At 73.1% G+C, this 56,050-nt stretch carries 50 protein-coding genes and 3 tRNA genes (1 of these 53 cut by a window edge); 30 read left to right on the forward strand and 23 right to left on the reverse strand.

Going from position 1 to position 56,050, the window contains the following annotated elements; genetic code table 11:
- Window positions 1–254: 254 nt before the first annotated feature.
- Window positions 255–1,580, reverse strand: a complete 1,326-nt coding sequence (locus tag ACIBK8_RS26700) for an MFS transporter (protein ID WP_399044405.1) — start codon at window positions 1,578–1,580, stop codon at window positions 255–257.
- 397 nt (window positions 1,581–1,977) lie between these two features.
- Here ACIBK8_RS26700 and ACIBK8_RS26705 point away from each other — a divergent pair, with 397 nt between their 5' ends.
- A complete protein-coding gene (locus ACIBK8_RS26705) occupies window positions 1,978–2,766 on the forward strand; it encodes a sulfite exporter TauE/SafE family protein (protein ID WP_399044406.1) in 789 nt (262 codons plus the stop codon).
- Between the two features lie 45 nt (window positions 2,767–2,811).
- On the opposite strand, the gene ACIBK8_RS26710 is transcribed toward ACIBK8_RS26705, so the two are convergent.
- A complete protein-coding gene (locus ACIBK8_RS26710) occupies window positions 2,812–3,663 on the reverse strand; it encodes a class I SAM-dependent methyltransferase (protein ID WP_399044407.1) in 852 nt (283 codons plus the stop codon).
- A gap of 92 nt (window positions 3,664–3,755) precedes the next feature.
- Window positions 3,756–4,133: a cupin gene (locus tag ACIBK8_RS26715; protein WP_399044408.1), complete on the reverse strand. Its 378-nt coding sequence runs from the start codon at window positions 4,131–4,133 to the stop codon at window positions 3,756–3,758.
- Between the two features lie 559 nt (window positions 4,134–4,692).
- Between ACIBK8_RS26715 and cutA the strand changes: the two genes are divergently transcribed.
- Both cutA and ACIBK8_RS26725 read left to right on the forward strand, forming a co-directional pair.
- A complete protein-coding gene (gene cutA, locus ACIBK8_RS26720) occupies window positions 4,693–4,989 on the forward strand; it encodes a divalent-cation tolerance protein CutA (RefSeq protein WP_399044530.1) in 297 nt (98 codons plus the stop codon).
- A 1-nt stretch (window position 4,990) separates the two neighbouring features.
- Window positions 4,991–6,082 (forward strand): trypsin-like serine peptidase, encoded by a 1,092-nt coding sequence (locus ACIBK8_RS26725; RefSeq protein ID WP_399044409.1) that lies wholly within the window; start codon window positions 4,991–4,993, stop codon window positions 6,080–6,082.
- A 241-nt stretch (window positions 6,083–6,323) separates the two neighbouring features.
- On the opposite strand, the gene ACIBK8_RS26730 is transcribed toward ACIBK8_RS26725, so the two are convergent.
- The gene (locus ACIBK8_RS26730) at window positions 6,324–7,004 is read right to left on the reverse strand and encodes a vancomycin high temperature exclusion protein (protein WP_399044410.1); all 681 of its coding nucleotides are present in this window, start codon (window positions 7,002–7,004) and stop codon (window positions 6,324–6,326) included.
- Window positions 7,005–7,233: 229 nt separating this feature from the next.
- Here ACIBK8_RS26730 and ACIBK8_RS26735 point away from each other — a divergent pair, with 229 nt between their 5' ends.
- From ACIBK8_RS26735 to ACIBK8_RS26770, 8 genes are all read left to right on the forward strand, one after another.
- Complete coding sequence (locus tag ACIBK8_RS26735) at window positions 7,234–7,788, forward strand: gamma-glutamylcyclotransferase family protein (RefSeq protein ID WP_399044411.1); 555 nt, start codon at window positions 7,234–7,236, stop codon at window positions 7,786–7,788.
- The gene (locus ACIBK8_RS26740) at window positions 7,785–8,813 is read left to right on the forward strand and encodes an adenosine deaminase (RefSeq protein WP_399044412.1); all 1,029 of its coding nucleotides are present in this window, start codon (window positions 7,785–7,787) and stop codon (window positions 8,811–8,813) included. Before ACIBK8_RS26735 ends, ACIBK8_RS26740 begins: the two co-directional genes overlap by 4 nt.
- A 334-nt stretch (window positions 8,814–9,147) precedes the next feature.
- Entirely contained in the window at window positions 9,148–10,065 is a 918-nt protein-coding gene (locus ACIBK8_RS26745; RefSeq protein ID WP_399044413.1) for a sirohydrochlorin chelatase, read from the forward strand.
- Window positions 10,062–11,492, forward strand: coding sequence for a deoxyguanosinetriphosphate triphosphohydrolase (locus ACIBK8_RS26750; protein ID WP_399044414.1), 1,431 nt, complete (start codon window positions 10,062–10,064; stop codon window positions 11,490–11,492). The genes ACIBK8_RS26745 and ACIBK8_RS26750 overlap by 4 nt, the downstream gene beginning before the upstream one ends.
- Window positions 11,493–11,753: 261 nt before the next feature.
- Window positions 11,754–13,016: an NAD(P)/FAD-dependent oxidoreductase gene (locus ACIBK8_RS26755; protein WP_399044415.1), complete on the forward strand. Its 1,263-nt coding sequence runs from the start codon at window positions 11,754–11,756 to the stop codon at window positions 13,014–13,016.
- A gap of 9 nt (window positions 13,017–13,025) precedes the next feature.
- The gene (locus ACIBK8_RS26760) at window positions 13,026–14,051 is read left to right on the forward strand and encodes a threo-3-hydroxy-L-aspartate ammonia-lyase (protein WP_399044416.1); all 1,026 of its coding nucleotides are present in this window, start codon (window positions 13,026–13,028) and stop codon (window positions 14,049–14,051) included.
- 48 nt (window positions 14,052–14,099) lie between these two features.
- Window positions 14,100–16,016 (forward strand): DNA primase, encoded by a 1,917-nt coding sequence (gene dnaG / locus ACIBK8_RS26765; protein WP_399044417.1) that lies wholly within the window; start codon window positions 14,100–14,102, stop codon window positions 16,014–16,016.
- A gap of 140 nt (window positions 16,017–16,156) precedes the next feature.
- Complete coding sequence (locus ACIBK8_RS26770) at window positions 16,157–17,416, forward strand: RNA polymerase sigma factor (protein ID WP_399044418.1); 1,260 nt, start codon at window positions 16,157–16,159, stop codon at window positions 17,414–17,416.
- Window positions 17,417–17,457: 41 nt separating this feature from the next.
- Here the strand turns inward: ACIBK8_RS26770 and ACIBK8_RS26775 are convergent, their stop codons facing one another.
- On the reverse strand, window positions 17,458–18,912 hold the full coding sequence (locus ACIBK8_RS26775) for an FGGY family carbohydrate kinase (protein WP_399044419.1): 1,455 nt from the start codon (window positions 18,910–18,912) through the stop codon (window positions 17,458–17,460).
- Window positions 18,913–18,992: 80 nt separating this feature from the next.
- Window positions 18,993–19,292: a YtxH domain-containing protein gene (locus tag ACIBK8_RS26780; RefSeq protein ID WP_393680074.1), complete on the reverse strand. Its 300-nt coding sequence runs from the start codon at window positions 19,290–19,292 to the stop codon at window positions 18,993–18,995.
- Between the two features lie 271 nt (window positions 19,293–19,563).
- Between ACIBK8_RS26780 and ACIBK8_RS26785 the strand changes: the two genes are divergently transcribed.
- The 3 genes from ACIBK8_RS26785 (at window position 19,564) to ACIBK8_RS26795 (ending at window position 19,969) form a co-directional block, all read left to right on the forward strand.
- Window positions 19,564–19,636, forward strand: a tRNA-Asn gene (locus tag ACIBK8_RS26785).
- 5 nt (window positions 19,637–19,641) lie between these two features.
- Window positions 19,642–19,714: transfer RNA gene (locus ACIBK8_RS26790), tRNA-Asn, on the forward strand.
- A 181-nt stretch (window positions 19,715–19,895) separates the two neighbouring features.
- Window positions 19,896–19,969, forward strand: a tRNA-Ile gene (locus tag ACIBK8_RS26795).
- Window positions 19,970–20,282: 313 nt separating this feature from the next.
- On the opposite strand, the gene ACIBK8_RS26800 is transcribed toward ACIBK8_RS26795, so the two are convergent.
- On the reverse strand, window positions 20,283–21,002 hold the full coding sequence (locus ACIBK8_RS26800; protein ID WP_399044420.1) for an NUDIX domain-containing protein: 720 nt from the start codon (window positions 21,000–21,002) through the stop codon (window positions 20,283–20,285).
- A gap of 92 nt (window positions 21,003–21,094) precedes the next feature.
- Here ACIBK8_RS26800 and ACIBK8_RS26805 point away from each other — a divergent pair, with 92 nt between their 5' ends.
- Complete coding sequence (locus tag ACIBK8_RS26805; RefSeq protein ID WP_393680070.1) at window positions 21,095–21,853, forward strand: DeoR/GlpR family DNA-binding transcription regulator; 759 nt, start codon at window positions 21,095–21,097, stop codon at window positions 21,851–21,853.
- A 37-nt stretch (window positions 21,854–21,890) separates the two neighbouring features.
- Here the strand turns inward: ACIBK8_RS26805 and ACIBK8_RS26810 are convergent, their stop codons facing one another.
- A complete protein-coding gene (locus ACIBK8_RS26810) occupies window positions 21,891–22,364 on the reverse strand; it encodes a carboxymuconolactone decarboxylase family protein (protein ID WP_399044421.1) in 474 nt (157 codons plus the stop codon).
- A gap of 99 nt (window positions 22,365–22,463) precedes the next feature.
- Window positions 22,464–24,506 (reverse strand): DUF2264 domain-containing protein, encoded by a 2,043-nt coding sequence (locus ACIBK8_RS26815; RefSeq protein ID WP_399044422.1) that lies wholly within the window; start codon window positions 24,504–24,506, stop codon window positions 22,464–22,466.
- A 139-nt stretch (window positions 24,507–24,645) separates the two neighbouring features.
- On the opposite strand from ACIBK8_RS26815, the gene ACIBK8_RS26820 reads away from it, so the two are divergent.
- Genes ACIBK8_RS26820 through ACIBK8_RS26850 form a run of 7 tightly spaced genes read left to right on the forward strand, consistent with a single transcriptional unit; the run spans window position 24,646 to window position 32,779 of the window.
- On the forward strand, window positions 24,646–25,494 hold the full coding sequence (locus tag ACIBK8_RS26820; protein WP_399044423.1) for an SDR family oxidoreductase: 849 nt from the start codon (window positions 24,646–24,648) through the stop codon (window positions 25,492–25,494).
- Between the two features lie 32 nt (window positions 25,495–25,526).
- Entirely contained in the window at window positions 25,527–26,180 is a 654-nt protein-coding gene (locus tag ACIBK8_RS26825; protein ID WP_399044424.1) for a non-canonical purine NTP pyrophosphatase, read from the forward strand.
- A gap of 8 nt (window positions 26,181–26,188) precedes the next feature.
- Complete coding sequence (locus ACIBK8_RS26830) at window positions 26,189–28,585, forward strand: MBL fold metallo-hydrolase (protein ID WP_399044425.1); 2,397 nt, start codon at window positions 26,189–26,191, stop codon at window positions 28,583–28,585.
- Between the two features lie 8 nt (window positions 28,586–28,593).
- Window positions 28,594–29,775, forward strand: coding sequence for a deoxynucleoside kinase (locus tag ACIBK8_RS26835; RefSeq protein ID WP_399044426.1), 1,182 nt, complete (start codon window positions 28,594–28,596; stop codon window positions 29,773–29,775).
- Entirely contained in the window at window positions 29,747–30,781 is a 1,035-nt protein-coding gene (moaA, locus tag ACIBK8_RS26840; RefSeq protein ID WP_393680059.1) for a GTP 3',8-cyclase MoaA, read from the forward strand. Before ACIBK8_RS26835 ends, moaA begins: the two co-directional genes overlap by 29 nt.
- 46 nt (window positions 30,782–30,827) lie before the next feature.
- Window positions 30,828–31,631 (forward strand): 5'/3'-nucleotidase SurE, encoded by an 804-nt coding sequence (gene surE, locus ACIBK8_RS26845; RefSeq protein WP_399044427.1) that lies wholly within the window; start codon window positions 30,828–30,830, stop codon window positions 31,629–31,631.
- Window positions 31,628–32,779 (forward strand): glycosyltransferase, encoded by a 1,152-nt coding sequence (locus tag ACIBK8_RS26850; RefSeq protein ID WP_399044428.1) that lies wholly within the window; start codon window positions 31,628–31,630, stop codon window positions 32,777–32,779. Before surE ends, ACIBK8_RS26850 begins: the two co-directional genes overlap by 4 nt.
- Here ACIBK8_RS26850 and ACIBK8_RS26855 read toward each other — a convergent pair.
- Window positions 32,685–33,359 (reverse strand): DNA methyltransferase, encoded by a 675-nt coding sequence (locus ACIBK8_RS26855; protein WP_399044429.1) that lies wholly within the window; start codon window positions 33,357–33,359, stop codon window positions 32,685–32,687. The genes ACIBK8_RS26850 and ACIBK8_RS26855 overlap by 95 nt on opposite strands.
- 238 nt (window positions 33,360–33,597) lie before the next feature.
- On the opposite strand from ACIBK8_RS26855, the gene ACIBK8_RS26860 reads away from it, so the two are divergent.
- The 5 genes from ACIBK8_RS26860 to ACIBK8_RS26880 all read left to right on the forward strand — a co-directional run bounded on the left by ACIBK8_RS26860 (window position 33,598) and on the right by ACIBK8_RS26880 (window position 38,823).
- Window positions 33,598–34,596, forward strand: a complete 999-nt coding sequence (locus tag ACIBK8_RS26860) for a DUF1259 domain-containing protein (protein WP_399044430.1) — start codon at window positions 33,598–33,600, stop codon at window positions 34,594–34,596.
- Between the two features lie 176 nt (window positions 34,597–34,772).
- A complete protein-coding gene (locus tag ACIBK8_RS26865) occupies window positions 34,773–35,978 on the forward strand; it encodes a cytochrome P450 (RefSeq protein ID WP_399044431.1) in 1,206 nt (401 codons plus the stop codon).
- 521 nt (window positions 35,979–36,499) lie between these two features.
- Window positions 36,500–37,561 (forward strand): type III polyketide synthase, encoded by a 1,062-nt coding sequence (locus tag ACIBK8_RS26870; RefSeq protein ID WP_399044432.1) that lies wholly within the window; start codon window positions 36,500–36,502, stop codon window positions 37,559–37,561.
- 276 nt (window positions 37,562–37,837) lie between these two features.
- The gene (gene trxA / locus ACIBK8_RS26875; protein WP_393680049.1) at window positions 37,838–38,230 is read left to right on the forward strand and encodes a thioredoxin; all 393 of its coding nucleotides are present in this window, start codon (window positions 37,838–37,840) and stop codon (window positions 38,228–38,230) included.
- Window positions 38,227–38,823 carry a histidine phosphatase family protein gene (locus ACIBK8_RS26880; protein ID WP_399044433.1) on the forward strand — a complete coding sequence of 199 codons (597 nt, stop codon included), beginning with the start codon at window positions 38,227–38,229 and terminating at the stop codon, window positions 38,821–38,823. Before trxA ends, ACIBK8_RS26880 begins: the two co-directional genes overlap by 4 nt.
- A gap of 31 nt (window positions 38,824–38,854) precedes the next feature.
- Here the strand turns inward: ACIBK8_RS26880 and ACIBK8_RS26885 are convergent, their stop codons facing one another.
- From ACIBK8_RS26885 to ACIBK8_RS26935, 11 genes are all read right to left on the reverse strand, one after another.
- The gene (locus ACIBK8_RS26885) at window positions 38,855–39,886 is read right to left on the reverse strand and encodes a rod shape-determining protein (RefSeq protein WP_399044434.1); all 1,032 of its coding nucleotides are present in this window, start codon (window positions 39,884–39,886) and stop codon (window positions 38,855–38,857) included.
- A 188-nt stretch (window positions 39,887–40,074) separates the two neighbouring features.
- Window positions 40,075–40,686, reverse strand: a complete 612-nt coding sequence (locus ACIBK8_RS26890; RefSeq protein WP_399044435.1) for a hypothetical protein — start codon at window positions 40,684–40,686, stop codon at window positions 40,075–40,077.
- Window positions 40,670–41,479: an FkbM family methyltransferase gene (locus tag ACIBK8_RS26895; RefSeq protein WP_399044436.1), complete on the reverse strand. Its 810-nt coding sequence runs from the start codon at window positions 41,477–41,479 to the stop codon at window positions 40,670–40,672. The genes ACIBK8_RS26890 and ACIBK8_RS26895 overlap by 17 nt, the downstream gene beginning before the upstream one ends.
- Window positions 41,476–41,733 (reverse strand): Trm112 family protein, encoded by a 258-nt coding sequence (locus ACIBK8_RS26900; RefSeq protein WP_399044437.1) that lies wholly within the window; start codon window positions 41,731–41,733, stop codon window positions 41,476–41,478. The genes ACIBK8_RS26895 and ACIBK8_RS26900 overlap by 4 nt, the downstream gene beginning before the upstream one ends.
- A complete protein-coding gene (locus ACIBK8_RS26905; RefSeq protein ID WP_399044438.1) occupies window positions 41,720–42,679 on the reverse strand; it encodes a DMT family transporter in 960 nt (319 codons plus the stop codon). The genes ACIBK8_RS26900 and ACIBK8_RS26905 overlap by 14 nt, the downstream gene beginning before the upstream one ends.
- Window positions 42,680–42,683: 4 nt before the next feature.
- Window positions 42,684–43,511, reverse strand: coding sequence for a class I SAM-dependent methyltransferase (locus ACIBK8_RS26910; protein WP_399044439.1), 828 nt, complete (start codon window positions 43,509–43,511; stop codon window positions 42,684–42,686).
- Window positions 43,508–45,031, reverse strand: a complete 1,524-nt coding sequence (locus ACIBK8_RS26915) for a condensation protein (RefSeq protein ID WP_399044440.1) — start codon at window positions 45,029–45,031, stop codon at window positions 43,508–43,510. Before ACIBK8_RS26915 ends, ACIBK8_RS26910 begins: the two co-directional genes overlap by 4 nt.
- On the reverse strand, window positions 45,024–49,496 hold the full coding sequence (locus tag ACIBK8_RS26920; RefSeq protein ID WP_399044441.1) for an alpha-(1->3)-arabinofuranosyltransferase family protein: 4,473 nt from the start codon (window positions 49,494–49,496) through the stop codon (window positions 45,024–45,026). The genes ACIBK8_RS26915 and ACIBK8_RS26920 overlap by 8 nt, the downstream gene beginning before the upstream one ends.
- Window positions 49,493–50,221, reverse strand: a complete 729-nt coding sequence (locus tag ACIBK8_RS26925; RefSeq protein WP_399044442.1) for a class I SAM-dependent methyltransferase — start codon at window positions 50,219–50,221, stop codon at window positions 49,493–49,495. Before ACIBK8_RS26925 ends, ACIBK8_RS26920 begins: the two co-directional genes overlap by 4 nt.
- Before the next feature lie 6 nt (window positions 50,222–50,227).
- On the reverse strand, window positions 50,228–51,409 hold the full coding sequence (locus tag ACIBK8_RS26930; protein WP_399044443.1) for a glycosyltransferase family 4 protein: 1,182 nt from the start codon (window positions 51,407–51,409) through the stop codon (window positions 50,228–50,230).
- A gap of 370 nt (window positions 51,410–51,779) precedes the next feature.
- Window positions 51,780–52,739 carry a DUF3068 domain-containing protein gene (locus ACIBK8_RS26935; RefSeq protein WP_399044444.1) on the reverse strand — a complete coding sequence of 320 codons (960 nt, stop codon included), beginning with the start codon at window positions 52,737–52,739 and terminating at the stop codon, window positions 51,780–51,782.
- A gap of 245 nt (window positions 52,740–52,984) precedes the next feature.
- On the opposite strand from ACIBK8_RS26935, the gene ACIBK8_RS26940 reads away from it, so the two are divergent.
- Together ACIBK8_RS26940 and ACIBK8_RS26945 are read left to right on the forward strand one after the other, a co-directional pair.
- The gene (locus ACIBK8_RS26940; protein ID WP_399044445.1) at window positions 52,985–53,131 is read left to right on the forward strand and encodes a hypothetical protein; all 147 of its coding nucleotides are present in this window, start codon (window positions 52,985–52,987) and stop codon (window positions 53,129–53,131) included.
- A 10-nt stretch (window positions 53,132–53,141) separates the two neighbouring features.
- Window positions 53,142–54,386 (forward strand): helix-turn-helix domain-containing protein, encoded by a 1,245-nt coding sequence (locus tag ACIBK8_RS26945; RefSeq protein ID WP_399044446.1) that lies wholly within the window; start codon window positions 53,142–53,144, stop codon window positions 54,384–54,386.
- Window positions 54,387–54,408: 22 nt separating this feature from the next.
- Here the strand turns inward: ACIBK8_RS26945 and ACIBK8_RS26950 are convergent, their stop codons facing one another.
- Both ACIBK8_RS26950 and ACIBK8_RS26955 read right to left on the reverse strand, forming a co-directional pair.
- A complete protein-coding gene (locus ACIBK8_RS26950) occupies window positions 54,409–55,065 on the reverse strand; it encodes a disulfide bond formation protein DsbA (RefSeq protein WP_393680025.1) in 657 nt (218 codons plus the stop codon).
- Between the two features lie 114 nt (window positions 55,066–55,179).
- The gene (locus ACIBK8_RS26955) at window positions 55,180–55,611 is read right to left on the reverse strand and encodes a MarR family winged helix-turn-helix transcriptional regulator (protein ID WP_399044447.1); all 432 of its coding nucleotides are present in this window, start codon (window positions 55,609–55,611) and stop codon (window positions 55,180–55,182) included.
- Window positions 55,612–55,696: 85 nt separating this feature from the next.
- Here ACIBK8_RS26955 and ACIBK8_RS26960 point away from each other — a divergent pair, with 85 nt between their 5' ends.
- A protein-coding gene (locus tag ACIBK8_RS26960) for an NADP-dependent oxidoreductase (RefSeq protein WP_399044448.1) crosses the window boundary here: on the forward strand, window positions 55,697–56,050 show its 5' portion. 666 nt of this gene lie beyond the right edge of the window; the window shows 354 of its 1,020 coding nt (coding positions 1–354); the start codon lies at window positions 55,697–55,699; its stop codon lies off the right edge, out of view.

The following is a 56,050-nucleotide window of genomic DNA, read 5'->3' on the forward strand; positions in this document are numbered from 1 at the left end:
CCTCCGCCGTGGGGGGGGGGGTTGGTTTGGGGGGGGGGGGGGGGGGGGGGGGGGGGGGGGGGGGGGGGGGGGGGGGGGGGGGGGGGGGGGGGGGCCGGGCCCCGGGCTCTCCCCCCTCCTCCCCCCGCCCCTCCCCACCCCACCCCCTCACTCCGGCAACTCCGGGCACTCCGGCCACTCTCTGGGCAATCCGGCCACTACGGTCTCTGGCCCCTCCGACCACCACAGTCACCAGCCACACCGGCTCACTACAGTCACCGTCCACCTCCCTCCCCGCGCCCCTTCGGCAACCGGATCAGGAACGTCGCGCCGAAGGACACCGCCGCCGCGCCCGCAGCCCACACCGGGACCAGCGACAGCTGCCCGGCCCTGCCGAGCGCCTGCGCCAGCAGCGGAAAGGTGCCGCCGAACAGTCCCGTCGCCACCATGGACGGCACCCCCATCGCCACCACCCGCACCGCCACCGGGAACAGCCCCGCGAACAGCACGTTCACCAGGCCGAGCGGCGCCGCGATCAGCACCAGGTAGACGAGGGTCACCAGCCACATCGGCAGCGCCCGATGCGCGAGCGCCAGCATCAGCGGCACCGTCCCCACGGCCAGCGCGCCCAGCCCCGCACGCAAGGTGCGCAGCGCGCCCAGCCGGTCGCCGACCCACCCGACACCGACCATCGCCCCGATCAGCACCAGCAGCGGCAACAGCATCGAAACCGCCGACTCGGTGTCCGAAACCACCCCCAACTGGTGTGCGTACTGCGGCAGATACGTGGTCCCGAAGTAGTACCCGACGGTGACGCCGAACGTGGTCAGGAACACCGCCACGCTGTTGCGCACCTGCGCCCGGTACAACGCGCGCCGCCCGGCACTCGTACGGGCAGCACCGCTCGCCCGTTGCTCGGTGAACTCCCCGCTCTCCTCGGCACCGCGCCGGATCCACAGCGCCGTCAGCCCCAGCACCGCTGCCACCAGGAAGCCGATCCGCCAGCCGCCCGCGGTCACGCCGCCGGTGCCGAGAGTCGCGAGCAACACCGTCAGCACGCCGAACGACAGGATGTTGCCGAGGATGACGCCGGAGTAGGAGATCGCGCTGTAGACGAAGCGCGTCCGGCGTGGCGCGGTCTCGGCGACATACGCGGCGGCACTCGAATTCGCGCCGCCCATTGACACGCCCTGCACCAGCCGCAACAGCACCAGCAGAACCGGCGCACCGGTCCCGATCACCCCTGCCGTCGGCACCACCGCGACCAGCACACTCGTCACCGAGGTGAGCGCCATGCCGAGCATCAGCCCGAAACGCCGCCCCCGCGCATCGCTGATCCGCCCCATCACGTACGAGCCGAAGGGCCGGACGATGAAGCCGACCGCGAAGCCCAGATACGCGCCCAGTACCGCCGTCACCGGATCGTCGCCGGGGAACAGCTGCACGGCGAAGTACGGCGCGAGAACGGCGTAGAGCGTCCAGTCGAAGGACTCGACGATCCCGCCTGCGGTGGCGGCGAGCAATGCCCTGCGGCCCGCCGCACCGCCCCGTCCCGGCCCTGTCCTACCGCCCGCCGCGCTGCCCGCGACCGCCGACGTCATCGCCTGAGGCAATCGCCTGAAGTCATCACCCACCTCTTCCCACGTAGCCCGGGAACCACCCGGATTCCGACAGTTCTTCACCCGACAGTTCCTGAACCAGCAGTTCCTGAACCAGCAGTTCTCGAACCGGCGGTTCCTGAAGGGGAGGGCATGCGGCTGAGCGTGGGCCCCGGGACCTACGGATTGCCCTCGGCTCGCAGCCGCAGCCGCAGCCGCAGCTCGCCCTGCCGACCTACCGACCGCGCCTCGCGCAGCGACCGCCGACGTGCCCTCTTACTGGCGCCCCTCCCCTCTACTACGGACGTCGCACCCGCGCCACCAACTCCTCGGCCGTATCCGGTCGGTAGCCCCCCCAGCTCGCGTGAGGGCGGCCCGGCCGCGTTCGTAAGATCACCTGGTGCCCGCTGACATATCGCTCACCGTCCTGTCCCTGCTGTGTCTGGCGGCTCTCACCGCCGGCTGGATCGATGCCGTCGTGGGGGGAGGCGGACTGCTGCTGCTCCCCGCGCTGTTGGTCGGACTGCCGCACACCCCCGCCGCCTTCGTCCTCGGCACCAACAAGTCCACCGCCATCGTCGGCACGACGGCAGCCGCCGTGACCTATCTCCGCAAGACCCCGATCGACGTACGCATCGCGCTGCGTATCGGCCTTGCCGCGCTTGCCGGTTCGCTCGCGGGGGCGTTCTTCGCCGCCGGTATCAACAGCGATGTGCTGCGGCCGGTGATCATGGTCATCCTCCTCGCCGTGCTCGCGTTCGTGCTCCTGCGCCCCGCCTTCGGGACCGCCCCCGCGCCGTCCGGGCCCGTCACCCGGCAGCGGGTGCTGGCGGCCGTCCTCCTCGCCGGACTGGGTATCGGCTTCTACGACGGCCTGATCGGCCCCGGTACCGGCGCCTTCCTCATCGTCGCGCTCGCCGCCGTCCTGCACATGGACCTGGTCACCTCGTCCGCCACCGCCAAGGTCATCAACGTGTGCACCAACATCGGGGCGCTCACGATGTTCGCCATCCAGGGCACCGTCCTGTGGCAACTCGGCGCTCTGCTCGCGCTGTTCAACCTCATCGGCGGCATGGTGGGCGCCAGGATGGCGCTGAAGCGGGGTGCCGGATTCGTGCGGGGTGTGCTGGTGGTCGTGGTCGTCGCCCTGCTGTGCAAGCTGGCTTTCGACCAGTGGTTCGCGGGCTGACCTCCCGCACGCATTCGCTGTGCCGTTCCGGACCCCGCGGAGGGGCTACCCCGCGACGCCTGCTGCCTCCGGGTGGAGTCGGCAGTGATACATCCGGGCCATGTTGCGCACCGGGGGAACCAGGCCCGCGACGCGGGCCATCATCCGATACCCCGCCGGCAGCCTCTCCCGGCCGGGTATCTGGAGTGCGCTGAGGGTCTCCAGCAGCTCCAGCCTCGGGCTCAGCCGGGCTATGCCGGCCGGTGTCGTGCCCCAGTGGAGCGTTGCCCCGGCGTCGGTGACGACACGGTTGATCCGCTGTGCCCGGATGGCGAACGGGCTGAAGGCGTCGAAGGCCAGCTCCCCGCTGGGCGCATGCGCCATCAGCCGCCGCAGCAGCGCCGTGCCGTCCGCCTCGGTCAGGTACATGAGCAGGCCCTCGGCCACGATCATCGTCGGCCGGTCCGACGGCAGGCTCGCCGTCCAGCCGGGATCCGTGACGGACGCGGGGATGCCTGTCCAGCCCGGCCGTTCCGGGTACAACTGGCGCCTCAGGTCGATCACTTCGGGGTAGTCGATGTCGAACCACCGCACGCCCGGCCCCGGATCGAGCCGGTGGACGCGGTTGTCCAGGCCGCAGCCGAGATGGACGACCGTGGCCTGCTCGTGCGTCGCGAGGAACTGCGCCGTCCACTCGTCCAGCTGGCGGCCACGCAGGGCGACGGCGCCCGCGTCACCTGCGTTTATCCGCACCTTGGAGAAGTCGTGATCGATGCGCCGCACCGCGTCCACGGCCGTCTGGTCGCCGAGGACCGGCCGCTTGGAGCGGCTGTCGATCGCCCTGCCGTAGAGCGTGGCGAGCAGGGTTTCCTGCGCCCCGGTCAGCGGCACCTTCGCTTGCGCCTTCGAGCTGTTCATGTCTGGAGTCTATGGAAAATTCAGAAAGATGTGAAGACTGGAAAGAGGATTATTTCAGAGTTGGGATGGGAGGGGTGGGCCGGCCCACCCCGTCAGCCCAGCGCGGTCGCCGAGCCGGTCGTCGCGGGCGGCGGTTCGGCTACCGCCGTCACCGCCGTGAGCAGCACCGCGCAGTCCTCGACGGCGCGCAGCCCGTGCCGCTCGTGCGGGATCGGCACGATCTCACCCGCCCGCAGCTCCCGGTTCCCGCCCGCCGCGGTCAGCCGTACCCGGCCGCGCAGCACCTGGAGGCTGGCCGCGGGCGGTGCGTTGTGTTCGTCCAGCGCGGAGCCCGCGATCAGGGCGATCACGGTCTGCCGCAGCGGCCCGTCGTGCAGGAAGAAGTGCGCGCTGCGGCCGTGCGCGGAAGCCTTGGCGTCGTCGAGTTGATCGCGGACGAGAACGTTCAGGTCGTTCCGGTCGTCGTCCATGGTGCGGCCTTTCCGATTCCGGGGCCGGCGGCGTGGCCTCCCATTCCATCGTGGACCGCGCCACGGCCGACGCAAGCCGGAGCACGGGACGGCGCCGCGCGGTCGACTTCCCCTGCTCGACCGGCATCCCGTAGCCGGTGCGGGGCGCCCCGACGCCGGGCCGCCGCCACCCCAGGCCGCCCGCCCCGCATCGGGCCGCCCCCGCCCCGCATCGGACCCCATCCGCCTCATCCACCCCACCCCCCTCCGCTCCCCGGACCGACGGCGACCGCTACGTATCGCCACAAGTACGCAATACGTACGCGATGCGTACGCGATAAGTACGCGATACGGAGCGCCCGGTGGCCCGAGTCGGCGTCGACCTCGCCCCGCCGCCGCCCGTACCCTGCGCATGATCGTTCTCGCCGCCAAGTGCAAGCCAAGCCAAGCGCAAGCCAAGCGCAAGCCAAGCCGCGGCCACGATCCCCGCCGCCGTCCCGAGCCCGAAGGGTGCGCATCCGTGACCGACCCGTACGAGCCCGCAGGCCCCGACGAGGGGCCGACCCGCTATCTGACCGTGATGACGACCACCGACAGCGAACGGAAGGCCGAGGAGCTGGCGCGTGGTGCCATCGAGGCCAGGGTGGCGGCCTGTGCGCAGATCAGCGCACCGGTGACCTCGGTGTACCGGTGGCAGAGCGCCGTGGAGACCAGCCAGGAGTGGCAGGTGCTGTTCAAGACCACGGCCGCCCGTTACGACGCGCTGGAGGCCCACATCCTGGCGGCGCACGACTACGACACCCCCGAGATCATCGCCACTCCGGTTGCCCGCGGAGCAGCCGGGTATCTGGCCTGGGTTGCAGAGGAGACCCGCTGACATGACACGACGACGGATGAGGGTGGCCGCCGCCGCGCTCGGCACCGGGCTCGGACTGTGCCTGGCCACCGCTTCCCTGAGCCAGGCCGGTGCCGCCCCGGGCGACGCAGCACCGTCCCCCGGAGCCACGGCCGTAACCCCAAGCCATTCCGGCACCCCAAGCCATCCCGGCGCCCCCAAAACCTCCCCGCGCATACTCGCCGCATCCGCCGACCCCACCTGGAACACCACCGAGGCGGCCGACTTCTGGACGCCCCGCAAGATGGCCGCCGCCGTCCCCGGGGGGAGCGTCACTCCTCGTTCCGCCCCGCACCGGGACGCTTCCCCGGACGCGTCCGTGAAGGAGACGTCCACCGGGAAGCCCGTCGCCGACGCCGCCACGCAGGGCCCCGGGCCCGCGGCGGGCGCCGCGCCCAACGCCCGGCACATCGACGGCATCCCGTCCGTCGGCGTGCTGTTCTCCGTGGACAAGGACTCACGGGCTCACTACTGCACCGCGAGCGTGGTGCGCAGCCCGCACCGCAACCTCATCCTCACCGCGGGCCACTGCAACCCCGGCTCGAACGCCGCCTTCGTCCCGCAGTACCGCTCCGGCGCGGCCAAGCAGCCGTACGGGGTGTGGGCGATCACCGGCTCCTTCACCTACCCGGGCCACGGCACCACGGGCGACGGATCGGACCTGGACTTCGCGTTCGCCACCGTCGCCCCCGACCGGCGCGGCCGTCGGATCGAAGCGGTGACCGGCGGCAACACCCTCTCCCCGACACCGGGTTACACCAACGACGTCTCCGTCATCGGCTACCCGTCCGTCCGCAACGACCCGGAGGACCGGGCCGTACGCTGCGAAACCCGCACCACCCGGCTCACCGGCCACCGCCAACTGCGCATGGAATGCGGCGGGTTCTACGGCGGCACCTCCGGGAGCCCCTGGCTGACCCACTTCGACGAGGACACCAGGACCGGCCGCATCATCGGCAACATCGGCGGCCTCAACGGCGGCGGACCGTCCGGCCCGCACGCGGACCGGACCTCCTACAGCCCGTACTACGGAATCGAACTCCTCACCCTGTACACCCGCGCCACCATGGCCTGAGCGCACAACACGGCCGCACGGGACCGGGCGCGAGGTGCGAGGCGCGGGGCGCGGGGCACAACACCGGGCGGCGGCGGGCGGTTTGAGGCCCCGGGGGCTCTGAGCCTCCGGGCCTTGCGTCCCCTGGGCCTTGCGTCCCCTGGGCCTTGCGTCCCCCGGGGCGCCCGCGCCGCCGCAGCCGTCGCCCCGGTCACCGCACCGCAGCCGCCGTCCCGGTCACCGCACCGCAGCCGTCGTCCGGTCACCGCACCGCCACCGCAAGGCCCTTCTCGCGCGGGCCCAGGAAGTGCGGGTCGGGCCGCAGCGCCGCGTCGGCCGCGGCCTTGCCCGCCGCGAAGATCTCCCGCACGCCGCCGTACGCCCAGGTCACATCGCGCGGCGCGGCGACACCGACCCCGTACGCGTCGATACCGGCCGCAGCGCACAGCGCCAGCGCCCGCCGGATGTGGAAGCCCTGGCTGACCAGCACCGCACGGTCCACGCCGAAGATCCGGTGCGCGCGGCTGCACGAGTCCCAGGTGTCGAAGCCCGCGTGGTCGCCGACGATCCGGCGGGCGGGCACGCCGTGGTGCTCCAGATAGCCGCGCATCGCGCCCGGCTCGTCGTAGTCGTCCCGGCTGTTGTCGCCGGTCACCAGGATCGCCCGGACCGTCCCGCGCCGGTACAGCTGGGCGGCGGCATCCAGCCGGTCGGCCAGGTAGGGCGAGGGCTCGCCGTCCCACAGCCCGGCCCCGAACACCACGGCGACCGGCGCGTGCGGAGCCGCGGCGACGGTGCGCACCCGAGGGCCGGCCGAGGTGTTCAGCCACGTCGCGGGCGCCAGCGCGAGCACCGTCAGCACCACCACGACCTGGTACGCACGCCGCCACCCCCGCCGGGTGCGTGGCAGCCGTATCCGCCGCATCAGCCCAGGCCCGCGCATCCCCGCTCCTTCGTTCCACCCCGCCAGGCCGCATCCCGTGCCGGCGGTCTCTCCGTCTCACGGGCAGCGACGCGGCACGGCCTGGCATGGTTGCAGGAGAAGCACCCGCCGCCCCGGGGAGGCGCCCCGCCCGGGGGCGCACCCGATGAGAGGAAGCCGATCCCGTGCGCGCGAAGCCCGTGGAGACGACGAAGCCGGTGGCCGGACGAGCCCCCGGTGCCTGGCCCGGATGCGTGCCGTCATGACCCCCGGCCCCGACCGCCTGCCGTTCTTCGTCTACGGAACGCTGCGCCCCGGCGGGCGCCACCACGCGCGGACCCTGCGCGGCAGGACCGCGTCGGAAGAGCCCGCCACGATCACCGGCGCCCTGCTCTACGACGGCCCCGGCTACCCCTACGCCGTCGCAGGCCCCGTTGACGCCCGGATCCACGGCGCCCTGATCACCCCGCGCGCCGCCGACCACGACGACGTGCGCCGCACCCTCGACCTCCTGGAGGGCTACACACCCGGCGGCCGGGACAACCTCTACGAACGCGTCGAAACCGATGCGGCCCGCTCCGACGGCCGGACCGTACGGGCCTGGGTGTACCTCGCGGCCGAGCCGCTCGCCACCCGGCTGCGCGCCACCGGCATCCCCGTCGAGGGCGGCGACTGGCCGGCCGGCGGCCCGGCTAACCTGGAGGGCTCCTCCCGAAACGAGGACCCTTCCGGTACCGGGAATCCCTCCCGCACGGAAGGGCCTTCCCGTAAGGAGGGCCCTTCCCGAACCGCAGAACAGGTGTGACCCGCGTGCCTTCCTCCCCGTCCGCAGCCCCCGCCCACCAGAAGCCGTTCCCCAAAGCGGAGCTGCATCTGCACATCGAGGGCACCCTGGAGCCCGAGCTGGCGTTCGCCCTCGCCGAGCGGAACGGCGTGACCCTGCCCTACGCCACCGAGGACGAACTGCGCCGCGCCTACTCCTTCGCCGACCTGCAGTCCTTCCTGAACCTCTACTACGCGCTGATGGCCGTCCTGCGCACCGAGGACGACTTCGCCGACCTCGCGGACGCCTACCTCGCCCGCGCGCAGGCCCAGGGCGTACGGCACGCCGAGATCTTCTTCGACCCGCAGGCGCACACCGCCCGCGGCGTCCCGATCGGCACCGTCGTCGACGGCCTGTCCCGCGCCCTGGACACCGCCCAGGAGAAGTACGGCATCAGCACCCGCCTGATCATGTGCTTCCTGCGCGACGAGAGCGCCGAATCGGCCCTGACGACCTTCGAGGCGGCCCGCCCGCACCTCCACCGGATCGCCGCCGTCGGCCTGGACTCGGCGGAGGTCGGGCACCCGCCGTCGAAGTTCCAGGAGGTCTACGCGCTCGCCAGGGAAGCCGGCCTCAAGTGCGTGGCGCACGCGGGCGAGGAGGGCCCGCCCGCGTACGTCTGGGAGGCCCTGGACCTCCTCGGTGTGGACCGCGTCGACCACGGCGTGCGCTGCATGGAGGACGAGCGGCTGGTGGCCCGCCTGGTGGCCGAGCAGATCCCGCTCACCGTCTGCCCGCTGTCGAACGTCAGGCTCCGCGTCATCGACGACCTCGCCGACCACCCGCTGCCCGCGATGCTGGACGCCGGGCTGCTGGTCACCGTCAACTCCGACGACCCCGCCTACTTCGGCGGCTACGCCGACGACAACTTCACCGCCGTGCGCGACGCACTCCGGCTGGACGAGGAAACGCTGCGCACCCTGGCCCGCAACTCGTTCCGCGCGGCCTTCCTGGACGAGGCGACCCGCGAGAAGTACCTCAAGGAAGTGGACGCGCACCAGGTGTAGGGCCTCCCGGGGCGGTCACGGTTGAGCACGCGCCACCGGGAGGGGCGGCCCGACCGCCCCGCCCGGTGGCCCCAACCGGCCGTCGCCCGGCGTGCGTTGTGCCTCCCGGGGCGCAGGGGCCCCACCGCGCGCCGGAGAACGCACCTGTTGCCGGACGGGAGCGAACCGCGTCCCCAAACCGGCCTGCCGCACGCCCGTCACGCCGGGGGCGCCCCCGGTTTCCGGCAGGTGACCGGAGCCTCGCACCGGCCCGTCCGCCCGCTGCGGGCCGCCGGTTACCCGGATTTCCCCGCCGGGATACGACGGGGCAACACCCGGCCGCGAGGCTCGGGCCATGACGGCGCCGACAGCACAGCAGCCACCCGCCGCGGCCACCGGCCCGGCCGCGCGCCCGCCCCGGCCACGGGGAACGGCCGTGAGCCGGGGCGCGCGTCCGGCCGGGGCCGTGGCACGGGCGCCGCACGCCCCCACGCTCGTCGCGGTCGCTCACGGCAGCCGCGACCCCCGCGCGCTGCGGTCCGTCCACGCGCTGCTGGCACGGGTCCGCGCGCTGCGCCCCGGCCTGCCCGTCCGGCTCGGCCACATCGAGCTGAACCGGCCGCTGCTCGCCGGGACACTCGACGGACTGCGCGGCGACACCGTCCTCGTACCGCTGCTTTTCGGCCATGGTCATCACGTCACCCACGACCTGCCCGCCGCGCTGGCCGCCGCCCCCCACCTGACCGGCCGGATCGCTGAACCCCTGGGCCCGCACCCGCTGCTCGCCGAAGCGCTGCACGGCCGCCTGACGGAAGCCGGGTTCACCCCGGAGGCCGGACAATCGCGCCCCGCCCCACAGGAGGCATGCCACCACCGGCCCACCCCGGGCCACACCGCCGTCATCCTGGCCGCCGCCGGCTCCCGCGCCCCCCGTTCCGCGGCCGGCACCGCCGCCGTCGCAGAGCTGCTCTCGGCCCGGCTCGGCGGCGTCCCCGTCCTGCCCGCCTACGCGTCGGCGGCCCGCCCCACCGTCGCCGAAGCGGTACGCGCACTGACCGCACGCGGCCACCACCGGATCGCCGTCGCCTCCTGCTTCACCGCCCCCGGGCGCTTCGCCGCGCAGTGCGCAGCCGACGCCCCCGGGACCGCGGCGGCGCCCCTGGGCGACCACCCCGCGCTGGCCCGCCTCGTACTGCACCGCTACGACCAGGTGCTCCTGGCGCGTAGCGCTTCCGGCCCCTACGGCACCGGGGCGGCTACCGTCGCAGTATGACGGGCACACCATCGAGCACCGGCCGGGACGCGGACCCCCGCGGCGCCGGCCCCGACGCCACCGGCGGGCCGGCCGCCGCAGGGCCCGCCGCGCGCGGGGACGCCCCGCCCGGCCGCCCGCCCGGCGCGCACGACGTCCCCGGCTACACACCGTCCGACGCCGAACGCTGGGTCGACGAACCGGACAAGCGCCCCGGCCGCACCGCCTTCCAGCGCGACCGGGCCCGGGTCCTGCACTCCGCCGCGCTGCGCAGACTCGCGGGCAAGACCCAGGTCGTCACCCCCGGCAGCCTCAGCCACCTCTGGGACGCCAGCCCGCGCACCCGGCTCACACACTCCCTGGAATGCGCCCAGGTGGGCCGCGAACTGGGCGCCGCACTCGGCTGCGACCCCGACCTCGTCGAGACCGCCTGCCTGGCGCACGATCTCGGCCACCCGCCGTTCGGGCACAACGGCGAACAGGCGCTCAACGAAGTCGCCGCGCCCTGGGGCGGCTTCGAGGGCAACGCCCAGTCACTGCGGCTGCTGGCCCGCCTGGAACCCAAGCGGTTCAGCCCCGCGCCCGACGGCAGCGCCGTCAGCGTCGGCCTCAACCTCACCCGCGCCGCACTCGACGCCGCCACCAAGTACCCCTGGCCGCGCGGCGCGCACCCCACCGACCCCGGCTCCCCGAAGTTCGGCGTCTACGAGGACGACCTGCCGGTGTTCGGCTGGTTCAGGCAGGGCGCCCCCGCGACGGAACGCAGCTTCGAGGCGCAGGTCATGGACTGGTCCGACGACGTCGCGTACTCCGTGCACGACGTCGAGGACGGCCTGCACGCCGGACACCTCGACCCCGGCCTGCTGCTCGCCGACCCCGAACGCGCCGAGATCTTCGACGTCGCCGCCGCACGCTACGCACCGGGCGCCGCCCCCGCGGAACTGGCCGCCGCCCTCGACCGCCTCCTGGACCAGGAGTGGTGGCCGCACGGCTACGACGGCTCCGCGCTCGCCCAGGCCCGCCTCAAGGACGCCACCAGCCAACTGATCGGCCGCTTCTGCCTGGCAGCGGAATCGGCGACCCGCGCCGCATACGGCACCGGGCGCCTCACCCGTTACCGCGCCACCCTGGTGGTTCCGGACGAAACCCGACTGGAATGTGCCGTTCTCAAGGCCGTCGCCGACCGCTATGTGATGCAACGGCCCGACCAGGAAGCGCTCCGCGCCGACCAGCGCATCGTGATCGCCGAACTGGCCGACACCCTCCAGGTCCGGGCACCCGTCGGCCTCGACCCGCAGTTCCGGTCGCTGTTCGACGCGGCGGACGACGACACCGCCCGGATGCGGGCCGTCATCGACCAGATCGCGGCCCTCACCGACGCCTCGGCCCGTAATCTGCACACCCGCCTCACCCGGCCCCCCAAAACACCGGGGGACAACCAGGGGTGACCCGGAAGGGGCGGACCCCCTTCCGTCCCCACGTTCCGTGCGGGACGCTCGGACACCACCGGCGCCACGGATGCGGCACCGGGCAGCATCGGACACCCAGGGTGTCGCCGCGGGCGACACCTCAGGTGACGCCGGGCAGAAGGGAAGGTAGACGGGAGGAACGGGGGAGCACATACCGGGGGAACACATCACCGGGGGACGATCGGGGACGTGCACGGCCGCGTGAGCGGGCGTACGGCACCGAGAACGAGGAGGAAGCAAGTGGTCGAAGCACACCAGACGTTCGTCATCGTCGGGGGTGGCCTGGCCGGCGCAAAAGCCGCCGAGACCCTCCGCGCGGAGGGCTTCACCGGCCGGGTGATCCTCATCTGCGACGAGCGCGACCACCCGTACGAGCGCCCGCCGCTGTCCAAGGGATACCTGCTCGGCAAGGAGGAGCGCGACAGCGTCTTCGTCCACGAACCCGGCTGGTACGCCCAGGCCGACATCGAACTGCACCTCGGACAGCCCGCCGTCCACCTGGACCCCGAGGCCAGGACCGTACGCCTGGGCGACGGCACCCTCATCGTCTACGACAAGCTGCTGCTGGCCACCGGCGCCGAACCGCGCCGCCTCGACATCCCGGGCACCGGCCTCGCGGGCGTCCACCACCTGCGCCGCCTCGCGCACGCCGAACGCCTCCGCGGCGTCCTCACCTCCCTGGGCCGCGACAACGGCCACCTCGTCATCGCGGGCGCCGGCTGGATCGGCCTGGAGGTCGCCGCAGCCGCCCGCTCCTACGGCGCCGAAGTGACCGTCGTCGAGGCCGAACCGACGCCGCTGCACACCGTGCTCGGCCCCGAACTCGGCGGCCTCTTCACCGACCTGCACCGCGAACACGGCGTCCGCTTCCACTTCGGCGCCCGCTTCACCGAGATCGTCGGCCAGGACGGCATGGTGCTGGCCGTACGCACCGACGACGGCGAGGAACACCCCGCCCACGGTGTGCTCGCCGCGATCGGCGCCGCCCCGCGCACCGCACTCGCCGAACAGGCAGGACTGGTCATCGCCGACCGCGCGACGGGCGGCGGCATCGCCGTCGACGCCGCGCTGCGCACCTCCGACCCGCACATCTACGCGGCAGGCGACGTCGCCGCCGCCGACCACCCCCTCCTGGACACCCGGGTACGCGTCGAGCACTGGGCCAACGCACTCAACGGCGGCCCCGCGGCGGCCCGCGCGATGCTCGGCCAGGAGGTCAGCTACGACCGCGTCCCGTACTTCTTCTCCGACCAGTACGACGTCGGCATGGAGTACTCCGGCTACGCCCCGCCCGGCTCCTACGACCAGGTCGTCTGCCGCGGCGACGTCGCGAAACGCGAGTTCACCGCCTTCTGGCTCGCCGAAGGCCGGCTGCTCGCCGGGATGAACGTCAACGTCTGGGACGTCGCGGGCCCCATCCAGCAACTCATCCGCTCCGGGCACCCGTTGGACGCCGAAGCGCTGGCCGATCCGGAGGTTCCGCTGGAATCGCTGCTGCCGTAGCGTGAGGCCATGAGCCTCAGCACCGGTGGCCCCGCAGGCCCCGACCAGCCCACCGGCCCCGCCGCGGCCGTCACCCTCGACGCCATCCGTGACGCCGCGGCGCGACTGGCGGGTGTCGCCCACCGCACGCCGGTACTGCGCTCACGCACCCTGGACGCGCTGGTGGGCGCCGAGGTCTTCATCAAGTGCGAGTCCTTCCAGCGCATGGGCGCCTTCAAGTTCCGCGGCGCCTACAACGCCCTCTCCCGCCTGACACCCGAGCAGCGCGCCCGCGGGGTCGCCGCGTATTCGTCGGGCAACCACGCCCAGGCCGTGGCGCTCGCCGCCAGGGAACTCGGCACCACCGCCGTCATCCTCATGCCCGAGGACGCCCCGCGCTCCAAGCGGGACGCCACCCTCGGCTACGGCGCCGAGGTCGTCACCTACGACCGCTACACCGGCGACCGCACCGCACTCGCCGACAAGCTCGCGGCGGACCGCGGCCTCACCCTGATCCCGCCCTACGACCATCCGGACGTCATGGCAGGGCAGGGCACCGCGGCCCTGGAACTGATCGAGGAGACCGGGCCGCTGGACGCGCTGCTCACCCCGATCGGCGGCGGCGGTCTGATGGCCGGATGTGCCACCGCCGCCACCGCGCTCGTCCCCGGCATCCGCATGATCGGCGTGGAGCCCGAAGCGGGCGACGACACCCGCCGCTCCCTGGCGGCCGGCCGCCCCGTCACGATCCCCGTCCCGCGCACCATCGCCGACGGACAGGCCGTCGAAACCCCCGGCGAGCTGACCTTCGCGATCAACCGCGAGCTGCTCGACTCCGTCGTCCTGGTCGGCGAGGACGAGATCCGCGCCGCCATGCGGTTCGCCTTCGAGCGGCTGAAGATCGTCACGGAACCCAGCGGCGCCTGCGCGCTGGCCGCCCTGACCGCCCACCGCGTCGACCCGCTGCCGCCCCGGATCGGCGTGATCGTCTCCGGCGGCAACATCGGCCTGGAACGCTTCGTGGAGCTGATGGCCACCGCCCCGGACGTCCGCTGAACCGGAGGCGTGGAGGGGATTGTCCGACCCCGGCCGTAGAATTCACGCGTGGCAGGACGGATCAACGATGACGACGTGAAGGCGGTTCGGGACGCGGTCCCGATCGACGCCGTTGTGTCCGAGTACCTCCAGCTCCGCAACGCCGGCGGCGGCAATCTCAAGGGCCTGTGCCCCTTCCACGACGAGAAGTCCCCGTCCTTCCACGTCAGCACCGCCAAGGGGCTCTACCACTGCTTCGGCTGCCAGGAGGGCGGCGACACCGTCGACTTCATCATGAAGATCGACCACCTCTCCTTCGCCGAGACCATCGAACGCCTCGCCTCCCAGGCGGGCATCACCCTGCGCTACGAAGAGGGCGGCTACGCACCCGGCCGCCAGCAGGGCGAACGCACCCGCCTGGTGGAGGCGCACAAAGCCGCCGCCCAGTTCTACACCGAGCAGCTGGACTCCCCGGAGGCCGAGATCGGCCGCGCCTTCCTCGCCGAGCGCGGCTTCGACCAGGCCGCCGCCCAGCACTTCGGCGTCGGCTACAGCCCGGCAGGATGGGACCACCTCACCCGCTTCCTGCGCGGCCGTGGCTTCACCGACAAGGAACTGATCCTCTCCGGCCTCTCCCAGGACGGCCGCCGCGGCCCCATCGACCGCTTCCGTGGCCGCCTGATGTGGCCCATCCGCGACATCTCCGGCGAGGTCGTCGGCTTCGGCGCCCGCAAGCTCCGCGAGGACGACAACGGCCCCAAATACCTCAACACCCCTGAAACCCCCATCTACCGCAAGTCCCAGGTCCTCTACGGCATCGACCTCGCCAAGAAGGAGATCGCCAAGGGCAGCAGGGCCGTCGTCGTCGAGGGCTACACCGACGTCATGGCCTGCCACCTGGCCGGCGTCACCACCGCCATCGCCACCTGCGGCACATCCTTCGGCGAAGGCCACATCAAGATCCTCCGCCGGCTGCTGATGGACCACTCCGGATCCGAGGTCATCTTCACCTTCGACGGCGACGCCGCAGGCCAGAAAGCCGCCTTGCGGGCCTTCGAGGACGACCAGAAATTCGCCGCCGAAACCTCCATCGCCATCACCCCCGGCGGCATGGACCCCTGCGACCTCCGCCTCGCCAAGGGGGACGCGGCCGTCACCGACCTCGTCGAGTCCCGCACCCCGCTCTTCGAGTTCGCGCTGCGGCACCTCGTCTCCCGGCACAACCTCGACACCACCGTCGGCCGCGCCGCCGCCCTCGACGAAGCGGCGCCCATCGTCGCGCACATCAAGAACAGCTCCATCCAGCACGAATCCGCCGTCCAACTGGCCGGCATGCTCGGCATCCTGGACACCCAGTTCGTCGTCCGCCGCGTCGGCCAGCTCGCCCGCTGGGCCCGCGAACGCGGCCGGGACGGCGGCCAGGACCAGGGCCGCAGAGCCCCCCGCGGCCAGGAACGCGCCGCCGAGCCCGAGCCCCGGGCCGCCGGCCCCCGCGGCCCCGCCCTCAACCTCCGCAGCCCCGCCCACCGCGTCGAACGCGAACTGCTCAAGCTCGCCCTGCAACGCCCCGACCTCGTCTCCCCGGCCTTCGACGCCTACGGCATCGACGAGTTCACCGCCCCGCCCTACGCCACGGTCCGCCGCTGCATCGAGGACGCCGGCGGCGCCACGGCCGGCGCGGCCGACGACGGCTACGTCCAGCGGGTGCGCGAGGCCGCCCCCGACGACACCGTCCGCGCCATGGTCACCGAACTCTTCGTCGAGCCCCTGCACACCCGCCGTGACCCCGACGAGGCGTACGCCGGCGTGCAGCTCGTCGCCGTCCGCCTGGCAGCCGTCAATCAGCGCGTCACCGAAATCCGCGGCACCCTCCAGCGCCTCGGCCCGCGCGCCGACCCCGAGCACCTCAACGCCGTCCAGAACGAACTCTGGGTCCTCCAGCAGTACGGCCAGTCCCTCCGCGAACGCGGCTACGCCGCCCTCTGAGGCGGCTCCCGGGGGCGCGTACGGCCGCGCACCGCGCCCGCCCTTGACACCCCGACGTAGCCGTCCGGTCACGGAACGAACGCAGAAAGTGGACGCACGCCCCTCGTGGCGGGCCTGTGTCGTACCCCACACTGAAAGCGGTGCCTGAGAGTTCGGAGCGCGGCACAGCCGGTCACCCGGGCCGGGCATCTCCCGCGCAGCCACTCGCGTCGTACGGGACGGACAGCGGCTCGGCCGCGACCGCTCCCGGCCTTTCCGCCGCCTTTGCGGCGATCACCCTGGAGGTCGCCCCCGTGCAGACCCAGAGCCTCCCCGGAGCGCCGGCCGGCGCCCCGCAGGCCGCGCCCGAGAAGGCCCCGCCCCAGCAGTCCGGGGACGCGGCATCGGGCGCCCGCCCGGCCACCGTGCCGCAGCAGGCCGAACCGCCGGCCGCCGAAACGATCGCCGACGACCCCGCCCCCGAGCCGTCGCCCCGCCCCGACACCGGCGGCCCGTCATCCGACCTCTTCCGCCAGTACCTCCGCGAGATCGGCCGGATCCCGCTGCTCACCGCCGCCGACGAGGTCGACCTCGCACGCCGCGTCGAAGCGGGCCTCTTCGCCGAGGAAAAACTCGCAGGCACCCCCGACCTGGACTCCCAACTCGCCTTCGACCTCGACAAATTGGTCGTCATCGGCCGGATGGCCAAGCGCCGGCTGATCGAGGCCAACCTCCGCCTCGTCGTCTCCGTGGCCAAGCGCTACATCGGCCGCGGGCTGACCATGCTCGACCTCGTCCAGGAGGGAAACCTCGGACTGATCCGCGCCGTCGAGAAGTTCGACTACGCCCGCGGCTACAAGTTCTCCACCTACGCGACCTGGTGGATCCGCCAGGCGATGTCCCGCGCCCTCGCCGACCAGGCCCGCACCATCCGCGTCCCGGTCCACGTCGTCGAACTGATCAACCGCGTGGTCCGCGTCCAGCGCCGGATGCTCCAGGAACGCGGCTACGAACCCACCCCCGACGACATCGCGGCCCAGCTCGGCCTCACCCCGGAACGCGTCGGCGAAGTGCTGCGCCTGGCCCAGGAACCGGTCTCGCTGCACGCCCCCGTGGGCGAGGAGGACGAGGTCGCGTTCGGCGACCTCATCGAGGACGGCGACGCCGCCTCACCCGTCGAATCCGCCGCCTTCCTGCTGCTGCGCGAACACCTCGACACCGTCCTGTCCACCCTCGGCGAACGCGAACGCAAGGTCGTCCAGCTCCGCTACGGCCTCGCCGACGGCCGCCCCCGCACCCTGGAGGAGATCGGCCGGATCTTCGGCGTCACCCGCGAACGGATACGGCAGATCGAATCCAAGACCCTCAACAAACTCCGCGACCACGCCTTCGCCGACCAGCTGCGCGGCTACCTCGACTGAGACCGCGCGCACCGGCCACCGACCGCGCCGTCACGCCCGGCTCAGCCCTGCTGCCCGAACACACCCGGATACGCCTCATCGCGCACCGCCGTGTACTGCTGGCGCACCGCCTGGCCCACCGGCAGCTCCTCACCCGGCTCGAAGACCTGGCTCGCCGCCGCCGGCCACTGCGGCGGCTCCACCCAGCCGCCGTCGTTCGGGGCGAGCGTGCCGTGCGCCGCACCCAGCGCCCAGGCCGCCTGCCGCGCCGCACCCAGCGCCGCGTACTCGGCCGGCTGCGGCACCACGACCTGCACGCCGAACAGCGCGGGCGCCGCCGCCTGCACGGCACCCAGCTCGGCCGCCCCGCCCAGCAGGAACACCCGGCGCACCGCCACACCACGCCCGCGCAGCACATCCAGCGCGTCGGCGAGCCCGCACAGCATGCCCTCGACCGCGGCCCGCGCCAGATGCTCCGGCTTCATGCTCTCCCGCCGCATCCCGTGCAACGACCCGGCGGTATGCGGCAGATGAGGCGTCCGCTCACCCTCCAGATACGGCAGCATCACCATGCCGTACGCACCCGCCGACGACTTCAGCGCCAGCTCCGACAGGCCCTCCAGGTCCGTGCCGAGCATCTCCGCCGTACCGCGCAGCACCCGCACCGCGTTGCTGGTGTGCACCACCGGAAGATGGCGCCCCGTCGCATCGGCGAACGAGGTGATCGTGCCGTCCGGATCGACCAGCGCCTCGTGATGGATGCCGAACACCGACCCCGACGCGCCCAGCGACACCACCGCGTCGCCGACCCCGACACCGAGCCCGAACGCCGCCGCCATGGTGTCGCCCGTACCGGCCGAGATCAGCAGCCCCTCGGGCGTGAACCCGGCCGTCCCGGAAGGGCCGAGCACCTCGGGCAGCCGCACCTGATGGCCCAGCGCCAGTTCCACCAGGTCAGGCCGGTACGCCTCGTCGGCCGCCGACCAGAACCCGGTGGCCGATGCGCCGCCACGGTCCGTCGTACGCCGCGCCGGGCGCCCCAGCAGCTGCCACGCCAGCCAGTCGTGCGGCTGCATGACCTCGGCGATCCTGGCCGCGTTCGCCGGCTCGGTGCGCGCCAGCCAGCGCAGCTTCGTCACCGGATGCGTGGCCTGCGGCACCGCCCCGATCGCCTGCGCCCACGCGGTCCGCCCGCCCAGCGAGTCGACGAGGTCGGCCGCGGCGCTCTGCCCCCGCTTGTCGTTGCCCAGCAGCGCGGGCCGCACGAGATTGCCCTCGGCGTCCAACGGCACCAGACCGTGCTGCTGCGCGGAGACGCCGATCGCCTGCACACCCTCCAGCAGCCCGTTGCCCGCCGCCTCGCCGAGTGACATCAACCACGCCTGCGGGTCGACCTCCGGCCCCTTCTCGGCAGGGTGTGGCGCGTACCCCTGCCTGATGACGGCACCCGTGTCCGTATCGCAGACGACGATCCGTGTGCTCTCGGACGAACTGTCCAACCCGGCGACTTTCCCCATGGCCCCAGATGATGCCCCATCCGGCGGACGGCGGGGGCGCCAGGGCTCACACCGGGGACGGCCGGGACGCGCCGGGCGCCTCAGGTGTTGCTGGTGCCCCAGTCGTCAGGGTCAGGGGTGCGCTGCTCACGCAGCGACCTGACCCGGTCGGTGACCGAGTGCGGCAGCCGGTCGCCGACCTTGGCCGAAACCCTGTCGAACGCCTTGGACGCCGCCTCCCTGCCGCCCATCGCCGCGGACTCCGCGGTGTTACGGACCGCGGGATTCTGCGAGATCCGTCGGGCCCCCTTGCGCAGCTGCTCGTACCGCTCCCGGCCCGCCCGCGTGCCGAGCACGTATCCGACGGCCAGTCCCGCGATGAACGTGAGCCGGTAGCGCATCGCTCCACCCTTTCCTCTCACCGGCGCGCACCCGCCGCAGCCGCCCCGTGCCACCCCTGCCACGGCGCCGCGTACCGATGACGCTCGATCCCGTCCGGTGCCGGGCGCACCGGATCACTGGGCTGTGCCGCGCCTGTCCTGCGGGCCTGATGATCACCCGCGGCGATACCGATTGGCGGAGCACCCCCCTGCTTGCGCTAATGTATGTGTCGCAGCGAACGCGCGCCGTCCGGAAGCCCGGACAGCGGTGCATTCGAGGCACACAGAGCATTCCCCTGTAGCTCAATTGGCAGAGCAGCCGGCTGTTAACCGGCAGGTTACTGGTTCGAGTCCAGTCGGGGGAGCTCGGTCCCCTGTAGCTCAATTGGCAGAGCATTCGGCTGTTAACCGGAGGGTTACTGGTTCGAGTCCAGTCGGGGGAGCAGTAAGGAAGAGGACCCCGGAAGGGGTCCTTTTTCGTGCGCCATGGAACCGAACACCCTGTGATCGAAGTCCTCTTGAGCGTGCATGGTCACCGGACGACGACCCACACGGGCAACAGATCGTATGAGCGGCTATGCTGCGGCAGACGGCGCGCACAAATGTGCGCGACGCGCCGTGACGGGGGCGGTAGCTCAGCCGGTTAGAGCAGCGGACTCATAATCCGTCGGTCGTGGGTTCGAGTCCCACCCGCCCCACCGCGGCACCCAGGGCGAAGAACCTTTCTACCTGCGGAAACGTGAGAACGGGAGTCACCGCCACAGCGCGGCGGCCCCCGTTCATCCGTACGGACCAAGATCCAGGGGCCCTACAGGGGCCCCGGGGCTGGCCAGAGGCCACGCCGGCTTCCGTCGCCTGTGCGCAGTCCGGGGAGCGGTCCTCACCGTCACCGGCGGCAGTCCCGTCCGCAGCGCCCGGTCGTCCAGGTCTTGGGACTTGGGGCGGGCGACGGCGAAGCGTGTGGGCGGGAAGTCCGGTTGCTGAATGCCGGCTTATGGGCGGTGGCCTGCGTTATTGGGTGCTGAGGTTCCTTTGCTGTTCGCCGTTCGCTTTGTCCTGCGGGGGTGTTGTGGCGGTGAAAGGGCCGTTCAGGGCTGCCCATTGGAGGAGTAGGACGGTTTTGCCGTCGGTGATGCGTCCGTCGTGGGTCATGGCGAGGGCCTCGGTGAAGGGGAGTTCGATGACCTCGATGTCCTCGCCGTCCTCTTCGAGTCCGCCGCCGGTGCCGGTCCGGTCGGCCGGGGTGTACGGGGCGGCGAAGAAGTGGAGGCGTTCGGTGACGGAGCCGGGGCTCATGTAGGCGTCGAGGACGTGGGTGAGCGGGCCGAGGGTGACGCCGAGTTCTTCGGCGCTCTCGCGTCGGATGGCGGCGGGCGGGTCGTCCGCGTCGAGCAGTCCCGCGGCGGCTTCGATGAGCATGCCGTCGGGGTGGCCGTTGACGTAGGCCGGGTAGCGGAACTGGCGGGTGAGCAGGACGAGGCCGCGTTCGGTGTCGTAGGGCAGGACGACGGCGCCGTCGCCGCGGTCGTAGGTCTCGCGCTGCTGGGTTTCCCAACGTCCGTCGCGGCGGCGGTAGTTGAAGGTGGTGCGGCGCAGGACGTGCCAGCCCTGGGAGGTGAGTTCGACGTCGCGGATCACGACGTCGGGGTTGCGGTCCAGGTCGCGTCCGGCCCGGTCGAGGCCGGTGCGGCCGCGGTGGTCGGGGGTGTCGATGCCGGGGCGGCTCGTCATGCGGTCTCCTGCGGGGTGCGGCGGGTCTCTGCTCCGTCGGTCGTGGGTGTTACCGTACATGCAGAAACGTGCAAGAACAGGAGTGAGTGTGCATGCTGGCTGCTGAACGGCGCGATCACCTGCTGGGTCTGCTCGCTCGCGAGGGCAAGATCGTCGCCAAGGATGTCGCCGTCGCGCTGGGGATCTCCGAGGACAGCGTGCGGCGCGACCTGCGCGATCTCGCCTCCGAAGGGCTGTGTCAGCGGGTCTACGGTGGCGCGCTGCCCGTTTCGCCGGCGGTGGTCGGCTATGCCGCCCGGCAGACCGTGGCCCCGGGGGGCAAGCGGAAGGTCGCCTCGGTGGCCGCCGGGCTGGTGCGGCCGGGCGGTGCGCTGATTCTCGACGGTGGAACCACCGCACTCGCCGTCGCCCACGCGCTCCCGCAGGATCTTGCCTGCACCGTGATCACCCACAGTCCGACGATCGCCGCGGCCCTGCTCGACCATCCGCACGCGGAGCTTTTCCTGCTCGGGGGCCGGGTCTTCAAGCACTCGGCGGTCACCTGCGGCGCCGCCGCGGTCGAGGCGGCGCAGAACGTCTCCGCCGACCTCTGCCTGCTCGGCGTCACCGGTGTGCACCCCGATGTGGGGCTGACCACCGGAGACGCCGATGAAGCGGCGATGAAGCGGGCCTTGTCCGCGCGGGCCGCGGAGACTTACGTCCTCGCCTCGTCCGAGAAGATCGGCACGGCGTCGCGGTTCCGTGTTCTGCCCTGGGAGAAGGTCAGTGGGCTGATCACCGACGCCGACCTCCACGACCCGGTCGTCGAGCGGCTCAAGGCGCTCGGGGTGGAGGTCCTGGCGGCCGGCTGACGGCTACGGGCCGAGCGCGGGGTCGCCCGTCGGACGCCTACCCGAACTGGCCGGGCTGGTAGTCGCCTGCGGGTTGCTGGACGATGACGTTCACGCGGTTGAAGGCGTTGATGAGGGCGATCCCCAGCACCAGGGCGGCGAGTTGGTCCTCGTCGTAGTGCTTGGCGGCATTCGCCCAGACGTCGTCCGTGACGCCGCCGGCCGCGTCGGCGGTGCGGGTGCCCTGCTCCGTCAGTTCCAGGGCGGCGCGCTCGGCGTCGGTGAACACCTTCGCCTCGCGCCAGGCCGCGACCAGGTTGAGGCGTGTCGAGGTCTCCCCGGCGTGCGTGGCGTCCTTGGTGTGCATGTCGGTGCAGAAGCCACAGCCGTTGATCTGGCTGGCGCGGAGCTTCACCAGCTCCCGCGTCGCGGTCGGCAGCGTCGAGTCCGAGAGCACCTTGTCCGCGGAGATGATGTGCCGCAGGGACCGGGCTGCGACCGTGTTGCCGAGGAGGTTCAAGCGAGCATGCATGGCGACTCCTTGTGGTTGATGCCTGCCCCCCTCTGACGGAACAGCTCGGAGCAATGTGACACGGGCGCCCCCCTCGGCGGCCCGTCGGACACGCCCCGGTCAGGTGTCGGCGGCGGAGCGGTGGCCGCCGGAGTCGGCGACGACCGGTTGCGGTGTGCCGGGGCTGATGAGCAACTGTTCTTGTCCGGGGAGTTGGAGGCGTGCCGTGAGGTCGTCGACGGTTACCGCGCAGGGCTGCGGGAGCGTCTTGTCGAGGGCGGTTTTGGGGCATTCGCCCAGCAGGACGGCCGATACGTAGAGGCCGTCGCCCGTCGGCCTCGTGGCTCCGGAGACGTACGGCACCGCTGAATGGGGGCCGAAGGCGTTGGTGCCGGTCCCGCTCCGTACGTGTGCCGAACTCCAGCCGTGCAGGCCGATTACGGCGCTGGTGAGGCCGTCGGTGCGCCGTGCCGCGGCGTGTGTTCCCGCGGTGTGGGGGGCGGGGGGTGTGTGGTCGGCGAGTGCGTAGCCGCCCTCGCGGACCGTCCAGCCGGCGGGCGCGGTGACGCGGTGCACGCGGATCTCCCACCGGCCGCACACGACGGACACGCTGTCGATGCGGCATGCGCCGGGCGGTGCGGCGCCGTCGGTCCGGGGGTGGTGCCAGGACGCGATGCAGGTGCCGGGCACGGCCACGCGGTGGATGCGTTCCCGTCGCGAGACGGCCCCGGTGGGGGAGATCAGGGCGATGTGGTTGTCGAACCGCTCGGGTGCGGCTTCGCCGACTTCCGGTCCGGTGCGTGAGGAGTAGGCCAGCTTGGCGTAGTGCGGATCGTCCCGGTGGGCGGCCGGCGGGGCCGTCAGGTAGTGGCTGCCGTGGTTGAGCAGCCGCACCAGGCCGTCCCGGCGGGTGCCGTGGACGAGGAAGCCGGGTGCGGGCAGGGGGAGGATGAAGTCGCCCTTTTCGATGGGGAGTTGACGTTCGGTCGCGGTCCACACCGCGTGGTCGGGCGGGATGAGCAGTCCCAGGAAGCCCTTGCTCGCGGCGTACGGCGCTCCGGGGCCGCTGTACGCCTGCGCGGTCGGCGGAAACCGCCCGTACCAGCCCAGCGGCAGCAGTCCCCGGGTGTCGGGCGCGCCGTGCCCGACGAAGTGGCGCAGGGTCTCGCTCGCCAGGCGGCGGGTGAGTCCGGGCGGCAGCGGCGGCTCGGCCGTCTCCCAGGAGCCGAGCCAGACGGGGGCGAGCGCGGCGAACCGGTAGGCGAGTGACCTGCCGTGGTGGACGGGGGCGCCGTCCGCGCCGAAGAGGTGGACGTACTGCCGCAGGAACAGGCGGAGCCGTTCCCGGTAGACGGTGGCGCGTTGGGCTCCGCGGGCGCCGGCCAGGTGTGCCCACAGCAGGGTGTAGAGGTGGAATCCCCAGGCGTTGTAGTAGTCGAAGCGGTCGCCGGCGTCGTAGCCGGGGCCTGGCTGCGAACGGATCCTTCCGTCACGGGTGTCGCGGTAGTCGCTGCGGTGGCGTGGTCCGTCCTGGTACCAGCCGTCGCCGCGGTACCACTCATCGACCCGCGCGAGCCCCGACTCGATGCCGCTGCGGTCGCCGATGGCGCCGATGGAGTGCAGGAACTCCTCCGTGACGACCTGGAAGAGCACATGGTTGTTGTCCCGGGTGCGGCGGCCTGCCACCCCCGAGAGCCAGTGTGCGACGCGGTCCTGCTCGGCGGGGGTGAGCCGGTCCCACAGCCATGGCCTGGACAGGTGCAGGGCGAGGGTGATCCCGGCGGCTTCCACGATCTGCTGGCTTCCGTCGGTGAGGGCCGGCCACGCCTCCGGGCCGTGCGGGCGGGTTCCGGCGACCAGTCCCCGTGCCCAGGGCCCGGCCCGGTCGGCCGGGTCCGCGCCGCCGGCGCCGGCCAGGCGGATGGCGGCCAGGAGGAAGCCGCGGGCGAACCCTTCGAGGCCGTCGGTCCGCCGACCGGACCAACTGGCGGGTCCGGGAAGGTGCACCGCCGCTCCGTGCGGGCTGACGTACGGCCGCAGGGCGTCCAGCAGGTGGTCGGCGACGGCCTCCCAGTGCGCCCGCGTCCACCCGGTACGAGGGGAGCGGAGGCGGTCTTCCGGGGGCAGTACGAGACGGGGCGGGGGTGCCGCGTGCCTGCTCATCTCCGCCTCCCTCGGCCGGCGGGTCCTGGCCCGCCGCTCCCCACAAGTTGCGGTGCGTGTCGATCCAATCACCATGAGTACGTGTGGGCGACTCGCTCATGTCACGAGCGCCGCATCGTCGAGCTTTGGGACAGAGGCCATGACAGCGCCACCTACCCCTGACCGCGCATCGCCCGCCGCACAGCGGCAGGTGCGGGACTTCGCCGGCACGACCTGTGTGGTCACCGGAGGGGCGTCCGGCATCGGGCGGGCCACGGCGCACGCCTTCGCCGCGGCCGGGGCGCACGTCGTCGTGGTGGACCTGGACGCCGAGACGCTCCGCCGCACGGCCAAGGAGCTGGAGGGCGCGGCGACGGCGGTGGTGGGCGACATCTCGCTCCAGGCGGACTGCCGCGCGGCGGCGGACGCCGCCGGGGCCGCCGGGCTGCCGGTGCGGGCGCTGGTCAACTGCGCGGCCACGTTCCTGGCCCGCAGTGAGCGGGCCAGGCCCGACGAGTGGGACCTGAGTCTGGGGACCAACGTCAAGGGCAGCGCCCTGATGACGGCCGCGCTGGCGCCGCTGCTGCGCGCGGCCCACGGCGCTTCGGTCGTCAACGTCGCGTCGATCTCGGGGCACATCGCGCAGCCGGGCCAGTGGACCTACAGCGCGGGCAAGGGGGCGCTGCTGGCGCTGACCCGCTGTCAGGCACTCGATCTCGCCGATGACGGCATCCGGGTCAACAGCGTCTCCCCGGGGCTGGTGTGGACCCCCGAGGTCGAGCGGATGACGGGCGGCGACCGGGCCGGCTGGGGGCCGGTGCTCGGCGCGCACCACATGCTGCGGCGGGTGGGGGAGCCCGCGGAGGTCGCCGCCGCCGTGCTGTTCCTGTGCGGCTCCGGCGCGACCTTCATCACCGGCACCGATCTCCCCGTCGACGGCGGATACCTCGCCATGGGGCACAGCAGGTCGGAACCGGCGACGTTGCCGGGACGGCAGGACGCCCCGTAACCCCACCTTCTGTTCCAGAGAGGGAGCTCCGCATGCTGCAAGCAGTGCTGGCCACCGCCAACCCGGCCAAAGCCGCAGAGATCCGCGCCTTGCTGGACGGCTGCCTGGATCTGCTGCCCAGGCCCGCATGGCTCCCCGACGTCGTCGAGAACGGGGCGACGGCCGAGGAGAACGCCTACCTCAAGGCCGCCGCGGTGGCCTTCGCCACCGGGATCGCCGCGATCGCCGACGACACCGTGATGGAGGTGGACGCACTCGGCGGCGCCCCCGGGCTGCGCTCCGCCCGTTACGCGGGCGACGGCGCGTCCGACACCGAGAACATGGCGAAGGTGCTGGCGCAGCTGGCGGACGTGGCCGCGGCGCGGCGCGGCGCACGGGTGCGGACGGTGGCCCTGCTGTGCCATCCGGACGGCCGGCGGGTGGTCGGCGAGGGCATGGCACGGGGGCGGGTCACCGAATGGCCGCGCGGTGACGCCGGGTTCGGCTACGACGCCGTGTTCGTACCGGACGAGGGGGACGGGCGCACGCTCGCCCAGATGACGGCCGGTGAGAAGGCCGCGCTGTACTGCCGGGGGCGCGCCTTCCGCGGTCTGGCGGCGCAACTGCGGCTCGGCGCACCGCACTTCGCCGCCGGTGAGGGCCGAGGCGCCGCGAGTGGCCCCGGCCGGCCGCTGCGGAACGGGTGAGCGCCGGTATGTCCGTCACGATCGAGGTCGCGGGGCACGCCACGGTGCTGGTGCGCGCGTGCGGTTTCACCCTGCTGTGCGATCCGCACCTGCACGACAGCTACCGCGGTGGCCTGATGGGATTCGCCCCCGCCCGGCGGCTGCTGCCCGGGGCCCTGCCGCGGCCCGACGTGGTGTGGATCTCCCACTCCCACCGTGACCACTTCGACATCGCCTCCCTCCACCGCCTGGACCGGACGCTGCCGGTGCTGCACCCCGACGATCCGCGGATCGCCCACACCCTGCGGCGGCTCGGCTTCACCGACACGACCGTGGTGCACGACTGGATGACGCTGCACCCGCGCCCGGGACTTGAGCTGCTGTGGACACCCTCCACGTTCGCCGGTCCCGAGCACGGCCTGGCCGTCCGTACGCCGGACTGCTTCGTGTGGCACATGGTCGACAGCCTGGTCACCCCTGCCTGGGTGGAGCAGCTGCTGGTCTCCGGGTCGCCGGACCTGCTTCTGACGCCATGTCAGCCGATCATGGAGACCCGCAGCGTGGAGGGGGAGGTGCCGGGAGCGGACGCGGACTGGGCGGATCCGCTGACGGCGCTGCTGGACCAGGCCCGTCCTGCGCACGTGGTCCCGCTGCCCGAGGGCCAGTACGGGCTCGGCGCTGCGGCGTGGCTCAACGGCCACAAGTTCCCCGTACCGCCCGGCCTCGTGGACCAGGCGCTGCGCGCCGGTGATCCGGCGCGGAAGGTGCTGCGCGTCGACCCGGGGGACCGGATCAGCGTGACGTCCGGTGCGGCCGTGCGGCGGGAGCGGAACGCGCTGCCCTGGGTCCTGGTCACGGGCGAGCGGCGGGACCGCACCTACCGCCCCGGCGCCTGGACGGGTCCGCTCGCCGCGGAGCGCCGCTCCGTCCCGCCAGGACCTCTGCTGGACCGGCTGCTGGGCCTCCCGCCCGGTGGCGACGCCGGCGCTTCCCCCGCACCGGTGCCCGCGCTCGGCGAACTGGCCGACGGCGCCGGAGGCCGGTTGCGCGAGACCGTCCACCGCTTCGTCGTGGTGGACACGTCCGCGCTGCCTGTCGCCGAACGGAGCGTGCGGCTGCGGCCGGACGGCACCCTCGGCGCGGCGCCGCCGGGGGACGTGCCGGACATCGAGGTGGCGGTGGCCGCCAGTGACCTGGACGACCTCCTCACCGGCCGTCTCGGCTATTCCGCGGCACAGTACGGCGGTCGGCTGCGGGAGATCAGGCCAGGTCTCGCCGCCGACCCCGCCCCCGGCCCCGCGCTGATCACCAGCCGGCACGATCCGCTGCCCGCCGACGGCGCGGTGACACCGTCCGGCATCGGCCTGTTCGCCCTGCTGCTCCGCGCCCGCCTCGGATCCCCGCTGGTGGAGCTGGACCGCGAGATCGACGCCTGCCTGCGGGGGCACCCCGTCCGGCCGCCCGCCACCACCCGCGCCCACGGCCCCCGGCCCGCTCCGGAACCCTCAGGACCGCCGCGCCGTGACGTGCCGGGGCAGCACACCGTGTGGACCCGCGTCGACCGGTGTCTGGCCCGCGGCGACGACCCGGGCTGCGCCTCCGGCACCTTCACCGACGGGGGCCTGTCCTGCTACGCCGGTGTGCTCGGCCGTGCCCCGTGGCCGGTGCCGCAGATCCCGCCGGACGACGGCACCGGGCTCCTGCTGCTGACCAGCCTGGTCGAGGCGCAGCCGCACCTCGGCGGCGGTGTGCGGTTCCCCGCCGCTTCCTACCGCGGGCTGCTGGCCAACATCGAAGCCTCGCCCGTCCGCCGGTGGCGCCTCCTGCCCGGCCTGCCCGACGGGACGCGGGTGCCGCGATGGCGCGCGGCCTCGCTGTTTCCCGTATCGGCCGCCCGCCTGCGCGCCGACCTCGCGCGCCGGGGGTGGCGCGGGGAGATCATCGACGCCGCGCCCCCACCGGCGGCCGACGGGCACCTCGCGGCCGAAAGGTGCTGGTGGCTCGGGGTGCCACCGATGGCGGGGGCGGGCCGGTCAGGCCGTCCCCTCCAGGTGGCGGAGTCGCCCGGCTGCCTGCTGCACGGGATGGTCGACGCCGGTCCCGAAGCCGCCGCCCTCCCCGGCGGGGAGCCGCCGCAGCGGCCGGACTTCCGGATCCGGGCCCGCCTGCCGGGCTCGCCGCCGTACCGGGAAGCCGCCGTACGGACCGCGCTGATCTGCGGGGACGTGCGTTTTTCCTGGCTGCTGCCACCCCGCGAGACCTCTGTACGCGCCGGGCGGGAGGTGGACCCGGTCGTCTTCGCCGAGCGGGTGGCCCTGCTGTCCCTGGCGCAGTGGGCCCGCACCCGGCCGCCGGACGGGGAGCCGGACCCGCCGGGCGCCGCACCGCACCACCCCGATCCCCGCCTGCTGCCGACCGAGTCGTGAGGACCGCGATGCTCACCCACCTGCCACCGGGGCACCGCCCCACCCACCGCCGCGCCGCCTGTCTGATCCTCGACGGCCGGGACCGGGTCCTGCTCACCGTCCCGCCCACGGCTGCCGAACGCGCCCGCCTCCCCTGGGCCGTGGTCGCTCCCGGCAGCACCGCGCGGCAGGCCGCCGCGGCGGCAGCGGGCCGCGCCTGCCGGCACCAGGTGCCCGCCGCCCGCCTCGACTACCTCACCGAGCTGTACCTCCCGGCAGGACCCCGCGGTGACGGCCCCTACGACCTCCGCGTCTTCACGTGGCGGCGCGGCGCCGGCACCTACCGGGAACCCGGCCCGCACACCCGGTGGCGGGCACCGGCGAGCCTCACGGACGACGAGCTGGAGGCGGCCACCGCCCACTGCCTCAGAGAGGAGCTGCCCCGGCTCACCGGTCTGGCGGCCGAGGAGGCCGTGCCCGTCGCCGAGGCCGAGCGCGCGGCACGGCGCCTGATCGATCCGGTCCCCGCCCTGTGGCGGGAGAGCCCACCGGCCTCGATCGTGGTGCTGGGCCCGCCGGCCGTGGGCAAGAGCACGCTGCTCAAACGGCATGCCGCCCGCGCCCCGCAGACCGAACACGTGCGGGACATCGTCCCGGTCAGCCGCGGCAGGGGCCGGGACAACTACCTGACCCGCTATCTGCGCGGCGACAGCGGCTCGGCGCTGCTCTGCCAGATGGAGACCCTGCTGCTGCGGGTGCTCCAGAACCTGCGCACCGGCAGCGGCAGCGTGCTGGACCAGGACGTCCACAGCTCGCTGGCCTACGCCAAGGCGATGCGGCTGAGCGGCGCGCTGAGCGCCCAGCAGTACGAGACCTACTACCGCTACCACCACCTGATCACCTCGGCGCTGCCGCCGCCGGCCGCCGTGGTGCACCTGACGGCCCGTACGGACGTGCTGATGCGCCGGATGCGGCGCCGCAACCGCGTCCTGGAGCGCTCCTTCACCAGTTCCTACGTGTCCCTGGTGTCGCAGTGCTTCGAGGACGTGGCCGCCGAACTGTCGTCGCGCGTACCGGTGCACCACCTCGACGCCTCCGAGATGTCCCCCGACCACGTCCTGGAGCGCTTCCGGGAAGTGGCCACGGACGCAGCATCCGCCCCCGCACCGAAAAGGAGCAGTCATGACGTCGCAGAAGCCCGACTGGCGTAACCCGGGCCCCGCCCCCACACAGGGCCCGCTCATCGACACCTTCGGCCGCATCGCAGGCGACCTGCGGATATCGGTCATCGACAAGTGCAACCTGCGCTGTACCTACTGCATGCCGGCCGAGGGGCTGCCCTGGCTGGACAAGGACGAGATCCTCACCGTCGAGGAGATCGACCGCCTGGCCCGGCTCTTCCATTCCCTGGGCGTGCGCGAGTTCAAGATCACCGGCGGGGAGCCGACGGTACGCCGCGAGCTTCCCGAGATCGTGCGGCGGGTGTGCGCGCTGGAGGGGGTGGACGTGTCCATCACCACCAACGGACTGCTGCTGGACAGGCTGGCCGCGCCGCTGCGCGAGGCAGGGCTGCGCCGCATCACCGTCTCCTGCGACTCGCTGCTGAGCCACCGCTACGCCGAGATGACCCGGCGGGACGCCTTCGCCAAGGTGTCGGCGGGTCTGAAGGCAGCCAAGGAAGCGGGACTCGACCCCGTCAAGATCAACTGCGTGGTCATCCGCGGCACCAACGACGACGAAGCGGTCGACTTCGCGCGGCTGGCCCGGGAGGGCGGCTACGACGTGCGCTTCATCGAGTACATGCCGCTCGACGCCGAAAAGACCTGGGAGCGGGACAAGGTGGTGCCGGCGGAGGAGACGCTGGCTGCCGTCTCCGCGGCCTTCGACCTCACCCCCGTCGAGCAGGACTCCCCCCAGCCGGCCACCTCCTTCAGGTTCGCCGACGGCGCCCCCGGAGCCCTGGGCTTCATCCCCTCGGTGACCAGCCCCTTCTGCGGCAGCTGCAACCGCATGCGGACCACCGCGGAAGGCGCCTTCCGCGTCTGCCTGTTCGCCCTGGAGGAGACCGACCTGCGCGCCGCACTGCGCTCGGGCGCCGACGACGCGGCACTGGAGCGGCTGATCCGCGAAGCCCTCTGGCACAAGTGGCCAGGACACAAGATCAACCACCCCGACTTCGTCCGCCCCGACCGCAGCATGTCCATGATCGGCGGCTGATCCGCATGCACCGGCCATCCCGGCGGCAGCGGGGGAGGAGCACCCCATGACGGCAGGCACCGGAGTCCTGGTGACCAACGACGACGGGGTGACGGGCGAGGGCCTGCGCCGCCTGGCCCGGTACCTCCGCGACCAGCACTTCGACGTGGTCGTGGCGGCACCGGAAGGGGACGAGAGCGGCTGCGGGACCAGCCGCGCGGTCGCCCCGGACGGGCTGGTGCCCACCCGTACGAGCACCTTGGCAGGACTGGCGGGGGTTCCCGTCCACACGGTGGCCGCCCCGCCGGGGCTGATCGTGGCCGCCGCCTGCCAAGGTGCCTTCGGTCCCGCACCCGACCTGGTCCTGGCCGGCATCAACCCCGGAGCCAACACCGGGCCTGCCGTGGTGCACTCCGGCACGGTGGGCGCCGCGCTCACCGCCGCCTGCCACCGGCGGCCGGCCGTCGCCGTCTCCCTCGGCCACGGCGCGCCCTACCACTGGGACACCGCGCTCCACGCCCTCGCGGTCCTGCTGCCCGCCGTCCTGCCCGGCGCGCGGGACCGGCGGCGGCGACCGCTGGTGTGCAACCTCAACGTGCCGAACGTGCCCGCGCACCGGCTGGCCGGAGTGGTGCGCGCCGGGCTCGGCGCGCACGGGGACACCCGCTTCAGCATCCAGCGCCTCGGCCCGGAACTCCTCCGCGCCACCCACCACCCCGCCGCGTGCCACGACGAGGGGGAGGCGCCCCTCCTGGCCGCCGGCTACGCGACCGTGACGCCGCTGCGCCCCGTCGGCGAGGACACCGAAGCCCTCCGCCACCTGGCTGCCGCACACCGGGCGCCGGCCACCCTCGCCGGGGAGCTGCCGTGACCCGCCGCGTCGTGTCCTTCACCTGGGGCCGGGGCCTCGGCCACGTGTCACGCCTCATCGCCGTCCACACCGAACTCCGCGCCCGGGGCTGGGATTCCCTGCTGCTCACCGAGCGCCACCAGCGGCTCATCGACGATCACGGCTTCCCCCAGACCGTCCTTCCCACCGACGCCGAGAGCCTCGTCGGCGAGCCGCTGCACGGCACCGGCCCCGCCGTCGACCACCGCCTGGCCCAGGCACTGGTGGCGCAGGCGCTGCGGGCGGACGACGCGGTCCTGCACGACGTGACGGTGCAGCGCGAACTGTACGAGCGCGCCGCCCACTTGAGCTGCCCCCAGTTCCTGGTCCACCGCTTCCAGCGCAACCGGCCCGACCCCGCCGCGTGGGTCGCCCGCCACACGCCCGCCATCGGCCGCGTCTACCTGCTGGGCGATCCCGGACGGCACGACGTGGAACACGGGGTGCGCCTGGTAGGGGTGCCCAACGTCGTCCGCCGCCTGCTCGGCACCCGCTCCCCCTGGCCCCCGGACACGTCCGCGATGAAGATCGCCGTGGTGGCCGGCGGCGGCGGGCACGCGGACGCCCCCGGCTTCCTCAACGCCGCGCTGAACGGGGTACGGGAGTACGCGCGCCGCGGCGTCCCCGAGGGTGTCGACGTCCTGGTGCTCACCGGCCCGCACTTCGAAGGACAGGTCCTCGTGCCGCCCGGACTGCCAGGACCCGTACGGGTCGCTCCCTACCTGGGCCCCGGCTTCGACATCTACCGGCACGCCACCGCCGCGATCACCCACGCCGGGTACAACACCGTCCAGGAGCTGGTGCGGTCCCGGGTGCCGACCGTGGTCGTGCCCGGCGTCCGCGATTTCGACGATCAGCGCGTGCACCTGGAGGCCGCCGCCGCACGGCTGAACGCGGCGGTGGCCGACGCGGACGCGCACTCCGTCGCACAGGGCCTCACGGCCGTGCTGCGTACCGGCACGGGCCCCCGGCCCCCGGCCCCGCCCGACCCCGCGGACGGGGCGTCCCGCATCGCGGGTGACCTCCTGGAGGCGGTCACGGCTCGTGGCGGAACACCAGGACGTGGGTGTGGTGATAGCCGGGAGCCGCATGGTCAGGACCCGTCTGCACAAAGACGATGTCCTCGCTGAAGTGGAACAGCTCGCCCAGGAGCATGCCGAACTCCCACACCAGCGGGCGGGTCCAGCGCCACTCCGGGCGACGCAACTGGGACACCTCGACGGCCACCGTCGCACCCGGGGCGAGGAAGCGCCGCAGACCCGCGAAGATCCGGCGCGCGTCGCCGAGATGGGTCTCGCGGTCGTCCCGCCCCCGGGACGTGCGGAAGCTGGTGAAGGGCGGGCTGGTCAGCAGCAGCGAGAACGGGGGCCAGGCCCCTGCGGTGGCGTGCTCGGCGTCCGTGACGAGCAGGCGTGACGGGTCGGGCAGACGCGTCTTGGTGAAGGCGGCGCGCCCGCCGTCGCGTTCAAAGCCGACGGCCTCGCGGCCCAGCCGGTCGGCCACGGTGAGCGTGGTGCCGAAGCCGCAGAACGGATCGAGAACCCAGTCACCGGGGCGGGAGAAGTTCTCGATCGCGTGCGCGGCCAGGGTTTCCGGGAACCGCATGTCCGTCGGCCCCGGGTAGTCGAGCGGCTCCAGCGACCCGTCGATGACCTGCCAGGAACGCCGGCCGGCCGGTCCGTCATCGCGTGTCGTCGAGGTGTCGGCCATGGTTCGCGTCTCCTCCGGAGAAGGGGTTGCGCACGCCACCTGCCCGGTGCCGGACACCTGCCACGCCGGTCGGGACGGCGTTCCGAGCGTCCCCCGCCCCGGCACGCGCCGCCACTCCTGCTCCGCCGCCGGAAGCGGAACGCGGCACCACCGGAGTGACCCACTACGGCCCGCTCGGCCAAAACATCCCCTTTTTCGCCGTTATCTCATGTTTTCATCTGGCCATGGAGGAGATCGGATGACGGCTGGAGAACGGCAACAGGGCACGCGCACTCAGGCGGGCACCTCGCGGCGGCGGTTGCTGGCCGCAGCGGCGGCGGCACCGGTGCTGGCAGGGGCGGGACCGGCCGCCGCGCAGGCACGGCCCGCCAGGGCAGCCGGTGCGGACCGCTGGGCGGTCGAGCCGGTGCACACCAGAGAAACGGAATGGGGAGGCGTGGCGCACGCGCTGGGCCGCGGCGGCAACATGCTGCGGGGGTTGATCTACCACACGGGCTTCCCGCGCCGGGACCTCTACGTGTTCTCCGACGGCGTCCACGTCACACCGGGCCTCGCACTGGGGACGCACGTGGCCTTCGTCCGCTACGCCGACGGCAGCACGATGCTGATGGGCGATGTGGTGGTCACCGAGGACGAAATCCAGCAGGTCAGCGAAGCCTGGCAGGAGCACGGCATCGAGCAGACCGCGCTCCACAAGCATCTGCTCGCCCAGAGCCCTGACCTCTGGTGGACGCACGTCCACGCGCACGGCCACGACCCGGTGGCCCTGGCGCGCGGCCTGCGCGCGGGATTCGACCGGACCGGGACGCCGCCCGCGAGACCACCCGAGCACGTCCCCGTCGACCTGGACACCGCCGCCGTCGAAGCCGTGCTGGGCGTCAAGGGGTCCGTCGAGGACGGGATCTTCAAGTGCCTCTTCCTCCGCCGCGAGACCATCGTCGACGGCCACCTGGCCCTTCCCCCCGGCCTCGGGTCGACCAGCGCGTTCAACTTCCAGCCGCTGGGCGGCGGCCGGGCCGCGCTCAGCGGCGACTTCGCCATGGTCGCCGACGAGGTCCAGGACGTGCTGAGGACGCTGCTGCGCGGCGGCATCAACCTCGTCGAGCTGCACAACCACCACCTGTCGGAACACCCCCGGCTGTTCTTCACGCATGTGTGGGCCGTGGGCGACGCCGTCGAAATCGCCCGCGCCCTGCGGCCCGCGGTGGATGTCACCAACGTCGTACCGGCCGGCTGAACAAGGCGGAGGAGAAACGCGGATCGCCGGTGAAACGCCCTTTTACGGGGCGGTTCACTTCATATGGGGCAATTGGGTCGATGTGGTGCGTGCCCCAAGGGGCGATCGGGTACCTCTGCCCCGTCCGTCCCAGTAGGTGGCGAACCACCCATCAGATCCCATATCTGGAGCCCCGTATGGAACCAGCGTCCACCCCGCGGAACTGTCCGTTCGACTACGCCGAGGCCCTCGAATTCGATCCGCAGCTCAGAGAGCTCCAGAACGAAGCGCCCGTCTCCCGTATCCGGCTGCCGCACGGCGACGGGGAAGCCTGGCTCGTCACCGGCTACGACGACGTGCGCACGGTGACCACCGACCGGCGCTTCAGCCGCAGCGCCGTCATCGGCCGGAACTTCCCGCGCATGACTCCTGAGCCCATCGTTCAGGACGAGGCGATCAACGTGATGGACCCGCCGGCCAGCAGCCGCCTGCGCAGCCTCATCTCCAAGGGCTTCGCACCGCGCCACATGGACCGCATGAAGGTCCGTACCCAGCACGTCGTGGACGAACTGCTGGACCGGATGGAGGAGCACGGATCCCCCGCCGACCTGTTCGAGCACCTGGCCGCACCGCTGCCGCTGACCACGATCTGCGAGGTCCTCGACATCCCCGAGGGCGACCGGGCGCAACTGCGCGCACACGCACGGACCATGATGAACACCAGCGTCGACAACCGGGACAACGCCGTACGCTCCAAGGCCGACATGCGCGCCTACTTCGCGAAGCTGACCGCCGAACGGCGCGCGAACCCGGGCGACGACCTGATCAGCGCGCTGGCCACGGCCCGCGACGGCGACGAACTGCTCAACGACCGGGAACTGACCGTGATGGCCATGGTGCTGCTCATCACCGGCCAGGACACCACCACGTACCAGATCGGGAACATCGCCTACACGCTGCTCACCCGGCCCAAGGAACTGGCCATGCTGCGCGCCAGGCCCGAGATGCTCCCGCAGGCCCTTGAGGAGCTGCTGCGCTTCATCCCCTTCCGTAAGGGCGTCGGCATCCCCCGCATCGCCCTGGAGGGCGTGGAACTGAGCGGGGTCCGGATCCGGGAGGGGGACGTCGTGCACGTCTCCTACCTGACGGCCAACCGGGACGCCCGGAAGTTCGAGCGGCCCGACGAGCTGGACCTGGAGCGCGTCGGTCCGTCCCACATGACCTTCGGGTGGGGCGGCCATCACTGCCTCGGCGCGCCGCTCGCCGCCACCGAACTCCAAGTCGCGCTCGGCACCCTCCTGGAGCGATTCCCCGACCTCGAGCTGGCGAAGCCGGCCGCGGACGTGCAGTGGAACAAGACGTCTATCTGGCGCTATCCGCTCGCCCTGCCCGTCATCTGGTGACCGCGCAATCCCCGGCGGCGCCGGTGTGCCCGGCCCGCGGGCCGGACGGCGGGTAGCCGCGGCAGGTCAGCGGGATCTCCGCAGCCGTGAGCCGGTGGCGGTCGTGCGTATGCCGACCGGCATCCGGCTCCGGGCGGCCCGCCCCCGCGAGCGGCCTCGGTTGCGCCCGGGGGAACGGCCGCCACGGATGACGCGTCAGCCCCCGGAAGACGGCAACCGGAACGGGCCGTACCGCCGTACGGCGGCGCATGCCGTCCGACATGCAGCCGTCACCTGACTGCCGTAACGTGAGGCGAGGGCCAACCAAAGCCACACCAATTGCCCATACGGCGAGAACTCAGCCTTTCGACGGTCGGCCCGTCCCCGCCCTGCAGGGACGTCGAACGCGGCGCGGAAAGCGCCAACGGCCGTCTCGCGCCATTTCGCGCGTACGCCGCCGAAGCGACCTTCGGCCGGCGCACACCCCGCATGCCACTCCTGGGGCTCAGCCGTGTGGAGCACCGTCCGCTAGGAGGAGTTCCATGGCGGTTCTCTGCAAGCCGGCCATCGCAGTCCCCGAGCACGTCATCACCAACGAGGAAACCCTCGAACTGGCGCGGCGGTTACACGGTGATCACCCGCAACTCGGCCTGGTACTCCGGCTGATCGAACACACCGGGGTGCAGAAACGGCACCTGATCCAGCCGATCGAAGAGACGCTGCGGCACCCCGGGTTCGACGCCCGCAGCATCGTCTACGAGGAGCACACCAAGGACCGGGTACCGGCGGTGGTGCGGCAGGCGCTCGACCAGGCACAACTGGAGGCGGATCAGATCGACTTGATCATCTACGTCTCCTGCACCGGCTTCATGATGCCGCCGCCGACCTCGTGGCTCATCAACGAGATGGGATTCCGGCCGGATACGCGCCAGTTGCCGATCGCCCAACTCGGGTGCGCCGCGGGCGGTGCGGCCGTCAACCGGGCCCACGACTTCTGCCGTGCCTACCCGGACGCCAACGTGCTGATCGTCGCCTGCGAATTCTGTTCGCTGTGCTACCAGCCCACCGACCTGGGCGTGGGATCCCTGCTGTCCAACGGCCTGTTCGGCGACGGGATAGCCGCCGCGGTGCTGCGGGGCAACGGCGGCACCGGAATCCGCCTGGAACGCAGCAGCTCGTACATCATCCCGAACACCGAGGAGTGGATCTCCTACGCGGTCCGTTCCACGGGGTTCCACTTCCAGCTCGACAAGCGGGTTCCCGGGACCATGGAGCCGCTCGCTCCGGCGCTGCAGACCGCGGCGGAAGACCACCAGTGGAACGCCGGGAAGATGGACTTCTACATCATCCACGCGGGCGGTCCGCGCATCCTGGACGACCTCAGCTTCTTCCTCGACGTGCCTCCGGAGGCGTTCCGCTTCAGCCGGGCCACGCTCACCGAGTACGGCAACATAGCCAGCGCGGTGGTGCTCGACGCCATGGGCCGGCTGTTCGACGAGGCATCGTCGTTCGACGGCGACCGCGGCCTGATGGCCGGCTTCGGGCCCGGCATCACGGCCGAGATCACCCTGGGCAGCTGGGCTTCGGAGTCCGCGGAGGAGTGAGCCGCCGTGCTCGACGGCCGGCCGGGCGGTTCCTGGAGTCGTCCGGCCGCGCGGGTCTCCCGGGGCTCCGCACCGGATCCGATGGGCGGCCGGGGCGCGGTCGGGCGGGTGTTTCCGGACGTGTGTTTCCGCACGCGATCGGGATGTCTAGGACGGCTTTCGGTGGGCAGGGGAGCGGGACGGTTCCGGTGCGCGGAATACGTCACGGGTCGATCCCGTTGCCGCAGCTGGATACCGACTGGACATCCACGACAGACCGGAAGCAGGGAAGCACGTATGAGCACGGTTGAGCTCACCAAGGAAAACTTCGACGACATCGTCTCCGGCAACGATTTCGTCCTGATCGATTTCTGGGCCGAGTGGTGCGGCCCGTGCAAGCAGTTCGGCCCGGTCTTCGAGCGGTCGTCCGACAAGCACGACGACCTGGTCTTCGCCAAGGTCGACACCGAGGCGCAGCCCGAGCTGGCCTCCGCGTTCCAGATCCAGTCGATCCCGACGCTGATGATCGTCCGCGACAACATCGCCGTGTTCGCCCAGCCGGGTGCGCTGCCGGAGGCCGCCCTGGAGGACGTCATCGGCCAGGCCCGCGGCCTGGACATGGACGAGGTCCGCGCATCGGTCGCCGAGGCCCAGAAGGACGAGCAGGGGCAGCAGGCGCAGGGCGAGTGAGCGAGCTGCTGCTGATCCGGCACGGCGAGACCGAGTGGAGCCGGACGGGACGTCACACCAGCTGGACCGACCTGCCGCTCACCGCCGACGGCGAGGAGCAGGCCCGCGCCCTGCGGCCACTCCTCGCCGGCCGGAAGATCGCGCACGTCTACGCCAGCCCGATGGCGCGGGCGCTGCGCACCGCCGAACTGGCCGGCCTCGTCACACCCGAGATCGACGAGGGCCTGCGGGAATGGGACTACGGCGGCTACGAAGGCATCTCCACCCCCGACATCCACCGTGAACGGCCCGACTGGTTCCTGTTCACGCACGGCGCCGTCCCCGGACCCGCCGGCCACCCCGGGGAGTCACCCGATCAGGTCGGCGCCCGCGCCGACGGGGTGCTGGAGCGGATCGCGCCGCAGCTGGCCGCGGAGGAAGGGGACGTGGCGCTGGTGGCGCACGCCCACTTCCTGCGGGTGCTGACCGCCCGCAGGCTGGGACTCCCGGCCTCCGGCGGCGCGCTGTTCACGTTCGGCACCGGGGCGGTCGGCGTCCTGGGCACCGAACACGGCCGCCCCGCCGTGGTGGCCTGGAACGCCAGGACACTGTAGGGCCCCGGGCGGGCCGCGCCCGCCCGCGTGGCTACGGAGCCATCGAATCGAGGTGCAAGGGTTCCACCTTGCCCTCGATCATGGCGCCGAGCCCCTGCACGGCACAGGTGTCGGGGCGGTCGGCGATGTGCACCGGCATCGTGGTGGCCTGCTGGATCATCGGCTCCAGACCGGGGATCAGGGCACTGCCGCCGGCGAGCACGATGCCGCGCTCCCCGAGGTCGGCGACCAGATCCGGCGGGCAGCGCCGCAGCACCGCCCCGATGGCGTCGAGAATGGCGGTGAGCGGGGTGGCGATGGCGTGCCTGACCCGCTCCGTGTCCACCTGAACGGACCGCGCCAGGCCGCTCACCACGTCGCGGCCGTGCACCTCCGTCGAGCCGGGGGCGAGCCCACCGGTGCTGGACAGCATCAGGTGCAGCGGGCGGACGGACTGCCCGGGGAGCGTCAACTCGTGGTGCAGGCGCAGGTGCTGAAGCACCGCGTGATCGATGGCGTTGCCGCCGACCGGGACCGATTCGGCCGCCACGATCGAGCCGAGCGAGAGCACCGCGATCTGTGTGGTGCCCGCGCCGCACACCACCACCATGGTCGCCTCGGGCTGTTCCACCGGCAGACCGCAGCCGACCGCGGCGGCGACCAGCGTGTCCACCAGCTCGACGCGCTTCGCCCCGAGACCGCTCAGCGTCTCCACGGCGGCCCGCTGCGCCAGCGGCTCGCTGCCGTACGGCTGGCAGATCGCGGCCCGCATCGTGGGCCGGCGCCGCCAGGTCCTGCGCAGCTTGTCGCCGACCAGCTGCCGCAGCAGCCGCTGGGCCATGTCGATGTCCACCACCGTGCCGTTGGCCACCGGGTGCACCACGCGGATGTAGTCCGGCGTACGCCCGTCCATCACGGCGGCGTCGGCGCCCACGGCCAGCAGCGCGCCGGTACGGATGTTCACGGCGGCGACGGTCGGCTCGTCGACGATCAGCCCCTGGTTCTTGACGTACACCCGCGTCCTGGCCGATCCGAGGTCGACGGCCACCGAGCAACGGCGCAGTTGGGCGAGGCTTATGGTCATGGAAGTTTCCTCCCCTGTGGGCCGGTATGGGTGGAGCGTTCGCAAGGACCACTCATCGCCATCCTGTGGGGGCGCCTGCGCAGGTGCCCGTTGGGGAGGTCCGGTCGGGGGACCGGGTGCGGGGCGGAATCGGCAGGTGGCACGGGGATTCGGGCGCGTCCGGTGGGGCCGCGGGGGCGGGTCGCCGGTCAGGCGATGTGACGCTGGAGCAGTCCCCAGGTGAACTCCAGCACGATGTCGCGGAGTTCGCCCGCCGGGTCGGGGACCGTGCAGCCCAGACGCCACCGGGTGGGCGCGCCGCCCTCCATCGGACGGGCCGGGGCGAAGGCGCGGGCCGCCTCGTCGACCGTGCACGACCAGGGCGCGAGGTCGGCGGTGGTGCGCAGGTCGGGGGCCGCGGCGCCGGGGGCCCGCACGAGCCAGGCGTTCCAGACGGTGCCGCCCGGTGCGGTGAGGACCTCGAAGCGCAGGTCGGGCCAGAGCGGCACGGGCCAGAGCAGCGCCTCGCAGGTCAGGTCGCCGATCCGGCGGGCGCCGACGGATTCGGGGGCGCCGAGCAGGGCCCGGTAGGGCTGGACGCCGCCGCGGGCCCGGGGCGCGTGCATCCGGGCCTGCCAGCGGCGGTTGGCCTCGCGCAGATCCGCCCGGGACGCCCCCAGTTCGCGCAGCGCGTCCTCGACGGCACCGGGCTGGTGGTCGGCCATCCGGCGCAGCAGAACGAGCTGGAAGGCGAGAGGCCCTGGCAGGTCGGCGGGGGTGCCGGGGCCGTGCGGAGGGTCGTTGTCAGTGGTGGGGTTCATGATGGACATGGTCGTGGACGGTGGGGGCGCCGGGGGGTCCGGGGCGGTCGCCGTCGGGGAGGAACAGCACGGAGTTGACGTAGCGGCGGTGTGGGGCGAGGGAGCGGCGCAGCAGGCCGTGTTCGGCGAGGTGGGAGGTGCGGGACTGATGAGCGGGCAGATCGAAGTCGGCCAGTGGGGTCCAGTGGTCGTGCGGCAGGACCCAGCCGCGATAGCCACGGGCCGCCGTCCAGTCCAGGACCGGCGCCAGCGGCTGGATGCGGGACTCCAACTCGACGAACAGCGCCGGGTGTTCCCGCGCGATGGTCCCCGCGGCCCCGCGCAGCACCGCGAGTTCCGCGCCGTCCACATCGATCTTGATGACGGTGACCTCGGAGAGTTCCAGCGCGTCGAGGGGGAGGCAGGGCACGTCCAGGGTGGTGCGGTGCAGCTCGCGGCGTACGAGCGAGGAGACCCCGCGGTCGCCGCGCCCGCCGGGCGGCAGCCAGAGCGTGGCGCAGCCCGCGTGGTCGGTGGCGGCGGCGGGCACGACGTCGACGTGCGGCGGGGTGACGGAGGCGATCAGCCGGGCGAGGTGGGGGACGGGCTCAAGGGTCACGACCCGCTGCGCGCGCCGCGCCAGCCGCCGCGTCCAGGGGCCGTACCAGCCACCGACGTCGACGGCGGTGCCGCCGCGGGGGCAGAAGTCGGCCAGCCGCCGCAGCTCGGGTTCGAAACGGGGATAGAGACCGGCGGCCACGGCCGACACGAGTCGGGGCGGCAGCCGCGGGCCCAGCCGGGCGGCGAGCGTCACGACCGCGCCTCCCGGTCGGCGGCGGGGGCCGGCGCCGTGCCCGGTGTGGACGTCAGGCGCCGGAGGATACCGGTGTGTTCCGCTTCGGTGACCTCCTCGCCCGATACGGGGAGGAGCTGGGGGATGCCGTCCAGGATCGGGTAGCGGCGGCGCAGCCGGGGGTTGTAGAGGGCGGCGCCGTCGGGGAGCAGGGCCAGCGGGCCCTTGTCGAGCGGGCAGGCGAGGAGGGGCAGCAGCGGGTCATCGGGTGTCATGGGTCAACTCCGGTAATCCGGTGGGGGGTTGGTGTTCGGTCGGTGTGGCCTGGGGGTGCGGGGCGGGGGTGTCGTGACGGGGCAGGGCGAGCAGGACGGACAGGGCGACGGCGGTGCCGCCCAGGCGCAGCGCGAGCCGTACGGGATCGGACGGCAGCGGTTCGCCGAACGCGACGGTTCCGCAGGCCACGGTGAACACGCAGGTGACGGTGGTGCAGACGGGGACGATGAGGGAGGCGCGACAGCGTTGCAGCGCGGTCTGGGACAGCACGAGACCGGTGGCTCCGGTGAACAGGAGGAGATACGGATAGGGCGAGCGCAGCAGCCCGGCGGCGGCACCCAGCAGATCGCCGGAGGTCAGCAGGCCGGAGACGCCCTTGATGGCCAGTGAGCTGACGCCGTAGAGGAGGCCGACGGCCACGCCGTAGGGGACACCGGCGGTGGGCAGCCGGTGACGGCGCCTGGCGCGTCGTTCCGCCGAGCGGTAGAGCAGCAGTCCGGCCGCCAGGGATGGCACGGCGAGGGCCAGCAGGGTGCCGGGCGGCGCGGTGCGGGCGATCGCTTCGGCGTCGCCGCCCCGCAGCGAGGCGACGACCATCACCAGCGCGACGAGGATCGCCACGATGCCCTGCCGCTCGCGCCCGCTGGTCCGTTCGCCCAGCACCACGGACGACAGCAGAAGCAGCAGGACGAGCCCGGAGACGAAGAGGCCCTGGGCCGCGGCAAGGGGGAGGGCGCGGTAGACGGCGAGTTGGGCGGCGAAGCCGGCGGCCAGGGAGAGGGCGCCGCCGATCCACAGGGGACTGCCGATGAGGTGGCGTACGACCCGGGCGGGTTGCCGGGCGCTCAGGGCGGGCAGCGCGGACAGGGCGCGCTTCTCCAGCACGAAGCCGGTGCTGTACAGGACGTTGGCGAGCAGCGCGGACGCCACGCCCCACCACGGCACCGCCCTACTCCCTTCTCCGCCGGGCATGGGCGAGCAGGATCGACGACAGGGACGGGAGGTGACAGGCGGCGCGGTCGAGGGGGCGCAGCGGGCGCGGCACGTCGTGGTACGGCGCTCCGGCGATCCGTACGACGTCGAAGCCGGATGAGGTGAGGAAGCCGCGGAGCGCGCGGGCGGTGTAGAGACGCAGATGGCCGACCACCTGACTGCCCGGCCTGCCGTGGATGCCGCGCAGGCTCACCTCGGAGAAGACGGGCTGGACTCCGGCGAGCAGCAGTCCGCGGTTGTACCAGGCGGCGAGGTTGGGGGTGGAGAGCATCAGGTGACCGCCGGGGCGCAGTACCCGGTGCAGTTCGTCCAGGGCCGCGTCGGGGTCGACGAGGTGTTCCACGACTTCGCTGAAGAGCACCGCGTCGGCGGAGCCGGTCGCGAACGGCAGGCCGCCGTCGGTCAGTTCGCCGCGTACGGCATGGGGGATGCGGGGGGCGGCGCGGCGCAGCGCGTCCTGCGACCAGTCGACGCCGATGAGGCGGTGCCCGGCCAGCACCTTCGCGGCGGCGGCTGCCGCGGTGCCGTCGCCGCAGCCGACGTCCAGGACGGTGGCCGCCGCGGTCCCGCGCGCCGGTCCCAGCGCGCGGGCCAGCAGCCGTGCCTGCCGCAGGCTGCGGGCCTCACCGGAGGCGACGGGCACGTCGGGGTTCTCGTAGAAGTCCCGTAGGGAGGGCGGGGGTTGGTGGGGTGGGTGGGGAGGTGGGGGCGAGGGGGAGAGGGAGGGGGAAGGCAGCGGCAGGGGCGTGGCCGGGGAGTGGGGAGGGGTCCGGGGGCGGGTCATCGGGCATCTCCTTCCTGGGCCTGCGGTGCGGGCGGCGGGCCGGGAGGGGGGTGGGGCCAGGACGTGGCGGCCAGGCAGCGCGCGAACAGGGCGCCGAGCCGGGCGCCGGCGGCGGTGTCGAGGAGCGTGTGCGACCAGCGCAGGGTCAGCTGGACGCGGTCGCCGACCGAGACGGTGGTGACGGTCAGCCCGCGCGGCATCCGTGCCGGTGCCGAGAACCACACCGCGGTCGGACGGCCACCCGTACCGAAGTCCAGCGGGTAGGGCACCCGGCCGATGTTGGAGAGCAGGGCGGTGGACGTCCAGGGCGCGGCGGCGGTGCGCAGCGCCCTGGTCAGGGCGCGGCGTGCCCCTACGGGGAGTGCCGGAGCGGTCAGCACGGTGCCGACCGGGCCGAGCGGGGCGCCGGGGGCGGACTTCAGCGCACGGGTGCGGGCCGCGGTGCCGCGCAGCAGCCGGGCCATGGCCTCGGGGGCGGGCGGGCCGGTGGCGAGAGTGCCGGCGTCCCACCGCTCCTGTGGGCCGAAGCCGACCGGGACCAGGCGGGTGCCGTTGCCGATGGGCATCTCGTCGCCGCGCGGGCGGTCGTCGACGGGCATGGTGAGGACGACGGGGGAGCCGGGGCGGCGGCCGTGGAGACGGTTCCAGCGGGTGGCCATCAGCCAGGTGGCGACGAGGAGTTGATCGTTGACGGTCCAGGGCGTCCGGCCGTCGACGCGTGGCGGGCGGGCCGGTACCGGCAGGTCGGCGAGCAGCATGCCGTTGGCGGTGCCGGGGTCACTGATGAGGTCGGTGTGGTGGTCGGGGGTGTGGGGGGCGGTGGTGCTGGCATCGTCGGCGATGTCGCTGCTGTCGCTGTGGCCATGGCCGTGGCCGTGGCTGGGGGCGATGCGGGCGGGGCGGGAGAGCGCGGGAGTTCCGGTGAGGGGGCGGAGGGGGCGGGAATCCATGGGGGCGGAGGGGCGAGCGGGTGGCGGGGTGGGGGAGTTGTCCGCGCCGTCGTACAGCTCGGCGGTCGTCGCCAGGATGCGGAGGCCGGCCGGGGCGTCCAGGGCTGTGTGGTTGAGGGTGGCCAGCAGGACGGTGCCGCCCGACGGGTCAGGGGATTCGATCACCTCCAGGCGCATGGGCGGCGAGACGTCCAGGGGCGGGCAGTCGGCGAGGGCGCGCTGCCTGGCGCGGGCGAGAGCGTCGTGTGCGGGTGGGGGGAAGACGACCGGGTCCACGTCGGGGGCGTCGGTGAGCTGCCAGGTGTAGTGGCGGTGCCACCAGCGGGCGGTGGCCTGGCGCACCAGGGCGCGGGGGTGCCGGGCGAGTGCCTGGTGGAAGGCGGCGCGCAGCCGGGTGTGGTCCAGGCGCCCCGGCAGATGGACCTCGATGTGGACGGTCTCCGGTTCGTCGTCCCGCAGGCAGTGCCGGGCGATCTCGTCGACGACGGGGAAGGGGAGGCGGGCGGGCGGGCGAGGGGAGGGCCGCGTTTCGCTTGCGTGTGTCGCGGTCGCTGGTGTGTCGCTACCCATGGCGGCCACCGGCGTCAGGTGTGTCCGCGCCGTCAGGCGTGCCCTCGCCAGGCGTGCCGCCGCCGGGCGAACGGTCGCCGGGCGAACGGTCGTCGGCCGTTCTGCCGCTCGCCGTGCCGCCCTCTCCTGCCTCTCCTGCCTTTCCTGCCCCACCTGTTCCGTCCAACTGAGCAGCCACGGAGGCAGAGTTGAGGCGGCCGGGCCGTACGCTGACCACCGCTGCCGACAGGGACAGCAGGGCCAGGGCCTGGGCGGTGCCGCTGAAGGCGCCCTGGTCGGCGGCGATCGGTTCGCCCGCGCCGAATGCGGCGATCACGCCGGCGGCCAGCATGGCCACGAAGGCCAGTGGCGCGAGCAGTTGGCTGCGGTAGTGGGCCAGGAGTGCGAGCAGTGGCACGATCAGCGCGTACGGGCCGGCCGCCATGGCGACCACCACGGTGGCGGCCACGCAGCCCAGGAGCCAGGACGGTGCGGGCGGGCCGGGTGTCACAGACAGCTCGGACGACTCAGGCGTCACCGAGGTCACCGAGGTCACCGAGGTCGGCGACGCCGAGGCCGCAGGCGCTCCCCGGCGCCTCCGTCCGGCTCCGACCAGCGCCGACACCAACAGCAGCAGCACGCCCAACGCCCCGCCCAGCAGGCCGAGATCGTAGGTGGTGGCCGGTTCGTAGGTCAGGTGGACGGTGCCGCCCGCTCCGGCGGGGACGAGGAAGCCCTGTTGCCAGCCGTCGAGGCGGAGCGGGGACAGCGGGCGGCCGTTGAGGGTGGCGTGCCAGCCGTCGTTGGCGTTCTCGTACATCTGGAGGTAGGCGGCCTTGCCGGGGCCGACGGCGACGGTGCGGCGGTCTCCCGACCAGTCGTTCGCCGTGACCTTGCGGGAGGGGGTGGCGGAGTGGTCGGCGGCGGGGGTCGCGGTACCCGGGCCGGCCGCCGGGGCGTCGCCCTTGTGGAGGGTGATGTCCGTCAGGGCCAGCGGGCCCTGGTCGCCGGCTTCCACGCGGTGGCGCCCGGCGGGCAGGTCGAGGTGTCCGTCGCGGGCCGGGCCCGCGCACAACTGCACGGTGATCGGGCGGCGTTCGGTCAGATCGCGGACGGATCCTGACGCCTTGGTGGCGTGCAAGGTGCCGTCGACGGCCAGCATCGGGCCCTTGCCGCAGGGGAGCGTGAAGCGCTTGCCCGCGTCCGGGCGCGGGGTGCGGTACGCGTCCAGCGCCGGAAGGTAGACCTCGCTGAGGCCGACCGGCAGTTGCAGGGCCTGTCCGGCGACCGGGTTGTGCAGGGTCAGCGGTTTGACCTTGCTGATGGTGATGTCGAGCCGGTCGGTGGTGATCGGGTCGAAGCGGGCCTGGCCGTTCTCGTCGACACCGGCGGTGGCCGCGCCGTCGGGTGAGTTGATGAGGATCTGCTCGGGGCGGGTGGAGATGCCGCCCGCCGCGGCCAGCACGATCTGGTCGACCTTCTTCTTGCCCGGCCAGCGCAGGTGCAGGGTGGGCCGGTCGCCGGCGATCCAGGCGGTGGTCAGGTCGCCGTCGACGAGGTTGCGAGGGCTGAGCGACTGGCCGAAGCCGAAGCTGGTGGAGTCGGCGGTGGCGGTGATGCGGTCCTTCTGTTCGGGGGCGACCCGGTCCAGCAGCTGGTCGAGTTCCGTACCGGGGACGGCCAGCGCGGTGCCGGACACGGCGTAGCGGGCGCCCGTACCGGTGTGGAACTGGCGGTGCAGACCGACCTCGGCGGAGACCGGGGACAGGCCGCCGGGGTCGCTGCCCCGGTGCAGCGAGACGGTCTCGTCGGGTGCCTTCGACTTCTCGGCGTCGGTGGGCAGTTGCAGCAGCCGGGTCACCTGGACGTGCGGGATGCCGATCTCGGTGAAGCCCGCGCCGGAGAGGCCGGCGCGCGGGGTCTGCGAGCCGAGGATGGTGACCTTCAGCCAGGTCGCCCTGCCGGGCGGCGCCTTGACCTGCTGCCGGGTGCCGTCGGGGCGCAACTGGCTGTCGGCGCTGCCGCGGTCGGTCTGGATCCGTACGGAGGTAGGGGCGGCGCGCATGCCGTCGCCGGGGAGCGGGGTGAGGGAGAGCGTGGAGGGGATGGCGGTGGGCCCGGTGAAGGCGATGCGGATCCACTGGCCCACGGGGGCGGCGGCGCTGCCCTCGGCCCACGCGGTGTCCGGGTTGCCGTCGAAGGCGTTCGCCGGGTCGTACTGCGGCAGTTGGAAGAGCCAGTTGCCGCTGCTGGACGCGGTGACCGAGGACGCGCCGCGGAGCACGGCGGTGGTCTGGTGGCCGATGCCGGGGGTCGGCAGGATCTGCCGGGGTGGCCGTCCCGGGTCCTGGACGCTGTCGGGGTGGTTTCGCTCGTCGGCGGTGTACGTGTAGGACGTGTTGCTGTTGACCAGGCCGAAGCGGGTGTCGGCGCGGCGCAGCCCGTCGGCGGTCAGCTGGCGGGCCGGGGTGCCGGTGCCGGGGTGCCGGTCACCGGTGAGGACGGTGGGGCGGTTGCGGAGCGCCGGGTCGGCGGAGAGCTGGAGCAGCGCCTCGGGGCCGCCGCTGAGCTGCGCGGTGTCCGCGACGGCCCGGGTGGTGACGGGTCCTGGCGGCGCCGTGTCGCGGGGCCGGAAGATCTCGACGGAGCGCAGCCGCGGGTAGAGGCCCTGGATCTGTACGGGGGTGTCGGAGTGGATCCGGCCGCCGGTGATCAGCGGGCCGAAGGACGCCGTCCTGCGGTAGCCGGACGCCTCCAGGGTGCGGGTGACGGTCTGCGGCGGCACGTAGCCCATCTGGTCCGGGTCGAGGTCGTTGCGCACGACCACGTCGTGGATACCGGCCCGCCCCAAGTAGTCCCGCAGACCCGGCACTTCGGAGCCGGTCATCAGGGCCTGCTCCACGGCGTCCATGGCGCGCCGGACGCCGGCCGTGCCGAACGGGACGAAGTCGCGCTGCGCCCAGGGGGACGCGGCCAGGATGTCGAGCGGCTGGTCGATGGGCGAGCCCCAGGTGTAGATGCCGTGCGCGGTCGCGGGCACGACGAGGGCGCGGCTTTCGGGGCTGTGGGTCTTGAGCCAGTCGGCGGTCTGCTGCCAGTACGCCGGGAGCTTGGTGAAGGCGCCGGGCTGGAGGATGTTGCCGCTGAGGAAGGGGAGGGCGAGGGCCGGCAGGGTGAGGACGGCGACGAGGAGGGTGAGGAGGCGGGGTGTCCGGGGGCGGCGCGGGGTGGTCTGCGTGTCGCCGCGGGCGGGCACGGTTCCCGTCCCCTTGGTGACGAACGGCCGTGCCGCGCCCAGGAGATGGGCGAGTCCCAGGACGATCGCCAGGGCGAGTCCTGGTGTGAACTTGTAGATGTTGCGGAACGGGCGCAGCCATCCGTTCAGCCACTCCTGCCACACACCGTGCAGCGGCCCGCCCAGCTCGCCGCCGTACCCGGCCAGCGCGATCAGCGCGACGGTCAGGGCGCACAGCAGCAGCCAGCGCCGCTCGGGCAGATCGCGGCGGGCGAGCCCCGCGAGGCCGAGGGCGGCGGCGAGCGCGGAGCCGAGTACCGCGAAGGCGTTGGCGGTCATCGTCCAGCCGGCCGGCAGCCAGGGCTTCCCGAAGTCGAGGTAGCCCACCCAGTTGCCGGCGCCGCGCAGCAGTTCGGTGGCGGACATCGGTCCTGTGGTGGTGTCCGCCTGCTCGATGAACGGCATGAAGTTCTCGCCGTGGATGCCCAGGAGGAGCAGCGGTACCACCCACCAGGCGGTGGCGAGGACGACGCCGGGCAGCCACCACGCGAGCAGCTTCGGGCGGCGCGGACCCGTACGCGAGAGGAGATACAGGCCGACGGGCAGCAGCGAGGCCAGCGTGGACGCCGCGTTGACGCCGCCCATGAAGGGGATCAGCAGCGCGGAGCGGCACGCGGCGACGCGGGCGGTCAGCCGGGGGTCGGTCAGCGGCAGCAGCACCCAGGGCAGCAGCGCGCCGGGCAGCGCCGCGGCCGACGTGGAGCCGATGACGATGGTGAACGTCGGCCACAGGGCGTAGCAGGCCGCGGCGAGCAGCCGGGTGGGCGCGGTGCCGCAGCGCAGCCGCTCGGCGAGGCGCAGCGCACCCCAGAACGCGACGGTGACGATCACCGACATCCACAGCCGCTCGGCCAGCCACACCGGGAGGTGCGCCAGATCGGCCAGACCGTAATAGGGGAGGGTCGGGAAGGCGTAGCCGATGTACTGGTCGGCGATGCCGCCGAATCCGGCCCGGTCGTGCCACAGCCCGCCGAGGTCCCCGAGGAATTTCCAGGGGTCGACGGTCACCCCCAGCTTGGTCTCGAACGTCATCTTGCCCGGTGCGGGGACGAGGAAGCCGGCCAGCGCGAGGGCCCAGAAGCCGAAGAGCAGGCGCCGGCGGCAGGGCGGGTGCGGGGCGGGTGCGGGCGCCGCGGGGGCTCCGGGCCCTGGCGACCCCGGTGACGTGGACGGTTCGAGCGTCTGGGTCATGGCAACCGCCGGAGGATGAGGAGGAGGTTCCAGGTGGCGACTTCGCGCAGCACGGGGATCCGGGGGATGGTCTCCGCGAGGAACGGCGCGTAGCGGGAGCGGGCGGAGACGACGGAGACGTCGCCGCGGGCCCGCACCTGCCGCAGGGTGCGGCCGATGTGCACGGCGAACAGGTTCTCGCCCAGGGTGTGTTTGGCAGGCCGTCCGGTGCGCCGCAGGTAGCGGGCGCGGGCCCGTTCGGCGCCCAGGTAGTGCCAGGGCGCGGTCTCGTGACCGCCCCAGGGGGAGAGCCAGTTGGTGAAGGACACGTAGACGAGGCCGCCGGGCCTGGTCACCCGGATCAGTTCGCTGAGGAAGGTCTGCGGGTCGGCGACGTGTTCCAGGACGTTCGACGAGAAGCAGATGTCGGCCGCGCCGTCGGCCAGCGGCAGCAGGTAGCCGTCGGCGAGCACCGCGGCCTCGGGGCGTCGTCGGCCGCCGGCGGACAGTTCGTCCGGGTCGGGTTCGAAGAGCGCGCCGCGTGCGCCGCGGCGCCGGAACTCCTCGGTGAAGTGGCCGCTGCCGCCGCCGACATCGGCGACCACCGCGCCCTTCAGCGGCAGATGGCGTTCGAGCTGGTCGGCGGTGTCACGGGCGAGCAGTCCGTAACAGTGTTCCGGGTCGGACTGCTCGTTCATGAAGGCGCGGAAGAGCGTGTAGGACCGGCGCAGGGAGGGGTCGCGCACCCCGCATCACCGCCCGGGTGCGGCGGCGGCGAACGCTTCCGCGGCGACCGCCCGGAAGCTGCCGACCGTGTGACTCCATCTGAAGCGGGCGGCGCGCTGCCCGGCGGCGGCGCCCAGGGCCTCGCGGCGGCGGGCGCTGAGCGCGAGGGTGCACCAGTGGGCGGCGAACGCGCTCTCGCCGCGGGCCAGCAGGCCGGTGACGCCGTCGTCGACGGAGTCGCGCAGGCCCGGGATGTCGAACCCGACCGCGGGTGTCCCGCGGGCGGCGGCTTCCATCACGACCAGGCCCCAGCCCTCGACGAGCGAGGGGTGCAGCAACAGCCAGGCGGAGCAGAGGAATTCGTGTTTGCGCTGTTCGGAGATGCGGCCGGTGAAGGTGACCCCGGGGCCGGCCAGCGTTTCCAGCCGCTCGCGTTCGGGTCCGTCGCCGACGATGACGAGACGGCCTCCGGTCACCGGCCGTACCCGCTCCCACAGGCGCAGCAGCAGGTCGATGCGCTTGTACTCGACAAGGCGGCCCATGGCGACGAAGAGCGGTTCGGGTGCTTTGGGGAGCAGCGGTCCTGGTTCCTCGACGCCGTTGTGCACCAGGCGGATGCGGTCGCCGGGGACGCCGAGATCGCGCAGGGCGTCGGCGGTCGAGCCGGAGACCGCGACCATCAGGTTCCGCCGGTGGGTGCCGGCCAGCGCCCAGTGTTCGAGGCGGCGGCCGAGCCGGGCGGCGGGGGCCGGGTAGCGCATCCCCCACAGGTCCGTGTGGACGTGGTTGACCAGGCACAACGTCGGTCCGCTGTGCCAGAGGGGGGCGAGGTACGGCATGCCGTTGCAGACCTCGACGAGCAGGTCGCAGCGGCCCACCCGGCGCGGGGCGCGCAGGAAGTGCCCCGCGTCGCCGCCCGCCGAGATCACGCGGTAGGCGCGGTCGGCCGCGGGGCCGCCGCACAGCAGGGTGACGTCGTGGCCGTGGGCGGTCAGCCCTTCGGCGATCCGGTCCACGAGGAGTTCGGAGCCGCCGGCCGCGGGATTGCCCAGGTCACGGCGGGCCAGGAAGACGATCCTGCGGGGGGACGCCGCGGTGGGCGGCGGGGTGGTGCGTGGGGGAGGGGAGGGCGGTGCGGGTAAGGCGGCGGCCCGTGCGGGGGGTGCGAAGGGCGCGACGGGCAGGGACGGTTGCACGTGCTGGGGCATCTGCGCTCCAACTCGTCTCAGGGTGCGGTACCAGCGGTGGGGGACGTACTGCGTGCTGAGTCGTGCTGAGTGGTGCCGGTGGTGCGGAGTGGTGCGAGGTGTCCGGCGCGCTCCGTGGGGGCGGGGCGTACCGGGCGGTGTCGGACGGTCTGCGGGCCGGCGGTACGGGCCCGTCGTCCGCGCGGGTCGGGCCGGTCGTGGGGGGCCGGCGGGCGGGGCGGCGGCCGGACGGTGACGTCGGTCGTCGCGGGTGGGGTGGACAGTTTTCGCCGCCGTGTTCGATGCGGCTACTCACCGGAGTGACAAAATCCGCTCCTCCCGGTGGGGCCGCTTCATCACCTTCGCTCATGCCGCGGCCCGCGCGGCGCGCTCAGATCCCGCGGCCCGGACGTCCGGCGCGGACCAGCGGCACCAGTCCTGACAGCGCGAGCAGCCCGCCGGCCGCCCCGGCGCTCAGCGGCAACACCTCGCCGACCAGGGCCAGTTTGCGGTTGTCGGCGGCGGCAAGCCGCTCGGCTGCCCGCCGGGTCGCCGGGGTGAACCGCAGGCCGTCGACGTGCAGCAGGGTGACGGCGGTGTGCGGGGAACCAGGGGCGCGCAGCGTCTTGTGGGGCGACAGGGACACATCGAGGATCCGGCCGGTGCGCCGGTCGGCGACCACCGACATCCGCGCGTCGGCGTACCACTCCTCGGCCTGGACCTGGCCCTGCCCCGGCAGGCCCACCAGCCTGCCGGGTACCTGGCGGCTGCCGGTCCTGGTGGGCGGCACGCTCCCGGTGAAGCGGTAGCCCTGCTGGTCGCCGACCTGCCGGGTACCGGCGAAGCGGAGCGGGACGGCGGCTCCCAGGGTGTCGTCCCACCAGCGGTAGGTCCTGCGCTGGAGGTCGAAGGGGAACTTGAGGTAGGCGTCGCCGTCGTGCCCGGTGGGCGCCTCGTCGCAGCAGTGCACCGGGTCGTTGGTGCGCCGGTCGACGACCCAGCGCCCGGTCGTCCACTGGAACGCCTTGCGCACGTCCTTGCCCAGCGTCCCCGGGGTGTCGACGGCCGTCGAGACGTCCCACACCGCGTGCCCGCTCCGCCCGCTCGCCGCGACGTTGCCCAGCACATGCTGCGTGAGGGTGATTTTCTGCCGTTCTCGGGTCGCCAGCCGCCCGACGTCGAAGTAGCTGCCGGTCCCGGTGAACACGCTCGTCTCGTCGACATCGACCGGCGCGACCTTGGCCCGTGGCGTGACGTACCAGGTCAGCAGGGGTGCGAGGACGAGAAGGAAGACGCCGATGCCGATCAGGACCAGCGAACGCGGCGCGGCGGCCGTACCGGAATCACGCATACGAGCACTCCTGGAAGCGGTGGGGGTGGATCACGCTCTGGTGCACGTGCGGCGGCGCGATGCGCCATGGGCCGGGAACGTAGGCCAACTCTTGACAGGCAGTCAATGCCCTTCCACACTCGGCAGGCACCGCGGCCACCCGTGGTGCCGCGCTGTGGGAACGCGGTGCCGTTGCGGCCCTCCGGGCGCCTCCCGGCAGACCGGGCCGCCGACGGATCCGGCATCGACGAAGGGGCTCACGCGCCATGCACAGAATGCTTGCCGCCGCACTGTCCGCCCTGGCGGGCGCCGCGCTGGCCGTCGGCGCCGCACTCGGTGTCGTCGCGGCCCTGGACACCGCGCCCGCGCAGCCGAACGTCCCGCTGGTCACCTTCGACCGGGCCGGCGGATAGGAGGGCACGCGTGGTGAGTGCCGTCCGTTCGGCGTGGCGTGAGGTGCCATCCGTCCAGATACGGCGGTTCGCCGCGCTGGCGCTGGCGGAAGTGCCGCTGCTCGCCCAGGACATCCTGGCCGAGATCCGCCGGGAGTTCCCCCAACTGCCCGTGGTGCTGGACGAGTTCGGCGAACCGACCGCGCTGGTCGGCATCCGCCAGTCCCTTGAGCACTTCGTCGCGCACATGACGGTCGGCCTGGACCGGCCGCACATCCACCCGCGTGTCTTCCAGGAGTTCGGCCGCGGCGAGGGCATGCAGGGCCGCAGCCTGGACGCACTCCAGGCGATCTACCGGCTGGGTGTCCGGCTCGCCTGGCGGCGGCTGGCCGAGATCGGGCAGCAGGTCGCCATCCCGGCCCCCGCCATGTACGAGCTGGCCGAGTCGGGATTCGAGTACCTGGACGGCCTGGTCGCCGCCTCCGTACGCGGCTACGCCGAGGCCGCGGCCCGCCAGGCGGGCGAGCGGCTGCGGCTGCAACGGCGCCTGATGGAGCGGCTGTTCGCGCCCGCGGCGGCACGGGCGGGCACCGCCCCGAGCGCGGGAGCGGCCGGCCACGCACCCGATCCGGTGGTCGCCGAACAGGCGGCCCTGCTGGGCTGGCCGCTGCCCGAACGCGTCGCCGTGGCGGTGCTGTTACGGCCGGACCGCGCGGCGGTGGCGCCCGCCGTCGGCCCCGACATCCTGCTGGACATGGAGTGCGAACGGCCCCGGATGGTGGTGCCCGAACCCGACACCCCCGGGCGGGGCGAACTGCTGCGGCGGGCCGCGGCCGGCTGGTCGGGGGCGATCGGGCCCGCCGTGCCCCTGGCGGACGCGGCGAAGTCGCTGCGCTGGGCCGGGGCGGCGGCCGACCTGATGGAGCGCGGCCTGCTGCCCGTGGGTGATCTGCTCCAGTGCACCGAGCACACCGAGGCGCTGGTCCTGCTGCCGCCCGAGGAGCTGATCGAGGATCTCGGCCGCCGCCGCCTCGCCCCCCTGGCCGGCTGCGGCCCGGCGCACGGACTGCGGCTCGCCGAGACGCTGCTTGCCTGGCTGGAGACCCGCGGCGGGGCCCCCGAAGTGGCCGCCAGACTCGGCGTGCACCCGCAGACCGTGCGCTACCGGCTGCGTCAGATACGGGAGTTGTGGGGGAGCGAGGTGGACGACCCCGACCGCCGCTTCGAACTGGAGCTGGTGCTGCGGGCCCGGCGGCTGCGTGGGGAGCAGGGCTGAGCGGCGGCCGGGGGCGCGGGGGTCAGCTGAAGTCGAACTCGCCGGTGCGGGTCCGCTTCAGTTCGAAGAACCGGTCGTATCCGGCCAGCAGCCGGGCGCCGTCGAAGACCCGTACCGCGTCATCGCCGCGCGGGATCGACATCAGGACCGGGCCGAAGAAGGCCACCCCGTCGATGTGGATCGTCGGGGTGCCGACGTCCTCGCCGACCGGGTCCATGCCTTCGTGGTGGCTGGCGCGCAGCAGCTCGTCGTAACGGTCGGTCTCGGCCGCCCCGGCCAGCGCGGCCGGCAGTCCGGCCTCGGCGAGCGACTCCTGGATCACGGCGGTGAGGTCCTCGCGGCGGTCGTTGTGCAGGCGGGTGCCGAGCGCCGTGTACAGGTCGCGGAGCACCTCGTCGCCGTGTCCCGCGGCTGCGGCGATGCACACCCGCACCGGGCCCCAGCCCTCGTCCAGCAGCTCGCGGTACTTCTCCGGCAGGTCGTCGCGGCCTTCGTTGAGCACGGACAGGCTCATCACCCGGAACCGCAGATCGAGGTCGCGGTGCCGCTCGACCTCCAGGATCCAGCGGGAGGAGACCCAGGCGAACGGGCAGATGGGGTCGAAGTAGAAGTCGACGGTGTGCCGGGTGCGGCCGGGGTCCTGGGTGTCCTGGCCGCTCGGGGAGTTCTGGGAGGTCATGGGGTCAGGCTAGAGCGGTACACGGACGCACGTGCGGGCCACCCGCCGCCCCGCGCGGCCGGCCACTCCGTCGGACGGCCGCAGGCGACGGCGCAGCTGCCCGTCGTCCGCCCCTCATTCCGGTGCGGTGCCCAGCATCCGCTGGAGCAGTTCCTTGAGCAGCGTGCGTTCCGTGACGGTGAGCCGGCTCAGCGGCTCGCGGGCGAAGTGGAGCGAGCCGCGCAGCCGCTCGGCCGTACGCCTGCCATCGGCGGTCGGGGCGGCCAGCTTCACGCGGCGGTCGGCGGGGTCGGGCCGGCGCTCCACCAGGCCGCGTGATTCCAGCCGGTCGACTATGCCGGTGATGTTCGACGGCTCGCACTTGAGGCGCTGGGCGATGCGGCGCATGGGCAGCGGCTCGACGGTCAGCAGGCCGAGCACCCTGGCCTGGGCGCCGGTCAGGGAGTGCTGGGATGCCGCGTGCTCGTACTCCTCGTGGTAGCGGGCGACGATGGTGCCGATGAGGTCGACGACCTCGACGGTCAGAGGGTCTGCGCGCGGAGTCATGGAAACAGGATAACCGTTTGCTTGACATCATGAAATATCGAGCGCATGGTTGTTTCAGTACCTGAAACATTAGGAGGATCGACCCATGTCCGCACTGCCCGCGACCGGCCGTGAATGGCACCTCGTCGCCCGCCCGCACGGCTGGCCCACCCCGGACGACTTTGCGCTGCGCGAGGTCCCGGTGCCCGAGGTCGGTGAGGGCCAGATCCTCGTCCGCAACCTGCACTTCTCCGTCGACCCGTACATGCGCGGCCGGATGAACGACGTGAAGTCCTACGTCCCGCCGTTCCAGCTGGACCAGCCCATGGACGGCGGCGCGGTCGGCGAGGTCATCGCCTCGCGCGCGGAATCCGTCGCCGTCGGCGACCACGTCCTGCACGGCCTCGGCTGGCGCGAGTACGCCGTGCTCGACGCGGACAGCGCCGCCAAGATCGACGCC

The organism is Streptomyces sp. NPDC050161 (assembly GCF_044460025.1).
In the GTDB taxonomy this organism is placed as follows: Bacteria; Actinomycetota; Actinomycetes; order Streptomycetales; family Streptomycetaceae; genus Streptomyces.

Coding starts and splice junctions, on each gene's coding strand:
- ACIBK8_RS26935 (WP_399044444.1), bottom strand. CDS start 52,739: ATGCGTGATTCCGGTACGGCCGCCGCGCCGCGTTCGCTGGTCCTGATC.
- ACIBK8_RS26835 (WP_399044426.1), top strand. CDS start 28,594: ATGCTCACCCACCTGCCACCGGGGCACCGCCCCACCCACCGCCGCGCC.
- ACIBK8_RS26955 (WP_399044447.1), bottom strand. CDS start 55,611: ATGACTCCGCGCGCAGACCCTCTGACCGTCGAGGTCGTCGACCTCATC.
- ACIBK8_RS26825 (WP_399044424.1), top strand. CDS start 25,527: ATGCTGCAAGCAGTGCTGGCCACCGCCAACCCGGCCAAAGCCGCAGAG.
- ACIBK8_RS26950 (WP_393680025.1), bottom strand. CDS start 55,065: ATGACCTCCCAGAACTCCCCGAGCGGCCAGGACACCCAGGACCCCGGC.
- ACIBK8_RS26890 (WP_399044435.1), bottom strand. CDS start 40,686: ATGAACCCCACCACTGACAACGACCCTCCGCACGGCCCCGGCACCCCC.
- ACIBK8_RS26860 (WP_399044430.1), top strand. CDS start 33,598: ATGACGGCTGGAGAACGGCAACAGGGCACGCGCACTCAGGCGGGCACC.
- surE (WP_399044427.1), top strand. CDS start 30,828: ATGACGGCAGGCACCGGAGTCCTGGTGACCAACGACGACGGGGTGACG.
- ACIBK8_RS26775 (WP_399044419.1), bottom strand. CDS start 18,912: ATGGGGAAAGTCGCCGGGTTGGACAGTTCGTCCGAGAGCACACGGATC.
- ACIBK8_RS26930 (WP_399044443.1), bottom strand. CDS start 51,409: ATGCCCCAGCACGTGCAACCGTCCCTGCCCGTCGCGCCCTTCGCACCC.
- ACIBK8_RS26815 (WP_399044422.1), bottom strand. CDS start 24,506: ATGAGCAGGCACGCGGCACCCCCGCCCCGTCTCGTACTGCCCCCGGAA.
- ACIBK8_RS26800 (WP_399044420.1), bottom strand. CDS start 21,002: ATGACGAGCCGCCCCGGCATCGACACCCCCGACCACCGCGGCCGCACC.
- ACIBK8_RS26725 (WP_399044409.1), top strand. CDS start 4,991: ATGACACGACGACGGATGAGGGTGGCCGCCGCCGCGCTCGGCACCGGG.
- ACIBK8_RS26865 (WP_399044431.1), top strand. CDS start 34,773: ATGGAACCAGCGTCCACCCCGCGGAACTGTCCGTTCGACTACGCCGAG.
- ACIBK8_RS26810 (WP_399044421.1), bottom strand. CDS start 22,364: ATGCATGCTCGCTTGAACCTCCTCGGCAACACGGTCGCAGCCCGGTCC.
- ACIBK8_RS26780 (WP_393680074.1), bottom strand. CDS start 19,292: ATGCGCTACCGGCTCACGTTCATCGCGGGACTGGCCGTCGGATACGTG.
- ACIBK8_RS26915 (WP_399044440.1), bottom strand. CDS start 45,031: ATGGGTAGCGACACACCAGCGACCGCGACACACGCAAGCGAAACGCGG.
- ACIBK8_RS26730 (WP_399044410.1), bottom strand. CDS start 7,004: ATGCGCGGGCCTGGGCTGATGCGGCGGATACGGCTGCCACGCACCCGG.
- ACIBK8_RS26920 (WP_399044441.1), bottom strand. CDS start 49,496: ATGACCCAGACGCTCGAACCGTCCACGTCACCGGGGTCGCCAGGGCCC.
- ACIBK8_RS26940 (WP_399044445.1), top strand. CDS start 52,985: ATGCACAGAATGCTTGCCGCCGCACTGTCCGCCCTGGCGGGCGCCGCG.
- ACIBK8_RS26855 (WP_399044429.1), bottom strand. CDS start 33,359: ATGGCCGACACCTCGACGACACGCGATGACGGACCGGCCGGCCGGCGT.
- trxA (WP_393680049.1), top strand. CDS start 37,838: ATGAGCACGGTTGAGCTCACCAAGGAAAACTTCGACGACATCGTCTCC.
- ACIBK8_RS26900 (WP_399044437.1), bottom strand. CDS start 41,733: ATGACACCCGATGACCCGCTGCTGCCCCTCCTCGCCTGCCCGCTCGAC.
- ACIBK8_RS26700 (WP_399044405.1), bottom strand. CDS start 1,580: ATGACGTCGGCGGTCGCGGGCAGCGCGGCGGGCGGTAGGACAGGGCCG.
- ACIBK8_RS26830 (WP_399044425.1), top strand. CDS start 26,189: ATGTCCGTCACGATCGAGGTCGCGGGGCACGCCACGGTGCTGGTGCGC.
- ACIBK8_RS26715 (WP_399044408.1), bottom strand. CDS start 4,133: ATGGACGACGACCGGAACGACCTGAACGTTCTCGTCCGCGATCAACTC.
- ACIBK8_RS26870 (WP_399044432.1), top strand. CDS start 36,500: ATGGCGGTTCTCTGCAAGCCGGCCATCGCAGTCCCCGAGCACGTCATC.
- ACIBK8_RS26745 (WP_399044413.1), top strand. CDS start 9,148: ATGACGGCGCCGACAGCACAGCAGCCACCCGCCGCGGCCACCGGCCCG.
- ACIBK8_RS26735 (WP_399044411.1), top strand. CDS start 7,234: ATGCGTGCCGTCATGACCCCCGGCCCCGACCGCCTGCCGTTCTTCGTC.
- ACIBK8_RS26820 (WP_399044423.1), top strand. CDS start 24,646: ATGACAGCGCCACCTACCCCTGACCGCGCATCGCCCGCCGCACAGCGG.
- ACIBK8_RS26805 (WP_393680070.1), top strand. CDS start 21,095: ATGCTGGCTGCTGAACGGCGCGATCACCTGCTGGGTCTGCTCGCTCGC.
- ACIBK8_RS26710 (WP_399044407.1), bottom strand. CDS start 3,663: ATGAACAGCTCGAAGGCGCAAGCGAAGGTGCCGCTGACCGGGGCGCAG.
- ACIBK8_RS26910 (WP_399044439.1), bottom strand. CDS start 43,511: ATGACCCGCCCCCGGACCCCTCCCCACTCCCCGGCCACGCCCCTGCCG.
- moaA (WP_393680059.1), top strand. CDS start 29,747: ATGACGTCGCAGAAGCCCGACTGGCGTAACCCGGGCCCCGCCCCCACA.
- ACIBK8_RS26760 (WP_399044416.1), top strand. CDS start 13,026: ATGAGCCTCAGCACCGGTGGCCCCGCAGGCCCCGACCAGCCCACCGGC.
- cutA (WP_399044530.1), top strand. CDS start 4,693: ATGACGACCACCGACAGCGAACGGAAGGCCGAGGAGCTGGCGCGTGGT.
- ACIBK8_RS26750 (WP_399044414.1), top strand. CDS start 10,062: ATGACGGGCACACCATCGAGCACCGGCCGGGACGCGGACCCCCGCGGC.
- ACIBK8_RS26885 (WP_399044434.1), bottom strand. CDS start 39,886: ATGACCATAAGCCTCGCCCAACTGCGCCGTTGCTCGGTGGCCGTCGAC.